Raw genomic sequence first — 57,671 nt, forward strand, 5'->3', positions numbered from 1 at the left:
CGATCATCGCAATTGCCGCCTCGGCCAACTCTGAAGAGCTGACAAAACGCGTATTCGGCGACCGGATCGGCTGGCTGCCTTGGAAACGGCCGGGCTATGAATTGGGTCTTTGGCTTGAGAAATTCTGCCTTGAGAACCCCGATGCCGACGGCGTGGTTTTGGCCAGCCACGGCTTGTTCACATGGGGTGACACGGCCAAGGAATGCTATGACACCACCATTGATGTGATCAACGTGGCGACTGAATGGCTGGCCGCCGAAAGCGAGGGTAAACCGGCCTTCGGTGGTGCAAAGCACGAAAGCCTGCACGCCGCCGCCCGCCGTGCGATCGCCGCCCGTCTGATGCCCACGATCCGTGGATTCGTCAGCGGCAACCAGCACATGGTTGGCCATTTCAACGACAGCGATGCGGTGCTGGAATTTGTGAATTCTCAGGACATGGAACCGCTTGCGGCGCTCGGCACCTCTTGCCCGGACCATTTCCTGCGCACGAAAATCCGCCCTCTCGCTGTCGATTTTGATCCCGCAAAGAACAACATCGATGAGGTGCTCGAAGGTCTTCCCAAGCAGATCGCGGATTACCGCGACGACTACGCCGCCTATTACGAACGCTGCAAACACGACGACAGTCCCGCCCTGCGTGATCCCAATGCGGTGGTCTATCTGGTGCCCGGCGTGGGCATGATCACCTTTGCAAAAGACAAGGCAACGGCGAGGATCAGTGGCGAATTCTATGTCAACGCGATCAACGTGATGCGCGGCGCGTCAGCGGTCAGCGAGTATTGCGGCCTGCCCGAACAGGAAGCCTTCGATATCGAATACTGGCTTCTCGAAGAGGCCAAGCTGCAGCGTATGCCCAAGCCCAAGGCGCTTGCGGGCCGTGTGGCACTTGTCACAGGCGGTGCAGGGGGCATCGGGTCTGCCACCGCAGAACGCTACCTGCGGGAAGGGGCCTGCGTGATGCTGGCCGACATCAACGACGAAGCTCTGGCCTCAACGTTGGATAGTCTCACTTCGCGGTTTGGTTCGGATGTGGTCCGGCAGGTCAACATGAACGTGACAGATGAGAACGCCGTCGCCGCCGCCTACGAGGACCTCGCCGTTGAATTTGGCGGCGTTGATATTCTCGTCTCCAACGCGGGTATCGCATCCTCGGCACCGGTCGAGGACACCACGCTTGAGCTATGGAACAAGAACATGGACATCCTCAGCACGGGGTACTTCCTGGTCAGTCGCGAGGCTTTCAAGGTCATGCGGGTGCAGGACCTGGGCGGTTCGATCATTTTCGTCGCGTCCAAAAACGGCCTTGCGGCATCGCCCAATGCGTCGGCCTATTGCACGGCCAAAGCTTCAGAAATCCATCTGGCCCGTTGTCTGGCGCTCGAAGGTGCAGAGGCGGGCATTCGCGTCAATGTTGTGAACCCCGACGCCGTGCTGCGCGGGTCCAAGATCTGGGAAGGCGACTGGCTGGAACAGCGCGCGGGCACCTATGGCACCGACAAGGACGGGCTGGAGGAAATGTATCGCCAACGGTCAATGCTTAAACGATCGGTTCTGCCCGAAGATATCGCCGAGGCTGCCTATTTCTTTGCCGCAGACACTTCCTCCAAGTCCACTGGCAACATCATCAACGTGGACGCTGGCAACGTTCAGGCGTTCACACGGTAAGAGGCGAATATGAGCTATGACAGCGCAAAAGCACAGTTTGCAGACTGGGGCATCGACACCGAAGCCGCGATTGAACGCCTGAAAACCATCCCGATTTCTATGCATTGCTGGCAAGGCGATGACGTGGTCGGGTTTGAACAAAAAACAGGATCGTCTGGTGGCGGCATTCAGGCGACTGGGAACCATCCCGGTCGCGCCCGCACGCCGGATGAGCTGCGGGCCGATCTAGAATTCGCCTACTCCATGGTCCCCGGGTCGCACCGACTGAACCTGCATGCGATGTATCTAGACACGGAAAAGATCCCCGACCGAGATGAGATCGAGTACAAACATTTCGCGCCGTGGGTGGACTGGGCCAAGGATCAGGGTCTCGGACTTGATTTCAACCCAACGTTCTTTGCCCATGACAAGGCGGACGATAATCTTACCCTGTCACACCCCGACCAAGGCATCCGCGATTTCTGGATCGAACATGGGCGCCGGACCCGCGAGATTGCAGCACAAATCGGGTCAGAGCTTGGCTCCACCTGCGTCAACAACATTTGGGTGCCAGACGGGTACAAAGACACGCCTGTTGACCGCATGGCAGCCCGTCGCCGGTTGGAGACGTCTATCGACCAGATGATCGCCGCGCGCTACGATGGCGCGCACATGCGTGATGCTGTGGAAAGCAAACTCTTCGGTATCGGGGTAGAGGCCTGCACCGTCGGTAGCCACGAATTCTACATGGGCTATGCCATGAAGAACGATACGGTGCTTTGCCTAGATATGGGCCATTTCCATCCCACGGAAAACGTGGCCGACAAGCTAAGTGCGGCATCACTTTTTGTGGATGAAATCCTGTTGCACGTCTCTCGTCCGATGCGGTGGGACAGCGACCATGTGATCCTTCAAAGCGATGATGTGCTGCAGATTGCGCAGGAACTTGTGGCCTCTGATCTGCTGGATCGGACCTATATCGGACTTGATTTCTTTGACGCCACCATCAGCCGGACAGCGGCCTGGGTGATTGGCACGCGGAACATGCAAAAGGCGCTGTTGCGCGCCTTGCTGATGCCGCTTGACCGTCTTCGGTCTGCAGAAGATGCGTTGGATTTCACACAGCGTTTGGTCGTGACCGAACAACTCAAAGACTTGCCATTTGGGCGCGTTTGGGATGAGTTTTGCACGCGAATGAATTGTCCATCAGGTCTGCAACTGGTCGATCAACTTGAGCATTATCAAATGACTGTTTCAGGGCGCTGACGGATCGATCAAGCTTTGGCAATGTGTCGCCGCAACCACTGTTGATTAGTGCTTATCAATGGACGCTTTCGAATACTCGTTTCTTGGATGAATGACCGCAAAGTGGGCTGCGGTCGCAGCATTCTGCGGTTTAAGTTAACGGCAGCTAAGGGCCGCTTGGGCCCTGCAGCGAGCTTTGTGGTGGCTTGATGCAGCGCTGCCTCCGAGGTCCGCTCGGAGTCCAAACTACGCCAATGCTGTCGGGCGGCGAAAGGTGGCTTCGAAGTGACGAAATGGATAAATCCGGCTAAACGAAGTTATGCGCTTGGCTTTTGTTGGTACATCACACGTTCATACGCCCGATTATCTTGCGGTGACGCGCTCAATGCCTTGGCTCAAAGTTGTGGGAATTGCCGAGCCAGACCCTGACACGATCGGGTTGATCTATGACTTACCTCCTTTGTTTGATCGGCAAGAGGACCTCCCAGATCATGATGTGGCGGTCGTTCTCACAGACGCAGACAGCCACGATCGAGTATGCGCAGGGTTAACCGCCCCAGCCGTTTTCATTGAAAAACCGCTGGCCGTCTCTCATAACAGAGCGCAGCACATTTCGCGCTTGTTGACCCAAAGAGGAATCGACACCGAGACAGGCTTCTTTCTTCGTCACTCGGCTGCGTTCAATGCACTTTGCGGAGCCTGCAATAATGCCCAGATGGGGACAGCCCGGTTTGCGCGGTTTTCTTTTTCACATCCGGGTTTCTTGGACGGATGGCTGCAAAAATGGCCTGCCCATATCTCGAGAACCCGCATGGGAGGAGGTGCTTTCGCTGACTTGGCCATCCATCTGGTTGACGCCGCAACCTGCATCTTCGGTCCTTTGACCGCTGGGTCCTGTCAACTCGACACAAGCGCATCCACCAGACTGGGTTTCGATACTTCTTTCGATACACAGGGTCAGGCCACGCTCACTTCGCACGAAGGTTGTCTTATTCATGTCTGGGCAAGTGCCGAAGCCCCAAGCGTCAACCTTAGAATTGAGGTTTTCTGGGAAGGCGGGGAGGTCCTGCTGAATGATGGGTGTGTCACGCGAAAGTATCGCGCTGCTAATCCCGAAGTCGTCCACGATGGCGAGATGCCAACGCCAGCCGACGGATTTCGAGCGGCACTAGAAGGCTTCCGTAATCGTAGTGAGCGGATCACCAATGTTGAAGAGGCCGTTTCCGCCAACGCCTTGATGGAGGCGTTACTCAAGACGGCGTCGAAGCTTTCATAGCGAAAGCTGACCACTGCGTAGTTGCTGCGAATTCGCGCTTCGTGCCGCTCATGATCCGCCGGGGCGCGTCTTTCTCCGGGAAAGGAGCGACAATCCGGGTGATCCGGCATAGGCCCAGATGCCGACCGCCACGCAGATCACACCGACTGCTGTCAGCCAGGAGAGCGGTTCGCCGAGCAGCACGTAACCCCCCAGAGCGGTCAGGGCGGGAACGACCGCGCCGCTGACGGCTGCGACGCTTGCCCCGAGATGGCGGATGGCTACGCCATAGGCGGCAAGACCGATGAGCCCCGCGAGAATGCCCTGTGCGGCGACCTGCAAGGCAATGTCCGGAAGCGGCGCGTCGAGCAGAGCCGCGCTCGGCGACACAATCCATATCGGCAGAACCAGAATGGACGACCAGAAACAGATCAAGGCGGCTCCGTGCCAAGGGTCCAACCCGCTTTTGCGATAGGCCACTGTGTAGATCGCCCAAAACACCCCGGCCGAGATGAACAATGCATCGCCGAGAAGGACGTTCGGCCCGCCGACGGTTCCGAACAGCGTCGTTCCAACCACGCAAGCAACTCCGAGAACGATGATGCCAAGGCCGACAACGCGTCCCCGTCCAAAACGTTCTCCGAGGAACACCTTGCTCAGGAGGGTCACGAAGATCGGCATCGAACCGGGCAGAAGCGCGCCCATGTGGCTTGCCGGTGCGAATTGCGCACCGACCATGCCCAGAAGACCGAAGGGCAGACCGCCGCCTATGACGATCAGCGCAAGTATCCATAAGGGCTGATCTTTGGCCAAAAAGCCGTCTCGCATCAGAATTGGAAACAGGGCAAGTGCGGGGATCGCGTAGCGCAGGAGCGCGAGGTCGATTGGCGTCAGAGTCGTCGTGACGCCGAAGCGTGTCGCCAGCTGCCAGCCCGCGCCCACCGTCACCGTGATGAGCCAGGCAAGAAGTCCTGCCCGCCGGTCGGGGCGAACATCAGGCTGCATGATAACCGCCTCCCACATCTTTAAACGGGATCAGCGCGTCGTTCTGCCAGACGGTCAAAGCCCCCAGCCGGTCGCGTCCGTGTGGTTCCGTCCAGTCGATGCCCGGCAATTCCGGCACGATCCCGTGCGGGTTGTTGTCCGTGTCGTTCTGGAAATAGCCCGTTAGGTTCGCTTCAAAATCGAACGTGTCAGCGATGCCTGGCCACGAGTAGACATCCCGCGCATAGGCCCACAGTGCCGGATACTCGACCAGCCTCCGCCGTGTGCATCGAAAGAGCGGTGCATAGACCGCATCGAACCTGACGAGTGTTGCGAACAGGAACAGATCGGACTCGGTGACCTGTTGGCCGAAAAGACAACGACGCTTGGCCAGATGCGACTCGAGCCAATCGAGTGTTGCGAACACGTCACGGGTGGCCTCCAAGTAGGCACTCTGAGCCGTGGCGAACCCGGCGCGGTAGACCGCGTTGGCAAGTCCCTCGTAGACGCCAGTGTTCAGGGCATCGATCTCGTCAGCCAGCATGTCAGGCGCAAGTCGCCACCTGTTCCCGATCTGATCGAGCGCCCGCGCGATGCCCGCCGATGAATTTGACAGAATTCTGCGCGTGCTCGTGTCCCAAAGCACCGGCACTGTTGCGCGCCCCGTGTAAGTCGGATCGGTGGCGGTGTAGAGTTGGTGGACATGCCGGATGGGGTCCGCGCCAGGATCGAGTTCCGGAAAACCGGTCAGCGCGTAGCCTTCCACTCTGGGGCCACCGGCCAGAGCGACAGAGATTTTTTCTAGATCCTTGAGCGCCCGGACCAGAGTTGTGCGATGGGACCAAGGGCAACTCTGAGAGGCGACAAGAACAATATTGGTTTTGTTTTGCAGACATGCAGCGATCTCTCCGGCGGAAAGCGTCGGCAGTTCGGATGTCTCGCGCTTGAACGCGCCATCCTGCATGTATCGGTTGGTGCTATCACACCAAACTCCGTCGATCAGCATTCCCATGGGCCATCCTTTCTAAGCAGCACAGTAGCGAGACCGGCATATTCCGTCTGTTCACAAGCACACCAGTTTCGGTCTACTAAAGGCACCATGCGTGACTTGCCTCTCACCCTCCTGCGCGCCCTGGCGGCCGTTTATGAAACCGGCGGGATACGCCCCGCCGGGCGTCTTCTCGGGATTCAGCACTCCGCAGTCAGCCGTGCGTTGCGTGATCTGGAGGCGTGGCTTGAGGTGCCGCTGTTCGAGAAGCGTGACGGGCAAAGGGCCCTTGTCTTCTCCGCCGACGGTGCGGCGCTCGGCAAAGCCGCGCTGTCCGCAATGAGAGACCTTGAGACCGCCGTTCTGAACACACGCGAAGGTTCGAGCGCGAATTCTGTTACCATCGCGACGACGCCCTCGTTCGCGATGCGATGGCTTCTCTCGCGACTTCCACGGTTGACCGATACCCACCCGAAAATCGAGGTGTCGATCCTTGTCGATCAGGCCCGCAAGAGCCCAATGGCAACGGGTGCCGATCTGAACATCCGAATGGGTGCACAACCTTCGCTGGACGTCGACCCCATTCCGTTGATGGATGAACGGGTGTTTCCGGTCATGGCTCCAGGTCTCTGGGAGAAACTGGGAAGGCCATCGAAAATTGACGAACTGCTGAATCTGCCATTGCTGCACGACCGCGACCCGTCAACGTCCTGGGGAACGTGGCGGAGGCAATTCGGCCCGGAGCGACTGGACGTTCGAAAGGGTCCGCGTTTGACGTCTTCCGATTTGATCCTGCGAGCTGCTGAACAGGGCCAGGGCGTGGCTCTTGCACGAGGTCGCTTGGCCGAGGAAAGCCTTGCCAATACTTCGCTTCTTCGACCGTTCGGGGACGTCGAACTCGATTTGGGCGACAACTATTGGATTATTGCAAATCCTGAAACTGGCCGGAGACGAGTGGTGCAAACTGTGATCGCTTGGTTGTTGTCGGAAGCGCAGATGGGTTCAGAAGAAGTGGCCATTGCCGTTTCACATGAAGAGAAAGACCAAAAAGCGTAAGCCGACATTCGTCCAACCGCAGATTTGTCCCACAATCCTTCAGTTCGAGCAGGCAACGATTTCTGCAATGCGGCGAAAGTCTGGTATGGCGGGCCGCACCGCAGCATCGTCGGTGGCCGCTGGATGACCGGTATGGGCCGTTGAGCTATAAGGCCGCAAGAACCGCAGCGACAGACTGCCTTGTGTCTTCGGTGCCACCGAGATCGGCAGTGCGCGTCTCGTTCTGTGCCAAGGTGGTGGCCATAGCATTGATCACGGCCTCAGCGGCTTGGGTTTCGCCTAGGTGCTCCAGCATCATAGCGCCGGCCCAAATCGCAGCCGCCGGATTGGCGATGCCTTTGCCGGCAATATCCGGTGCGGAGCCATGCACGGGTTCGAACATGGACGGTGTCTTTCTTGCAGGGTTAAGGTTTGCCGACGGCGCAATCCCGATTGACCCGGCAACGGCTGGACCCAGGTCCGACAGGATGTCTCCGAACAGGTTTGACGCGACAACCACGTCGAACCAGTCCGGGTGCAGAACAAAATGCGCCGCAAGGATATCAATGTGATAGGCGGCCGTTTCGACCCCGGCGTGACGCGCCGTCGCCGCTTTGAACCGCTCGTCCCAGAAGGGCATTGTGTGGACGATCCCATTTGATTTGGTGGCCGACGTGACATGCTTTCGCCGGCGCTTGGCAAGATCAAATGCCACCTCCATGATCCGATCGGTCCCGTGGCGGGTGAACATAGCAACTTGATTGGCAGCTTCCTGCGGCGTGCCCTCGTAGAGCCGTCCACCGATCTTGGAATACTCTCCTTCGACATTTTCGCGCACAACGACGAAGTCGATATCCTCTGGCTTCCGGTCAGCCAGCGGGCACTTGACCCCTTCAAAAAGCTTCACCGGACGCACATTGGCATAGAGGTCCAGTTCGCGCCTCAATGGTATAAGCAAACCCCAAAGGGAAACGTGGTCTGGAACCGTTGGCCAGCCGACGGCACCCAAGTAGATAGCATCATATTCCCGGACCAGGTCTATACCGTCCTCCGGCATCATCTGCCCGGTGTTCTGGAAACGATCACAGGACCAGTCGAACTCGGTCCAGTTCAACGAGAAGCCAAACTTTCGCGCGGCGGCCTCCAACACCTCCTGTCCTGCCTCAATGACCTCGTGGCCGATCCCGTCGCCGGGGATTGTCGCAATGCGGTGACGTCGATGGTTCAAGGTGCCGATCCTTCAAGGAAGAATGATTTGAGTTCTGACTGAACATGCTCCGGGCATTCTTCAGCGAGGTAGTGTCCTCCAGGCAAACTACGTCCACGCACATTTGTGGCGCGTTTGCGCCACAGGGCCACGCAGTTGAAATACCGCTCGATCACTCCATGCGCCCCCCAGAGCGCGAGCACTGGCATGTCCAGTTTGCGGTCGTCGTCCGCATTGTCATGTTCGATATCGATGCTTGCCGCAGCTCGGTAATCCTCACACATCGCATGAACGGTCGAAGGCGTGTGAATGGCAGCGAGATAGGCTTCCCAAGCATCGTCCGTGAAAGGTTCAAGACCTGCAGACCCATGTCCACATTTATATGTAAGGAAGGCTTCCGGATCTGCGCCAATCATCCGTTCCGGCAAAGGGGCCGGCAAGGTCAGCCAGAACCAATGCCAATACGCATGCGCGAATCCCTCCGTCGTATTGCGATACATTTCGCGCGTCGGTGCAATGTCCAACACCGCGAGCTTCAGCACCCGCTCGCTATGGTCAGCTGCAAGGCGATGAGCGACGCGTCCGCCGCGGTCATGACCGCACAGCAAAAACCTGTCGTGCCCCAGCTCGGACATGACCTGTACCATGTCCGCAGCCATTTCCCGCTTGGAATACGGAGCATGATTGGCATCTGTTTTTGGTTTCGAGGAGGCGCCGTAACCACGCAGGTCCGCCGCGATCACTGTAAAGTCTTGTGCCAGGACAGGCGCCACCTTGTGCCACATTACATGGGTTTGTGGGTACCCATGCAACAACAGAAGGGGAGGACCTGAACCGCCAGTGACGCCGGCGATTTCGGCACCCACCGTGGCGATCCGGAATTTTCGGAAGTCTTCAAACATACTGATATCAGCAGCATGAGGCCGAACAAAGTCCAGACGTAAATATTAAGTGTAATCTCTTATCAATGAGACATCCTCAGGCAAACAAGCCAAGAATTGGTCCACTGCGGTCAGTGTTTCGCCCTTCCGCCATGCCACATGGACATCCACCATTGGGCCGCCACCTTCGAGGGGGCGGTAGACGATGTCGCGCCGTTGGAACTGGCTGACCCAATGAGGAACAAGTGACACTCCCAAACCGGCTGCGACCATGGCAATGATCATGTGTCGTTCGTTTGCCTCCTGAAGAATGCGAGGGGTTAGGCCTGCAACCTCAAAGTGATTCTGAATAACATCAAACAAGATTGGCCTGTGCGAGCGGGCTGGAATGACGAGCGGCTCAGAGGCCACCACTTCTAGTGGCACTTCTTTTCCGCCTGCGGCGGGATGGTCGGCAGGCAGAGCAACAATCACCGGTTCGCTAAACACGAACTTGTGGTCCAAGAAGTCTTCTTTTGGTGGAACGCGGACAAAGCCAACATCTAGGGAATGGTTGGCCAAGCCATGCAGAGCAGGTGCTGACAACATTTCGAAGACTTTAACTTCAATATTATTGTGGGAACGTCGGAATGCGCGGATCACCTGTGGCAGGATACCAGCGGTTGCGGAATCAACTCCGCCGATTTTCAGGAGCTCTCCACTGTCGCCACCAATTGCTCGTGCGGCCGCTTCCGCGGCTTCGGCTTGGGCAATTGTGGCCTTTGCTTCTGGTAAGAAAACCTCGCCAGCACGGGTCAGGCTGACCGTTCGTGTTGTACGTTCGAACAGTTTGACGCCCAATCTGCCCTCAAGACTGCGGACTTGCGCAGAAAGGGCTGGCTGGGCCATATGAAGCTTCTCCGATGCCCGGCCAAAGTGCAGCTCTTCGGCAACCGCAAGAAAGATCCTGAGCTGTTTGAGTTCCATGTATTGACGTTCGATCTGGGGTGAGAAGAAATATTTATAACTGATTTCATCTAAATCGAAATGGCAAGCATGTCTAACCTCCCAATCCAATGTCGAGAGTTTTCGACTACTAGGGAGGACAACCATGAACCGTTTTTTTGACCACGGCTTTTGCGGCCGTTTCACTTTCGCTCGCAGCCAGTGCTCTGCATGCCGATGACTACCCATCCAAGGCAATTGACTACATTATTCCCTACAATCCTGGCGGGGAGTCTGACGTCACTGCTCGCTTTCAAGAGAAGTTCTGGAGCGATGTGACCGGACAGGATGTTGTCATTTCTTACAAGCCGGGAGCAGGGGGAGCCACAGCTTGGTCCCAGCTGGGTGGATTTGACGCCGACGGCTACACGATCATGAACGTCAACTTCCCACATGCGATCCTACAACCTTCGATCAAAGATGTCGGATATCAGACCGGGGATGTCACACCGGTTTACGTGTTCCACTACACACCGGACGCCATCGTGGTACGCGCCGACAGCCCATATCAGACGCTGCAAGACCTCATCAATTTCGCAACCGAGAACCCGGGCGCGCTGACCTTCGGCGGTTCCGGCACCAATTCGGCCAACCATCTCGCGGCTGTGCGCTTTGGTCAGATGGCTGACGTGAAGGTAACCTATGTGCCGTTCGGCGGGTCAGCGCCTGCCATGGCGGCCGTTCTTGGCGGCCAGATCGGTGCGGGCATGACATATACAACGCAAGGGGTCAAAGCCGGAGATCAAGTGCGTGTGCTGGCCATTGCCACAGAAGAGCGGCTCGACATCTTTCCAGATGTACCAACCTTCAAGGAACTGGGCTTTGATTACGTTGCCGGTGCCTATCGTGGTGTGACGGTTCCCGCGGGAACGCCAGATGATGTCCGCAATGCGCTGTCTGTTGTGATTGCTCAAATCAACGACATTCCCGAATTCCAGGCCCAGATGCAGGAAAATGGCTATGTCCTGGTCGATGTTCCAAACTCCGAGATGGGTGCCTGGATTGCTGAACGCCAGGCCGACTACGCGTCTGGCATTGAGACCCTGAAAGGCAACTAATTTCACATCCCGGAGCAGCGCGCCATGTTGGACGCCTTACTTTCAGCCTTGTCGCTGGAAAACCTCCTCCTTGCGTTTCTTGGCGTGATCGGAGGAACCATCATCGGCGCGTTGCCCGGACTTTCGGCGACCATGGCGGTCGCCGTTCTGGTGCCATTTACATTCACGATGGACCCAAGCTCTGGCTTGATCGTGTTGGGTGCGATCTACACCGGTGCAATATATGGCGGTGCTTACTCGGCCATTTTGGTAAACACACCAGGTACCCCCGCTGCTATCGCGACCTCAATGGACGGGTTCCCCATGGCCAAACGCGGAGACGGTGACCTCGCCGTAACACTCTCCTGTCTTGGTTCGGTTGCAGGTGGTATTGTAGGGGCACTCGCCCTTTTGTTCCTCGCGCCACCCCTGTCGCAAATCGCACTGTCTTTCGGGCCAGTGGAGTATTTCTGGCTGGCGATCTTTGGGTTGTCGCTTATTGCGACACTGTCTCGTGGAGCAACCTTGCTCGGATTGATCGGTGGGGGGATAGGTCTGCTTCTTTCCTGTGTTGGGTCGGCGGTGGTTGGCGGGGATGTCCGATATACGTTCGGCCTGACCTCCCTTCTGGGCGGCATTCCGGTTATTCCCGCCTTGATCGGCCTCTACTGCGTGCCGGTGTTGATCGATATGGTGATCCGCCCCGAAGCGCATTTGGAACGCCGCGCCGAACAGATGCGCGGGTTCCGCCTGACCGAGGCGCTCAGTCTGATGTGGCGCTCGAAGTTCAATGTGATCCGCTCGGCGATGATCGGAACCGGCGTCGGCATCATCCCGGCGGCAGGCGGCTCAGTAGCCGGACTTGTGGCTTACTCCGAGGCCCGCAGGACTGCCAAAACACCAGAACAGTTCGGTAAAGGTGCACATGACGGGGTGATTGCGTCCGAGGCATCAAACTCCGCCACCGTGGGCGGCGGGTTTATTCCAACGCTTGTGCTAGGCATTCCCGGCACACCGCCTGACGCCATCATCCTCGGCGCGCTTCTGGTGCAGGGGATCCGCACCGGCCCGCAACTCTTTACCCAGCAAGCTGACATCGTATTTACGTTCACCTTCGGGCTCCTGATAGCCACACTCCTGATGCTGCCAACCGGACTGATCATCGGGCGCTATGCGTATCGGTTGATCGTCTCGGTGCCCAAAACCGCGCTGGCGCCTGCCATCGCTTTTCTGACGATTGTGGGTTCCTTTGCCATTGAGGCAAACACCTTCCATGTGTTGATCATGGTGTCGCTTGGTATCATCGGCTGGCTTCTTGCGCGTATCGGCATTGAGGCGTCGCCCATCGTTTTGGGATTGATCCTCGGGCCTATTGCGGAAGCTGGTTTTGTGCAAGGCTGGCTGATCGGCGGGGCACAAGGGGATCGCTTTGGCATGTTTTTCGGCCAACCGATTTCCCTTGCGATCATGGCGCTCACAGTGTTGACGCTTGCCTCTTCCGGCGTCTTCAAACGAAAGACTCGTCTGGAGTGTTCAACATGACTCGGATTGTGAACCAGTGGCGTCAGGCCCTCGTTGCCGTCCTCAGCATCGGTCTGGGGGCCTTTGCAATCTCACAGACAAACAGCATGTCCGAACTGGGACGCGTCTTTCCGACCACTGCCAGCCTGATTGCGATTTCTGCTGGTTTGGGGGTGTTGGTGCAGATCATCCTGCGGCCGAGCGCTGATACAGTGGCAAACGAGAAGATTGACCACTTTAGAGCCGGGCTCTTCGCCGCGACCATGTTGGTTTGGGCGCTGTCACCTGATCGCTTCGGTTTTGTGCCCACGTCTAGCATGGCTGTGTTTGCGGTCGCGGTGATCACACGCCGCGAACCGATGTCAAAGACATCGATCCTTGTTCATGCCGCGGCCGGCGTCGTTCTGGTGCTGGGGTTCTCGCTGCTTCTGAGCGAAGTGCTGAACGTGCGGCTTCCTTGACGATTTGGTGAAACCATCAAACAAGAACCAGTGGTGCTGAAGACGAGGAATGCTTTGCTCGGAACAATAGTTCAAAAGATCTGGGAGGCGTCCGCTGGCAAGTTGTGTGGGCCGACCAAAGGCTGGCACCGTCTGTATCGTGCCGTAATGCAACAGCCGTTTGCTTTGGCTTGGACCTCGAAGCCGTCCGACGTACGCGCACAAACAACATCCAAGTCTCGCAGTCGCAGCGAAAGTCCTGTGTGGATTGCTCCTGCATAGCAAGACGTATTTGAATGCGTTCGCACTGGTCAGAAGCAGACATGTGTCCGGCCTGTTTGCGCGGCACATGTGGCCGCTGGCCCTGATGGTTTCCGCAGGCCAAGTCCCATACAGGTTCGCGGACAACACTGTGTCCCGGACATTCGACGGGGTGTCTTGGTTGGCGGGCTGACTGTGCGCCATCAACTCGTTGGTCTTGCTATCTCGTTTTTGTTCCTTTGCTTCAGGCGTAGTGTGGGCGATAGTATTCGTTCCTCGTCAAAACGGCCCATATGATCCGTGCGGTTTTGTTGGCCATCGCCACGGTCGCGAGCCTGGTTGGCTTGCGTTCAAGCAGTCCGATGGCCCATGGGTCGACACGATCTGGATTCACCTTCATCTGTCGCAGCCGAGCTGTCATTCCTGTGACCAATAGGCGTCGAAGATATCGATCACCCATCTTCGAGATCCTGCCCAGTCTTTCTTTGCCACCGCTGGATCGGTTCAGCGGCGTCAGACCAAGCCAAGCTGCGAACTCGCGACCGTTCTTGAACTGGCGCGCATCGCCGATCGTTGCTGCTATGGCGGAAGCTGTCACCGGTCCGACGCCCGGTATAGTTCGAAGCAGGGCCACATGCGGATCTTGCTTTGCCTGAAGACGCATACGCATTTCGTACCAACGGATCCGCAAGTGCAAAGCCACGAGCTGATTGCTCAAATTTGTCAGCACATCAACTGCAACTTCGGGAATATCTGGGGGGTCGTTGTCCAACACATCTTTTGCGAATTTCACCGCGCTGCCAATTCCTTGGGCAATCACAATTCCAAATTCGGCGAGCAGACCGCGCAACAAATTGCTGATCTGAGTGCGTTGGCGAACGATGAGATCACGCGCGCGATGAAGGAACAGAACGCTTTGTTGCTCTTCCGTTTTGATCGCAACAAACCGCATGGTCGGGCGTGTCACGGCTTCGCAGATCGCTTCGGCATCGGCGGCATCAGATTTGCCGCGCTTGACGTAAGGCTTCACGTAATTGGCCGGGATCAAACGGACGTCATGCCCGAGTGCGCTCAATTGGCGCGCCCATTAGTGGCTCGAACTGCAAGCTTCCATTCCTACCAAACAAGCTGGAAGGTTTTCAAAGAAAGCCAAAAGCTGCGCCCGCCTTATCGCGCGATTGAAAACAACATCGCCACTTTCAGCGATGCCATGGACCTGAAAGATGTTCTTGGCGAGATCTATGCCAATTGTTGTAACCTGCATTGGGTGGCTCCTCTAATAGCAGTTATGACAACTGCATTATGGCGCATTGCGACGCCGGTTGGAGCAGGAGCCATCCACCCCATCAGGTTTGACGAGCCGCACCGCGGCAATCGGTATGTCGGGTCAACGGCAGGTTTGGGCCGAAAGGCGCATAGCCCTTGTTTGTTTGCAGCCAAAGGCTTGTCATCTCAACACTTTTGTAAATATGATTTACCATTGGAGCCTTCTACAAAACCACATCGACCTCACCATTGGGACGCTGTGCTGTGGCCTCCACATTCTACGGCGGTGCCGGGCTGAAGCCCGGACTACGTGCTGCGGCGTGGCATCGTGGGTGCGGTGGCCAGACCGCGGGATGGCCATCTGACCGGTGATCGGCGCGCTTTATGGTCGCCACATCCGCGAAAGATCGGAGCTTTGCGCGAGGGACCGCCAAAATGGCCAGCCCTTGCGGGCGGTCTGGCCATCGCGCGGGCACCTTCGGTGCTATTCCGCGCGGGTCAGACGATGCTTGGGTTATCACATTAGGTAATGGGCGTGTTTTTGAGCCGGCATGCGCCGGGCTGACGCCCGGTCAACGGGTGGTGGGTTGAAAACCCACCCTACCCTTTTGATGCATGGTGTGTCAGGACATCTTTGAAAAGAAGACGCCGACGGTGGTTTGCCGTCTCGGGCTTCGTCACTTTTCAAACCGGCGACATACCGATCACAAAACCTCGTCCACCACGCGCTTTAAGCGCTCGACCGTGCCGTCCACGTCGTAGAGCTTATCCAACCCGAACAGCCCCAGTCGGAACGTGCTGAATTCGGGGGGTTCGTCGCATTGGAGGGGGACTCCGGCGGCGATTTGCATACCTTTGGCGGCGAAGGCGCGGCCGGATTGGATTTCGGGGTCGCTTGTGTAGCTGACGACGACGCCGGGTGCGCCGTAGCCGTCGGCGGCGACGGATTTGATGCCTTTGGACTTGAGATGCGCGCGGACGGCGTTGCCGAGGGCCCATTGCTGGTCCTTGAGCTTGTCGAAGCCGTACTCGCGCGTCTCGAGCATCGTGTCGCGGAAGGCCTTGAGGCCGTCGGTGGGCATGGTGGCGTGGTAGGCGTGGCCGCCGCCCTCGTAGGCCTGCATGATCTGGTGCCATTTCTTGAGGTCGGTGACGAAGCTGTTGGAGGTGGTGTCCTCCATGCGCGCGACCGCCCGGTCCGACAGCATCACCAGTCCGGCTGACGGGGTCGAGGACCAGCCTTTCTGCGGGGCGGAGATGAGCACGTCGACGCCCGTGGCTTTCATATCGACCCAGGCGCAGCCCGAGGCGATGCAGTCGAGCACCATGAGCCCGCCGACCTCGTGCGCGGCGTCGGCCAGGGCTTTCACGTAGTGATCCGGCAGGATGATGCCCGCGCTGGTTTCCACGTGCGGGGCGAAGACGATGTCGGGTTTTTCCTCGCGGATGCGGGCGGTGACGTCTTCGATGGGCGCAGGGGCGAAGGGCGCTGTGGCCTCGTTGCCGGTCTGGCGGGCCTTCATCACGATGGTCTCACCGCCGAACTGGCCCGCGTCGAAGATCTGGGACCAGCGGTAGGAGAACCAGCCATTGCGGACGATGAGGCTCTTGGCGCCCTGCCCGAACTGACGTGCGACGGCCTCCATCCCGTAACTGCCACCGCCGGGGACAAGCACGACAGCGTCGGCGTTGTAGACTTCTTTCAGCATCGACGAGATGTCGGTCATCACCTGCTGAAACGCCTTGGACATGTGGTTCAGTGACCGGTCGGTGAAGACGACCGAGAATTCTTCGAGACCCGTGGGGTCGACGGTATCGAGCAATGCCATTGGGGGTTCCCTCCCATGTTTTCGCGCACCGGGGTAGCGCGGCGCTGACGGGAAGGCAAAGTCTACTTCGGTATACGGCACCCGAAATCGCAGCACGCGGGTCGCCGATGCGCGCGATGCGCCGCGTTTCGGAAATCGCGCCGCGCCGGACGCCCGTGGCAGCCACGCTGCGCATTTTGCCCGAAATATCACAGCCTTGGATGTTTTTGCGAGCGTGCTTTCCCTTTTGTTAACGAACGGTTAACGTCTCGAAAAACGAGCGGAGGCACAGATCCTCCCGGGTAGAGCAGTATGGCGACCACCACCCTTCTTTTGAACGGGTTCAGTATCGTGGGGAATCCGCAGTCGAATTCCAACGCCTCAAATGGCGGGGAATTCATGCTGCATGATGGCGATGCGGTGTGGGACAGCAATGATATCGTTGCGTTTGTCGTCGACAATGTAACGGTCAACGGGGTGCTGACCGATAACTCGGTCGTCACGCAGATCATCGTCTATGACAACGCGTCCGACTATTACAACGACATCGCCAAATACACCTATACCGGCTCGGGCGACATCGATGACGGTCGCAACAACATGGGCGACCGGTATATCGAGTTCGACGCGTCCGGGCTGACCTCGACCGATGCGGGTGCGCCGGTTCTGGGCGAGTTGGCAGCGATTGCGGGGGTGGACATTCTGGGCACGCTTGCCTCGACCACCGGGCCGCTGGAAGTCCCTACAAACGAAGACATCGACATCAACGATGACGGACAGATCACCGGGGAAGAAGCGGCGGATGGCGCGTTTTCTTCGACCATCGCGGACGGGCTTCTGGTGATCTGCTTTGCCCGGGGGACGCTGATCGAGACGCCGGACGGACCACGTTTTATCGAGACGCTGCGCGAAGGCGATGCGGTGACGACGCTGGACGCTGGCGCGCAGGACATCACCTGGATCGGGCATGTGCGCGTTCCGGGCACCGGAGTGAACACTCCTATCCGGATCCGTGCGGGCGCGTTGGGTAATGTGCGCGATCTTTGGGTGTCGCCCAATCACCGGATGCTGGTGCGCGGCACCGTGGCGGAGCTTTTGTTCGGAGAGCCGGAGGTCTTGGTGGCGGCCAAGCATCTGGTCGACGGGGAGCGTATCTTCGAAGAGCCGCGCGAGATGGTGGAGTACTGGCATTTCCTTTGCCACGGTCATCAGTTGGTGTTCGCCGAAGGCTGTGCCTCCGAGACGCTTTATCCCGGGCAAGTGGCGATGCAGAGCATTGCAGAAGAGGATCGGGACGAGATCCTCGGCTTGTTGCCGGATGTGAGCGGCGCAGTCTGCCCCGGTCCCATGGCGCGGTACACGCTGAAGCGGCACGAGGCGAAGGCGCTATTGACGGTGGCGGCTTAGGTCGGACCTGTCAGTCAGCCGATCGGACCCGGCAGGCGTTCTTCGGAGAGCAGCACGTTGGCGTCGATATTGCCGACGCCCGGCAGCGTCATGATGCGGCGGCGGAGGACTCGTTCGAAATCGGCGATATCGCGGGCGACCACGCGAAGGCGGTAGTCGTAGGCCCCGAGTACGTGTTCGACGGTTTGCACTTCGGGGATGGCGGTCACGGCGCGTTCGAAGTCTTCGAGGCTGACGCGGCCCTTTGTGGCGAGTTTGACGCCAAGGAAGACGGTGACCGAGAAGCCGAGCGCTTCGCGGTCCAGATCGAGGCGTTGGCCGCGGAAAATGCCCGCGTCCTTGAGGCGCTTGAGGCGGCGCCATGCAGCGGGCTGGCTCAGGCCAAGCTGGCGCCCCAGTGCGCCCGCAGAGAGGAGCGCATCGGCGGCCACGGCGCGGATCATGGCGCGGTCGGTATCGTCGAGGTCGATCATAGCGGCAGTGTCTCGTCGAACTTGACGCGGGAGACGTGCATGAGCGCTTCGATATCTGCGATATGCGGCAGGGTCAGGAGCTTGTCCCGGTACACTTCCTGGTAATGCGGCATGTCGCGGGCAATGACCGAAAGGCGCGCGTCTACCTGGCCGAGGAAGGTTTGCGCCTCGATCACTTCGGGGATTTTGCGCGCCTGCGCGAGGAATTCGTCGAATGCGCGCGGTTGGGTTTTGTCGAGTTGCACGCGCAGAGACACCTCGACCGTGTATCCAAGGGAGGGCCAATTGATGACCGAGCGCACGGCGCGGATCACACCAGCTGCGCGCATCTTGTCGAGACGTCGCGCTAGTGTTGTGGGCGTCACCCCTGCCCTGTCGGCGAGATCTGCGGTGGGCAGATCGGGCGCGGCCTGAAACTGGCGCAGGATTCGGAGATCGGTGGGATCGAGCATGAATTCGGCGTAACATGCGAGGCACGCGAATGAAATCCCCGAAAATATGGGAAACCATCTGTGGTTCGCCGCCAAGCTCTGTCGATTCCCTGTAGTCTGCGCGGCAATCGAAATCCGACCAAGGGGAAGACCATGCGCGTATATTACGACCGCGATTGCGACATCAATCTGATCAAAGACATGAAGGTGGCGATTCTGGGCTACGGGTCCCAGGGCCACGCCCACGCGCTGAACCTGCGCGACTCGGGCGCGAAGAACGTCGTCGTGGCGTTGCGCGACGGGTCGCCGTCGGCCAAGAAGGCGCAAGGCGAAGGTCTGGAGGTCATGGGCATCGCCGAAGCAGCGGCGTGGTGTGACCTGATCATGTTCACCATGCCCGACGAATTGCAGGCGGAGACCTACAAGAAATACGTGCATGACAACCTGAAAGAAGGCGCGGCGATTGCTTTTGCCCACGGTCTGAACGTGCATTTCGGGCTGATCGAGCCGAAGCCGGGGGTCGACGTCATCATGATGGCGCCCAAAGGCCCGGGCCACACGGTGCGCGGCGAATATTCCAAAGGCGGCGGTGTGCCGTGCCTCGTGGCCGTGCACAACGATGCCTCGGGTCGCGCGCTGGAAATCGGTTTGAGCTATTGCTCGGCCATCGGTGGCGGCCGGTCGGGCATCATCGAGACCAACTTCCGCGAAGAGTGCGAAACCGACCTCTTTGGTGAGCAGGCCGTTCTCTGCGGCGGTCTGGTCGAGCTTATCCGCATGGGCTTTGAGACGCTGGTCGAGGCCGGTTACGAGCCGGAGATGGCGTATTTCGAGTGTCTGCACGAGGTGAAGCTGATCGTAGACCTGATCTACGAAGGCGGCATCGCGAACATGAACTATTCGATCTCGAACACGGCGGAATATGGCGAGTATGTCAGCGGCCCGCGCATCCTGCCCTATGACGAGACGAAAAAGCGGATGAAAGAGGTTCTGACCGACATCCAGACCGGCAAATTCGTGCGCGACTTCATGCAGGAAAACGCGGTTGGTCAGCCGATGTTCAAGGCCACGCGCCGCATCAATGACGAGCATCAGATCGAAGCGACGGGCGAGACGCTGCGCGGCATGATGCCGTGGATCTCGGCGGGCAAGATGGTGGATAAAGAGAAGAACTGATCGGCAAAGATCAGCATTTCATGCTCTGGGGGCGGTCGCGAGGGGCCGCCCTTTTTTCGTGTCGCATGGGCTGCGCCCATCCGATCCGTGGGGGGCTCTGCCCCCCACACCCCCCGAGATATTTCTGGCCGGAAGAAATGCCGGGTCAGGCGATCCTGTCGCTGCGCCCTGCAGCGCGACCCGAGAAGAGGCAGCCGCCGAGGAAGGTGCCTTCGAGGGCGTTGTAGCCATGGTAGCCGCCACCGCCGAACCCCGCGACCTCGCCCGCGGCGAAGAGGCCGGGGATGGGCTGACCTTGCACGTCGAGCATCTGGCTTTGCAGGTTGGTGTGCAGACCACCGAGCGATTTGCGGGTGAGCAGGTTGAGTTTCACCGCGATCAGAGGACCGTTTGCGGGGTCGAGGATCTTGTGCGGTTTCGCGGTGCGGATCAGGCGGTCACCGCGGTAGTTGCGGGCGGCGTGGATCGCCATGATCTGGGCGTCCTTGGAGAACGGGTTGTCGATCTGCGCGTCGCGCGCTTCGATCTGGGCGCGCAGCTGAGCCTCGTCTATGAGGTTGCCACCTGCGATCTGGTTCATCCCTCGGGTGAGAGTGGTGAGGTCATTTGCGACGACGAAATCCTCACCGCGTTCCTTGAAGGCCTCCACCGGGTCGGTGGCGCGGGATCCGGACAGGATGCGCTGACGGAGAACTTCGATCCACTTGCCGGAGGTGAAATCGGGGTTCTGTTCGGAGCCGGAGAGCGCGAATTCCTTCTTGATGATCTTCTGGGTGAGGATGAACCAGCTGTAATCGAAGCCCGTGTCGAGGATCAGCTTGAACGTGCCGAGGCTGTCGAACCCGGGCAGTGCGGGGGGCGGGAAGCGGTTGCCTTTTGCGTCAAACCACATGGAGCTTGGCCCCGGCAGGATGCGGATGCCATGGGCGGGCCAGATCGGGGCCCAGTTTTTCACCCCTTCGGTGTAGAACCAGAGGCGGTCCTTGTTGATGGTCTGGGCGCCGGTCGCTTCGGCGATGTCGAGCATGCGGCCATCGACATGCGCGGGGACGCCCGAGAGCATCTGTTTCGGTGGGGGGCCGAGGCGGTCGGTGGGCCAGTGTTTGCGGACAAGGTCGAAATTGCCGCCGATGCCGCCTGAGGTGACGATCACGCTTGGGGCGGTGAGGGTGAAATCGCCAACGGGGGTGCGGTTGGTCTCTGCCCCCTGCTCTGCCGGGTCATCTGCAAGGATCGTGCCGGAAACGCCTGTGGCGGCGCCGTTCGCCATCTCGATCCGGTCGACCCGATGGCGGAAGCTGAACGAGATACGACCCGTCGTCTCGTGCGCCTTGCAGCGTGCAATGAACGGGGCGAGGACACCGGGGCCAGTGCCCCAGGTGATGTGAAAGCGCGGGACGGAATTGCCGTGACCGTTGGCGAAACCGCCGCCGCGTTCGGCCCAGCCGACCACCGGGAACCAGCGCATGCCGAGGCCGTGCAGCCACGGTCGCATCTCTGTGCTGGCGAAGTCGAGATAGGCTTCGGCCCACTGGCGCGGCAGGTCGTCCTCTGGGCGGTCGAACTGGGCGGAGCCCATCCAGTCATTCGCGGCCAGCGCGCGGCTGTCGCGGATGCCCATGCGGCGCTGCTCGGGGGTGTCGACCATGAAGAGGCCGCCAAGCGACCAGTGCGCCTGACCGCCAAGGTTCTGCGGGCCTTCCTGATCGACAAGGATAACCGTCTTGCCCCGGTCAGCGAGTTCGTGCGCCGCGACGAGACCCGCGAGTCCCGCACCCACGATGATAGCGTCTGCCTGATCCATGTCTGCGCCTCCCCGAAAGAGTGTCACAGGGACAGGCGGCAGATGCAATTATGACGCCTCGGCACTTCGCGGCCGGGCGCACTTGGAACAGGTTACATGTCGTCTTTCAACTGGATCACACACCAGGCCAACAGGGCGATCAGAATGGCGATGGGCAGAATGAAAAACGCGTCCATGGGGTCCTCCTCGGGGTCTTGCATCTGGCGCGGGTGTTGCCGCCCGGGTGCCAGTTGCCTACAGAGCTAAGGACTCTCTGACCGGTTGCAATGATTTGCGCCACGTTTGGGGGCATCCCGACACTTGGTGCCACTTATTTATGCAAACGCAACCCGACATCACGCCCGCGAACTGGGCCATGGTCGCGATCCTTGGGCTTGTCTGGGGTGCGACCTTTCTGTTCATCGAACTGGCCCTGGAGGGGATCACGCCGTTCTGGCTGGCGGCGGCGCGGATCGGGTTTGCCGCGGTGCTGACGACCGCTGTCTGGCTCTGGCGCGGAGGCCGTGTGTTCCTGACCGAGGTCTCGGCGTGGCGCATGCTGGCGCTGGCGGGGGTGATCAATTCGGCCATTCCGTTCATGCTTTTGAGCTGGGGGCAGCAGACGGTGACCTCGGGCTTTGCGGGCGTGTCGATGGCGGCCGTGGCCTTGATCGTGTTGCCGCTGGCGCATCTCTTCGTGCCCGGAGAGCGGTTGACGCTGCGGCGTCTGCTGGGCTTTGGCATCGGCTTTGCCGGGGTCACCGTGCTTTTGGGTGGACAGGTTTTCGAGTCGACCGGCGATCCGTTGGAGCCGTTTGGACGGCTGGCCTGCCTCGGGGCGGCCACGTGCTATGCGGTGAGTTCGATCATGGTGCGCCGCCTGCCACCTGTGGACCCGTTTGGGCTGGCAGCGTTGGCGCTCGTGTTCGGGTCGCTGCTGGTCATCCCGGCGGCGGTGGTTGTCGAAGGCGCGCCGGTGATGCCGGACGGGCGGACGCTTTGGGTGGTGGCGATCCTCGGATTGATCCCGACGGCGGGGGCGAACCTCTTGCGGATCTTCGTGATCCGCAGCGCAGGACCGGTCTTCATGTCACTGGTGAACTACCAGGTGCCGATGTGGTCGGTGATGCTTGGGATCTTGATCCTTGGGGAGCCGTTCAAACCGATCCTGTTGCTCGCCATGGCGCTGATCCTCAGCGGATTGTTCATCAGCCAGTGGGGCGCATTGAAGCGATTGTTCGGGCGGGACGCTACTCCCAGCAGCTGACGAGAACCGTCATCGCGGTGCCCATCTGCGTCAGGTCCACCGGGTCGAGCCGGGGCAGCGTGGTGCTGGCCTGCACGGCGATGCCAGCGCGTTGCAGGACGGCGCGCACGGTGTCGCTTTTGGTGGCGAAGCTGACATCGGCGGGAAGCTGACGGCCCGCGGCGTCGCGCGGGAGCAGCATGCCAAGCACAGCGCCGCGATCGTCGAGCACGGGACCGCCCGCATCTCCGTCGAGCGTGCTGATGTCGAGGCGGGTCAGCGTTTCCTCACCATTCAGGCCCCGCAGATCGGCGAGACGGCCAAAGGTCATGGTGGCGGAGGGCAGGACACCGCCGAAGGAGTAGCCGGAGACCGCGATCTCGGACTGCAGGCGCGGGGTGCTGTCGCGGAACTGTGCCACGGTCGTTGGCGCAAGCGGTTGGGTGGCTTGCAGGATGGCGATGCCGGTGGCGGGATCGGTGGCCATGACCTCGGCGTCGTAGCTGTCGTTCAGGGTGATCCGCCCGCAGTTCTCAACGGCGGTGTCGGTGGTGACCACCCTGCCCCGCGTGTCGACGAAGAAGCCCGACGCAGTGCGCAGCGGCTGACGGATTTGCAGACCGGCGACGAGATCGACGCTTTGGTTGTCTTCGGCGATCATGGCCGGATCGAGCACGCCCTCCAACGGCTGAAAGCTTTTCTGCATAGCCGCGAGGATACGGGTGCGACGGTCTTCGTCGCCTGTGGGCCAAACGAGGGTGAAGCCCTTGATGGCCCCGTCCGCGAGCCGGACTTCGGTGTGCGACACGATGCGGTTGTTTTGACCGGTGAGGACAAAGCTGTCGCGATTGCGCGTGCGGTCGCCCTCAAGCGGCACGATTTCGAGCGTTTGCATGATCTCGTAGAGACCCGCGAGGCGATCCCGGTCGCCGGGCTGGCTGATCAGCAGGACCTGCGCGTTCTCGACGTCACCGGTTGGCGCAAAATGCGCGAACGGGCTGTCGTAGCGATCGAAGCGCACCGCGCCCAAGGGCAGGTCCACGGCGATGCCTGCACGGGTGTCGCGGACGGTCTGGATGTCCATACCGTCGAGCACCGCGTTGTATTGGCGGAACAGCTCGGCGCGTTGAGCAGTGGTGAGAATACCAGTGTCGTCGAACCCGTTGGATTGCTGCCATGCGCGCATGGCGGCGCGGGTGCCGCGCCCGAAGGCCCCGTCGATGGCGGCGTTGTAGAAGCCCGCCCATTTCAGGGCAATCTGCAGCTCTTCGCGTTCGGCTCGGTTGAGCTGTGCCTCGGAGGCGCGTGCCTGGGCGGGGGTTTCGTCGGCTGGCTGCAGCTCTGGCACGACCACGGTGGCTTGTGGCTGCGGTGTGATCGGCGCGGTTGTCGCGGGGCCCGCCCCGATGGGCCAGATGCGCTGGCCGTAGCGGCCCGGGCTTTCAAGGTAGCTGTCGCTTGGGATCTGGCGGCGTGATCGCAAGCTGCGCAGAAGCGCGTTGGCTTCGGCGCGCGGGTATGGCCCGAGGGCGATCCCGTACCAACCGCGACCCAGATCGAAGCCGTTCACGTCCGGCAGAACCGCTGCATAGTCGCGCAGACGATCCTCGGCGACGGACAGGGTCGGCTGTGCTTCGATCTGGATATAGACCGTGTCCTGTGCTTTGGCCGGGGTGACCCAGACCAACAGCAGTGCCATCAGGGAAAACAAAACGTTGCGCATCGTAAACGTGCCACCTGCTCGAACAAACTTCCTCGGTGCCATGCTCTAGCAAGATTGCTTCGGCTCTGGAACGCGAAAATACCACCTCTCGCGCAATTGAACTTTGTCGGCCATGCGCCTAATCAGGCGCCAGTGCCAATTGGGGTGAAGCCACGATGGATCAGACCGCCACGAAACCTCGGTGTTTTCAGGACATCATCCTGCGCCTGCAAAGCTACTGGGCGGCGCAGGGCTGCGCGATGATGCAACCGTATGACCTTGAGGTCGGAGCCGGGACATTTCACCCGGCCACAACGCTGCGGTCATTGGGGACGATGCCGTGGTCGGCGGCCTATGTGCAGCCGTCACGCCGTCCGACCGACGGGCGCTACGGCGACAGCCCGAACCGGTTGCAGCATTACTACCAGTATCAGGTGCTCATCAAACCGTCGCCGCCGGACCTTCAGGACCTGTATCTGGGGTCGCTGAAGGCCATCGGCATCGACATGGACCTGCACGACATTCGCTTTGTCGAGGACGACTGGGAAAGCCCGACGCTGGGCGCGTGGGGTCTAGGTTGGGAAGTGTGGTGCGACGGGATGGAAGTGTCGCAATTCACCTATTTTCAACAGGTTGGCGGGCATGATTGCCACCCCGTTTCGGGCGAACTGACCTACGGTCTTGAACGTCTGGCGATGTATATTCTGGGCGTCGATCACGTGATGGACATGCCTTACAACGCACCCGATGCGCCGATCCCCCTGAGCTATGGCGATGTGTTCCGCGAGGCAGAGGCGCAATATGCGCGGTGGAACTTCGACACCGCCGACACGGACGTCTTGTTCCAGCATTTCAAGGATGCCGAGGCCGAGTGCGCCCGCATTCTGGAGCAACCGGCAGAGGACCCCAAAACCGGACGTCGGATCGTGATGGCACTGCCAGCCTATGACCAGTGCATCAAGGCCTCCCACATCTTCAACCTGCTGGATGCGCGCGGCGTGATCTCGGTCACCGAGCGGCAGGCCTATATCGGGCGCGTGCGGTCGCTGGCGAAGCTGTGTGCGGATGCGTTCGTGCAGACCGAAGCCGGAGGGTATGCGGCCTGATGGCACAGGCCAATCGAAATACGCCGCTGCGGCGGGCCAAGTATGGCCTGATGCAGCATCTGCCGGGGGAGCTTGGGCTGAAATACCGCCGCAAGCTGCGCAAGCTTTATGCGCCCGCGGCAGAGGCAGCATTTTGGGAGGCTTTGGCTGGCGCGGCAGGCAAAGTTTGCGTCGATCTGGGGGCCAATCTGGGCCAGCACACCCGGACGATGGCGGCCCATGCGGCGAAGGTTTACGCGTTCGAACCGGACCCGTGGACTGCGGCGCAGCTGCGCGAGGCATTGGCCGATCTGGATAACGTCGAGGTGGTTGAGGCGGCGGCGGGGACCGAGGACGGGACGTTTCCGCTTTACCGGACGGCGTCGTTTGACGCGGATCCGGTCGAGCAATCGCAGTCGTCATCATTGATGGCGCAGAAACGGAACGTCGATACTTCGTCGGCGATCGACGTGGCTGTCGTGGACTTCCCGGCGTTTCTGGAGCGGCTTGAGACCGATATCGCGGTCATCAAGATGGATATCGAAGGCGCAGAGGTGCCGTTGTTGGAGGTTCTTTTCGATCATCCGGTGATGCGGCGGATCGGGCATCTGTTCGTCGAGACGCATGAGAGCCGCATTCCCGATCTTCTGGAGCGCACCGATGCGCTGCGGGCGCGGGCGGCAGAGATGGTGCAACCTGTCGTCAACATGGATTGGAAATAGCGATGACGGGCAAGATTCTCAGCGTGGTCATCGTGGTTTGCGCGCTCATCGCGGGCGTGGCGATGTATTATCTGCAGGTCTATGCCTTCTACGAGGAAGTTACGCCGACGGGCGTGGATGATGTACAGCTGACCACGGTGAACGGCGGTGTCGAGACGATTTTCTACGAGGATTTTCAAGCGATTGACGCGGATAGCTCACCCATCAGGTACAGGGCGTGTTTCACCACGACGACGCCTTTGACAACGCTGTTGACCACCTATGAGGCATATTCCGGCGCCGCGCCGCGCAACGCGCCCGGGTGGTTCGAGTGTTTTGATGCCGAGGCCATTGGCGAGGATATCCGCAATGGCCGGGCGCATGTGTTCGTGAGCCAGCGCAACCTCGAGTTTGGCATCGACCGGGTGGTTGCCGTCACCGAGGACGGGCGCGGGTATATCTGGCACGAAGTGAATGAATGCGGGGACAAGGCCTATGATGGCAGCCCGCTGGGCGAGGATTGCCCTGAACGAGACCTTGGAGGCAATTGATGCCCGACCTTCTGATCGAGCTATTTTCCGAAGAAATCCCTGCGCGGATGCAGGCGAAGGCGGCCGATGACCTGAAGTCGAAGGTCACGCACGGGCTGGTTGAGGCCGGGCTGACCTATGCCGGTGCGGCGGCGTTTTCCACGCCGCGGCGGTTGGCATTGCGGGTGGACGGGCTGACCGATCGGTCACCGGACATCAAGGAAGAGCGCAAGGGTCCGCGCGTCGATGCGCCGGAGAAAGCGATCGAGGGGTTCTTGCGCGGGGCCGGTGTGGAGCGGGACGACCTGATCGAGCGGGATGACAAGAAGGGTCGCGTGTTCTTTGCGGTGATCGAAAAGCCCGGACGCATGGCGTCCGAGATCGTGGCGGACGTGCTGGAAGAGACGATCCGCAATTTCCCCTGGCCGAAGTCGATGCGTTGGGGATCCGGGTCGTTGCGCTGGGTGCGCCCGTTGCATCGGATCGTTTGCGTCCTGACCTCGGAGGATGGGTCTGACGTGGTCCCCTTGGACGTGGACGGCATCAAGGCCGGACGGACCACCGAGGGACATCGCTTCATGGCGCCGGACGCGTTCAAGGTGTCGTCGTTTGACGAGTACGAGGCGCGACTGAAGCGGGCCTATGTGGTGCTTGACGCGGCCGAGCGGGCCGAGGCGATCTGGCATGACGCCACCAATCAGGCTTTTGCCAATGGATTGGACGTCGTTGAAGACAAAGGTCTTTTGACCGAAGTGGCGGGTCTGGTGGAATGGCCCGTGGTGCTGATGGGAGAGATCGGGGCGGACTATCTCGACCTGCCGCCGGAGGTGCTGCAAACCTCGATGAAGGAGCACCAGAAGTTCTTTTCGGTCCGCAATCCCAAGACGGGCAAGATCGAGCGGTTTGTGACTGTGGCGAACCGGGAGACCGCGGACCACGGTGCGCTGATCCTTGCGGGCAACCAGAAGGTTCTGTCGGCGCGGTTGGCGGATGCGAAATTCTTCTGGGAAAACGATCTGCGCATTGCACGGTCAGAGAAGATGGCGCCGTGGCTGGAGGCGCTGAAGAACGTGACCTTCCACAACAAGCTGGGTTCGCAGAAGGCGCGGATCGACCGGATCGCGGCGCTGGCGCGTGAATTGGCCCCGGCGGTGGGGGCGGATGTGGAGGTGGCCGCTCAGGCCGCGCAGGTGGCGAAGGCGGATCTGTCCTCTGAGATGGTGTACGAATTCCCGGAATTGCAGGGGCTTATGGGCCGCTATTACAGCGAGGCGGCTGGATTGCCTGCGGACGTCGCGGCGGCCTGTGAAGAGCATTACTCACCGCTTGGTCCATCCGACGTGGTGCCGCATGCGCCGGTGTCAGTGACCGTAGCACTGGCCGACAAGATCGATACGCTGACCGGGTTCTGGGCCATCGATGAGAAGCCCACGGGATCGAAAGACCCGTTTGCGCTGCGCCGTGCCGCGCTTGGGGTGATCCGGCTGGTGCTGGAGAACAACCTTTCGATGTCGCTGGACCGGTTCGTCGATGCGCAACTCGTCCGGCACAAGGGCAACATCATTGACGCGATGAGTGACGACGAGGTCGAGGAAATCATCGAAGCGATTGCCAAACACGGTGTGTTCGGTGCCGCGTACCGGATGCTCAAGGAAGCGCGGGGCGGTGAAGCGTCAGAGGGGCTTGAGGCCATGCAAGGCGCCCTGCCCGATGCGTCTGACGACCTGTTGGCCTTTATCCATGACCGGTTGAAGGTCTATCTGCGCGATCAGGGCGTGCGGCACGACGTGATCGACGCCTGTATTGCGATGGAAGGCAAGGACGACCTGGCCCTGCTGGTCGCACGGGCGCGGGCGCTTCAGGATGTGCTGAGCACCGAAGATGGCGAGAATCTTGTCCAGGGATTCAAGCGCGCCAACAACATCCTGACGCAGGCCGAGGAAAAGGACGGTGTTGAATACTCGTTCGGCGCAGACCCGAAATTCGCCGAGGATCCGACCGAAACCGCCCTGTTCGACGCTTTGAAAGAAGCCGAAGCGAAGATCACGCCAGCGATGGCAAAGCAGGACTTCGCCGCAGCGATGAGTGCGATGGCGGCACTGCGCGGTCCGGTGGATGCGTTCTTTGAAGCGGTGCAGGTCAACGCCGAAAGCGACGTCTTGCGGCGCAACAGGCTCAACCTTCTCAATCAGGTACGCACGCAGTGCCTTCAGGTTGCCGATTTGACCCGCATCGAAGGCTGACACCTGCGCTGTAAATGCACCTTGTCAGGCTGCGCCGCACTCGTATGCTGCGCGCAGATCGATGAGGTGCTGCGGTGCGGAATCCTGCGCATGACAACCCGGATGTGACACTGATCACACCGACGTCGCCGATGGCGACGCCGACCCATGGCGGGCGGGCGAAATGCTTGCAGCGCTTGGTGCGGCTTGATCTGCCGGTGCCCACGACCATCGCGTTATCCTTTGCATCTGTCCACAAGCTAGCAAGCGGCTATCGCCCGGATGTTCGCGAAATTCTTGAGAAATTTCCGTCGGATGCGCTTTTGTGTGTGCGGCCCTCGTCCGAGGATCCGGATTGGGGTGGGCCGGGCGCGATCCTGAATATCGGCATGAATGATGACCGCCACGCGATCCTGTGTGAGCGGATCGGCAAGGATGCCGCGACAGAGATCTATCTGCGGTTTATCCAGAACTACGCGATCGATGTGGCGCGGCTTGACGCGGAAGTGTTCGACGGCATCAGCGGCACCGGGTCGAAAGCCTTGGCCAAAGCGTTGAGTGTCTACGAGGACGAAGCCGAGGAACCGTTCCCGCAAGATCCGGCAGTACAACTGGCCGAGATCCTGCGATCCATGGCGCGGGCTTGGGAAGGCACGACGGCGCGGCTTTTGCGGCAGGCGAAGGGCGCACCGGTCGATGCGGGGCTGGGGCTGGTCGTGCAGCAGATGGCGCTTGGGCTGGGCACGGGTGCCTGTGGCTCTGGCGTGTTGCAATTGGTCAATTCCGAAACCGGCCTGCCCCAGATCACCGGGCGGTACCTAAGCCAGAGCCAGGGGCGCGAGGCGTTGGACCGGCGGTCGGAGTCGATCTACCTCGAAAAGGATCCGCGCGGGCCGTCTTTGGAGGAACTGGCCCCGGAGGCCTTTGCGGCGTTGAAGGACCATGCTGCTCTGATGCGGCGCAAGCTGCGCGAAGAGATGCAGATCGAATTCACGATCGAAGACGGAAAGCTGCACATTCTTGATGGGGTGCGCGTGGAACGCAGCGCACGGGCGGCGTTGAAAATCGTGGTGCGGTTGGCCGAAGACGGCATCATCACCAAACAGGACGCAGTGATGCGGATCGAACCGCGCGCCCTGTCAGAGCTGTTGCACCGTCAGGTGGCGGCGTCGAGCCCTCGTGATGTGCTGGGCACTGGAATCGCGGCCAGCCCCGGCGCGGCGACCGGCAAGATCGTCTTTACCTCGGAAGCGGCGCAAGCCAGTGCCGCGCGCGGAGAACCTTGCGTGCTGGTGCGCCGCGAGACCAGCCCGGAAGACATCCGGGGCATGAACGTGGCGGCGGCTGTGTTGACCGAGCGCGGCGGCATGACAAGCCATGCTGCGGTGATTGGCCGAGGGCTTGGCCTGCCCTGCGTGGTGGGCGCAACTAGCATGCGGTTTCAGATCAAGCGTCGGACGCTGACGTCTGCGGACGGTCGCGTCTTGAGGGAAGGTGACGAGATCACCATCGATGGCAGCAGCGGTCAGGTTCTGGCCGGGTCGGTCAAGATGATCGAGGCCAATCTGGATGATACGTTCCGCACCTTCATGAGCTGGGCCGACGCCGAACGCGACATCGGCGTGCGCGCCAATGCGGATACGCCGGCGGATGCAAAGACAGCCTTGCACTTTCGCGCGCAGGGGATCGGGCTTTGCCGGACCGAGCACATGTTCTTTGAGCCGGAACGCCTCACCCCGATGCGCGAGATGATCTTCGCACGCGATCCGAAGGACCGGGCGGCGGCGCTTGAACTGGTGCTACCGATGCAGCGCGCCGATTTTATCGAGCTGTTCCAGATCATGCAGGGCCAACCTGTCTGTATCCGTCTGTTCGACCCGCCCCTGCACGAGTTCCTGCCGACAAGCCGGTCCGGGCAGCGTGAGCTTGCGGACGCGCTGGACATCCCGGTCAGCGATGTGACCCGGCGGATCGACAGTCTTGCCGAGTACAATCCGATGTTGGGCATGCGAGGGGTGCGGTTGGGGATCTCTGTGCCCGAGATTTATGACATGCAGGCGCGCGCGATTTTCGAGGCCACGGTCCACTCCAATAAGAGCGGCACGCCGATTGTGCCCGAGATCATGGTCCCGCTGGTGTCGGCCAAGCGCGAAGTGGAACTCGTGCGCGGGCGTATCGAGGCCGTCGCTGCGGCGGTACGGACCGAGAAAGACGCCGATTTCAGCTACCGGCTGGGCGTGATGGTGGAAACGCCCCGCGCCTGTCTTCGCGCGGGTGACATCGCCGAGCACACGCATTTCCTGAGTTTTGGCACCAATGACCTGACCCAGATGGCTTACGGCCTGTCGCGGGATGATGCGGGGCGGTTCATGTCGGAATATGTGCGTCAGGGTGTGTTCGAAGAAGATCCGTTTCACATCCTCGATACCGAGGGCGTCGGCGAGTTGTTGCGCCTGGGTGTAGAGAGGGGTCGAAGTGCCCGTCCGAACGTGGTTTTGTCCATTTGCGGGGAACATGCGGCGCATACCGAATCAATTGCCTTCTGTCGGGAGGCCGGATTCGACTATGTGAGCTGCTCTCCCTTCCGTGTTCCGGTGGCGCGACTGGCTGCCGCACAGCTTGCGTTGGCCGACAAGATGAAGTAGCCGGCGCCACACTTGCGCCTAGATTTCGCCCCAATTCCGAGGCGGTCAGCGGACATGCGCTTTATGCATGACCCGTAAGCTTGTGGAAAACTTAATTTTTCTGTAACAGCCCCCCGTCTGCGCGCCACTGCCCGAAATCTGCACGTGTCGCCACCCCTAACGTTGCGAGATCAACACTCGTTATGTCGAGATTGTTTGCAATACTCCTGGCTGCCTTCAGCCTGACAACACCTGCGCTGGCCGAGCGCGCGAACGACGCCGCGCAATCCCTTCTTAAACAGGAACAAAATGGATTGCGCGCTGCCGGGCAATCCCACCTGACTTCGCTGGTCACCCCTGTTTCCCGCAAATCCGCGATCTACAACACCTCATGGCTGAATGCACAGCCCCGCGCCAAGGGTGGCGCGCAATGGGAGTGCCTGGCCGAAGCGCTGTACTTTGAAGCACGCGGCGAGACCGTCAAAGGCCAGTTCGCGGTGGCGGAAGTCATCATGAATCGTGTCAAAAGTGCGCGCTTCCCGGACACGGTTTGTGGCGTGATCAATCAAGGCACCGGGCGGAAATACGCCTGCCAATTCACCTATACCTGTGACGGCCTTCCTGAACGCATTCACGAGCCCCGCGCCTGGGAGCGTGTGGGTAAGGTGGCGCGTGCCATTCTGGACGGCATCGCGCCGATGAACCTGACCGATGGCGCCACACATTATCACACGACAGCGGTACGCCCGCGCTGGTCGCGGACGTATACACGCACCGCGCATTACGGGGTTCACCTCTTCTACCGGCACACCTGGCGGGTCAGCAGCTCAAGCTGACGTCGCGCCTCCAGGCCAGCAAATGTCGCGAGTGGGACGAAAAGCGCCCCTTCGCGGCATTTTTTTGTGGGCGCGAGGATGGTAGCGGTTCTGTGAGCACGGAACTGGAGGGTGCCGCATGAGTTCAGAAATTCGCCTTGCCTTCGCGCACCCTTCCGAACGCGCCATTGCGACGGCAGACGATGGGCCGGTTGATCGTATCTCGTTGCGGGACCACATCGTCGATGTCGAGATCGGCGCCTTTCAGGCCGAACGCGGCACGACGCAACGTGTGTGCTTTAACGTCGTCGTGGAAGTGCAACCGATCGTGGGACATATCGACGACGATGTGGACCGTATCCTGTCCTATGATCGGGTCACCGAGGCCATCGCGACAGAGCTTGCGGCGGAACGCCTGAACCTGCTGGAGACGCTGGCCGAACGCATTGCGGAGCGTATTCTTCTGGAACCGCAAGCATTGCGTGCCTTCGTGCGGATCGAAAAACTGGATCGCGGTCCCGGCGCTCTTGGCGTGGAAATCGTTCGATCTCGATCCGACCTGACCGACGCGGCTCAGGATCAAAGCCAGGAGCGACCGCACCCGCGGATCGTCTATGTCTCCAATGCGGCGATTGCATCGGAGTACATGCATGGCTGGATCGACCAATTGTCAGCAGAAGACGCCCCGTTGATTCTCAGTGTTGGCCTGCCAGATGGCCCGCGGCCCGAGGTCGGGCATCCGCTGGCGCAACGACGGATCGATCTTCTGGCCATCGAACAGAACGGCTGGGTTCTGGCGGCGCGGGACACGCGCTGCAAGGTGGTGGCCACGCGAACAGAGCTCGACTGGGCGATGAAGAATGGCCAGGTCTGCATCTGGGCCCCATCGAAGATCGTGCTGGATGCGGTCGACGGACCGGACGCGGCCCCCACCGATGCGGTTGACCTCACCGCATGGTTTGCGGCCGAAATGGAGGCCTGTGAGCTCTTGGTGATTGGGTCCGACGCACCCGGCCATACGGATGTTTCAATTCGCAACATCGGTGTCGGCGAAAGCCTGCTTTAAGCAGTTGCCAAAATCCCGATTGCGGATCATGCAAGCGCCATGACCACCTACTACCGAGCTTTGCCGCGTGCCGCGATCGACCGCCCGATGTCTGCCGTGCCATTGGCCGGCGGCGCGCTTTGGTTTTCCGACATCCTTGCGATGACGCGCGAGGGCGACGTCGAGGTTCTGGCCCCGGCGGATCTGCCGACTGATGTTCTGGATCGCCTGACCGCGCGGCGCGCGCCGGTCGCCGAATGCGATCTGCGGCGCCCTGTCCTGATGGGGATCTTGAATGTCACGCCAGACAGCTTTTCGGACGGCGGGCGGTTTGCCGACACAGACGATGCGGTTGACCAAGCGCGTGCCATGGTCGCGGCGGGGGCCGGGATCATCGACGTCGGCGGCGAAAGCACGCGGCCGGGTGCGGACACCGTGGACGTCGACGAAGAGATCTCCCGTGTCGTGCATCCGATCTCGGTTATCCATGCCGGGTTGGATGTGGCGATTTCGATCGACACACGGAAGGCGGCGGTCGCGGAACGTGCATTGGACGCGGGCGCGGCGCTGGTGAACGACGTGTCGGGCTTTACCTTCGACGCGAACCTTGCGCCGCTTTGCGCAAAGCGCGGCGTGCCGGTCTGTGTGATGCATGCGCAGGGCGATCCCCAGACGATGCAAAACGCGCCGCAATACGATGATGTACGCTTTGACGTGTACGATTTCCTCGAAGCGCGGATCGCGTTTCTGGAGGGGCTGGGTCTTGCTCGGTCGCAGATCGTTGTCGACCCCGGCATCGGGTTCGGAAAGACGTTGGACCATAACCTGTCGCTTTTGCGGGATATTTCGCTGTTCCACAGCCTTGGATGCGCGATCCTTTTGGGCGCGTCGCGCAAGAAATTCATTGGCACGATTTCCGGCGCTGACATCGCGGACACACGTGTGGCCGGATCGGTATCGGTGGCCTTGCATGCGGCGGCACAAGGGGTGCAGATTCTGAGGGTGCATGATGTGCCCGAAACGGCGCAGGCCCTGGCGCTCTGGCGCGCGGTAGACTTTGGAGAGATCTGATGGTGCGGAAGCTTTTCGGAACCGACGGGGTGCGCGGCACGGCCAACATTCATCCGATGACCGTTGAGATGGCAGTGCGGATCGGTGCCGCCGTCGGCCGGCATTTTCGAAGCGATTCCAGAGGCGTACACCGCGTTGTTATCGGGAAAGATACGCGCCTTTCAGGCTACATGTTCGAAAACGCACTGACCGCCGGGCTGACTTCAACGGGCATGAACGTGCTGCTCCTGGGCCCCGTGCCGACGCCCGCCGTCGGTTTGCTGACGCCCTCCATGCGCGCCGATCTGGGCATCATGATTTCGGCCAGCCACAACCCGGCCAATGACAACGGCATCAAATTCTTCGGCCCCGACGGGTTCAAGCTGTCGGATGCGGATGAGGCCGAGATCGAGGCGTTGATCGACACCGGCGTGGAGCCTGCGCAGGCCAGCAATATCGGCCGTGCCAAGCGGATCGACGATGGTCGGTTCCGTTACCAAGAGCGGGTGAAATCGACCTTTCCGGCGGGCATGCGTCTGGACGGCCTGAAGGTGGTTCTCGATTGCGCGAACGGCGCTGCCTACAAGGCCGCGCCGGAAGTTCTTTGGGAACTGGGCGCGGAAGTCATTCCCTTCGGTGTGACGCCGAACGGGACGAATATCAACGAAGGCTGCGGATCGACCAATCCGCAACTGGCTGCCGCAGCCGTGATTGCGCATGGGGCGGATATCGGCATCTGCCTCGATGGTGACGCGGATCGCGTGATCCTGATCGATGAGACCGGCCAGGTCGCGGATGGCGACCAGATCATGGCGCTGATGGCCGCGCGATGGGCCGAGGAAGAGCGTCTGCGCGATGGCGTGCTGGTGGCGACGGTGATGTCGAACCTTGGGCTGGAGCGGTTTCTCGACGGTCGCGGGCTGCGGCTGGAACGGACTGGTGTCGGGGACCGCTATGTCGTCGAGGCAATGCGGCGGGGCGGCTGGAACCTGGGTGGGGAGCAATCCGGCCATATCGTGATGACCGATTTCGCCACAACCGGCGACGGGCTTATGGCCGCGCTGCAATTCCTGGCCGAGATGTGCCGCACCGAGCAGCCCGCAAGCGTCTTGGCGCGGAGTTTTGACCCGGTGCCGCAACTTCTGAAGAACGTGCGCTATGCGGCGGGCGCGACGCCGCTGGAGGCGCAATCGGTGCAGTCGGCCATTGCGGATGCCGAGGCCCGGTTGAACGGCAGCGGGCGGTTACTCATCCGAAAGTCGGGGACCGAGCCGTTGATCCGCGTGATGGCGGAATGCGAGGACGAGGGGCTGCTGACCGAGGTGGTGGACACGATCGTTGCAGAGGTGAGCGCGGCGGTCTGAGGATGCGCGGACGCGTCCTCGCGTTGGCATGGCCGCAAACACCTCCCTTTGATCAATCCGCCGCGAAGATCGCCTGCACGATCGCGGCATCGAGGGCGACCATCGCCTCCCACTCCACACAGGCGTCGTAAGCGACCACAACCCGCCAGCCATTGAAGAACCCGACCACGTAGCTGCCCACGTTGAGCCTTTCGGGAAAACAGAGCGCGCCGAAATGCCAGTAATTCGACCCGCCCCTCATGCTGCGCGCCAGCATGCCGCGTTCGTAGACCGCACCCCCGCCGAGATCGGCCATGGGTTCGTCGCGCGTGGGATCGGATGTGTCGAACCAGTGCGCATGAAAGCGGAGATAGTCGTCGGCGGTCATTGACCAGCCGCCCCAGGACAGAAATGCGCCCGAGACCGGCGACGGCGCCGCCGCCACCCCGGCTGTGTCCAGCACACGGGCGCGGCAGGCCGCCTCGTACGTGTCTTGCGTCACGTTTTCGATCACGAGGGCAAGCAGTGCGAAATTGTCGTTCGAGTAGACATGGACGTCCTGCGGGCCCTGTGGCGCTTTGCGCGTGCGCATCTTGGTCACGATTGCATCTGCCCGGTGCCGTGGATCGCCCAGCCAGGCGCTCATGTGGCGCTGGGTCGCGTCCTCTATGACGCCGCTTTCGTGGGTGACGAGGTCTCCGACGGTCATCTCGTCGAACCCGGGCACGAAAAGCGACACCGGATCGGCCCAGCGCAGTTTTCTGTCCGCGACAAGATCGGCAACGCAGACCGCCGTGATGGCTTTCGACAGGCTGGCCAGTTCGACCGGCCGAGCCGTGGGCAGACCAAGATCAATGGTTTGGATCGCGCCGTCCGGGGATTGCATCGCCACGACGCCCGAGGCGTCCCGTTCCGTCAGCCAGCCCTGCACCGCATCCGCGACGCCATTGGCGGTTTGCGCCGTTGCGCCGCACGCGATCCAGACGAGGATTGCGGCGGCGCGGAGGTACATCAGGCGGTGGCCTTGCCGTAGATTTCCGCGACCCGTGCGACGGCCTGCTCGGGCGGCAGTTCTTCGCTTTCGCCGGTGCGGCGGGAGGTCAATTCGACCACGCCGTTCTTGAGCCCTCGTGGGCCGACGGTGATGCGCCAGGGCAGACCGATCAGGTCCATGGTGGCAAACTTGCCCCCTGCCCGTTCATCGCGGTCGTCGTAGAGCGGCTCCAGTCCCAGCGCGGTGAGGCTGGCATAGAGCGCGTCGCAGGCAGCGTCCGCCTGTTCATCGCCTTGCCGCAGGTTGACGATACCGCAGTGGAACGGGGTCACGCCTTCGGGCCAGATGATGCCGTTGTCGTCATGGCTGGCTTCGATGATTGCGCCCAAAAGGCGGCTGACGCCGATGCCGTGCGAGCCCATATGGACCGGCACTCGGTTGCCGTCCGCGTCAGCAACGTTCGCCCCCATGGCGTCCGAGTATTTTGTGCCGAAGTAGAAGATTTGGCCAACCTCGATGCCGCGCGCTGTGCGCTGGCGGTCGGCGGGAACCTTGGCGAACTCCGCCTGGTCATGGGTTTCATCGGTGCGCGCGTAGCGCGAGGTGAATTCTTCGAGCACGGCCTGGCACTGGTCCACGTTGTCGTAGTCGATCTCGCGGTCACCGAATTTCAGATCGGTGATCTCGCTGTCGTAGAACACTTCGGATTCGCCCGTTTCGGCAAGCACGAGGAATTCGTGGGTATCGTCACCGCCGATGGGACCTGAATCGGCGCGCATCGGGATCGCTTGCAGACCCATGCGTTCGTAAGTGCGCAGGTAGCTGACAAGGTGACGATTGTAGGCGTGCAGCGCGTCTTCCTTGGTGAGGTCGAAATTGTAGCCATCCTTCATCAGGAATTCGCGGCCGCGCATGACGCCGAAACGCGGACGGATCTCGTCGCGGAATTTCCACTGGATGTGGTAGAGCGTCAGCGGCAGGTCCTTGTAGCTGCTGACATGGCTGCGGAAGATGTCGGTGATCAGCTCTTCGTTGGTGGGGCCGTAGAGCATGTCACGGTCGTGTCGGTCGCGGACGCGGAGCATTTCGGGGCCGTAGGCATCGTAGCGCCCGGATTCGCGCCAAAGGTCCGCCGATTGCAGCGTCGGCATCAGCATCGGGATATGGCCCGCGCGCACCTGTTCCTCGTGCACGATGTTTTCGATGTTTTTCAGCACCTTGTAGCCCAGCGGCAGCCACGAGTAGATGCCTGCGCTGGCCTGCTTGATCATCCCTGCGCGCAGCATCAGGCGGTGGCTCACAATCTGCGCCTCGGCGGGCGTTTCTTTGAGGACAGGCAGGAAGTAGCGGGACAGGCGCATGGGTGTTCTCACTTTGGCGTTTGGGTTGTCCTAGCTGGTTGGGTGAATTCGGACAAGACCGACGGTCGGTTCAAAGCAGTCCAAAGCTACGAACGCGCAGTGCAACCCGAGTTCTTGGAGTTGGCAGTGTGAATAAACCCGGTTACGTTTCGCCCGATGGCGTTTCAACTAACCACAGAAAAACCTTCAGTGACGTTTGTCATCCCACGCGGTATGCCGAATAGGCTGGCCGCGTCATTGCCGGGGCATTGGTCGAGTGTCATTGACATCTCTTCCAATTGTCCGGGGAGTTCTTCGATACACGGCGGAGTGCACCTAGTCATCAGCGAATTCAGTTCCGGGAATTACAGTGGCTGGGTCGACACCGGAAAAGCCGAAGCCGTGGCCGTCTCGGGATTGACCAGTTGCGGTGCCGCTATAATGATTAGCAGTGGTCTGGAAAGGATGGCTGCAGCGCATATGAGCGGTGACGTCCAATTCAACGAGGAGTGGTGCGCCAAATTGGGCTACACCGCGCCCGACGCAGCGAGTTCCTCAACGGCTCCTACCGCGAACCCAGCACTTCCGTTCCTGATTTTGGCAACGGGTCCCGAAGGTGGTTTAAATGCTGAGGCTGTACTGCGAAGATACGCAAAAGCACTGCGTCTGCTGTTGATGCCTAATCGTGTAATCTTCGTCAAAGGCGCTAGGTCAGTGCTCGCGTGCCGTAGCGACGACGGACACAGTGTAATCGTTCACGCACAAAGAGACGTCCATTGTCCCGAACCGCCCAAAAAGACACGCAAACCCGGGAAATTCAAAAATCTCTTCTCGCGCAAAACTTGAAACCCGGGCAACAAGGCGCGATGTAGGACCAAAGCCAGAGAGGCAGGGCACATGGCACTCCCGGCACGGGATCAGTTGAAATATTGGGGCGTCGCGGCGGCCGTGTTTGCGGTGGTGCTGTGGTTCCTGGGGGACGTGCTCTTGCCCTTCGTGCTGGGCGGGGCGATTGCCTATTTCCTCGATCCGGTGGCGGACCGGTTGGAGAAGATGGGGCTGAGCCGGGTGACGGCGACGTTGATCATCACGGTGGTCTGCATCCTTGCCTTCGTGATCCTGCTTTTGCTGGTCATACCGGCGCTGGTGGATCAGGCGGTGGATCTGTTCAACGTGGCGCCGACGGTCTTTGGCAACCTGCGCGATTTCCTGATCGCGCGGTTCCCGGACATCATGGATGTGGAAAGCCCGCTGCGGCAGTCGCTGGTGTCTGTGGGCGAGACCATTCAGGCGCGGGGTGGAGAGCTTCTCAACACGGTGCTGAGCTCGGCCGCGGGGATCATCAATATCGTCATGCTCTTCGTGATCGTGCCGGTGGTTTCGGTGTACCTGCTTCTGGATTGGGACCGGATGGTGTCCCGGATCGACGAGCTGTTGCCACGCGATCATGCGCCGACGATCCGCAGACTGGCCGCCGATATCGACAGGACGCTGGCGAGTTTCATTCGCGGCATGGGTACCGTTTGTATCATCCTCGGCACGTATTACGCCGTCGCTCTGATGATGATCGGTCTGCAGTTCGGTCTGGTTGTCGGATTCGTGGCCGGTCTGGTGACCTTCATCCCCTACCTGGGCGCGCTGATTGGCGGGGCGCTCGCGATCGGTCTGGCGCTGTTCCAGTTCTGGGGCGATTGGGTGTCGATTGCGCTTGTGGCCGGTGTCTTTGTGCTGGGCCAGGTGATCGAGGGCAATGTGCTGACGCCCAAGCTTGTGGGGTCGTCCGTCGGACTGCACCCTGTCTGGCTCATTCTGGCGCTGTCGGTCTTCGGGACGCTTTTCGGCTTTGTCGGCATGCTGGTGGCAGTGCCGGTCGCGGCGGCGATTGGCGTGGTCGCGCGGTTCGCGGCGGACCAGTACAAATCGAGCCGGCTGTATCGCGGGTTGAGTGATCAGGACCCGGAGTGATGCACCAACAAATGAAATTTGATATTCCGGCGCGGCCCGCGCTGGGACGGGGCGATTTTTACGTGACCGAAAGCAACGCGGTGGCTTTGGGGCTGGTCGATACCTGGCCGCACTGGCCCGAGGGCAAGCTGCTTTTGGTCGGGCCGGAAGGCGCAGGCAAGACGCATCTGGCGCATGTCTGGTGCGCGGAGAGCGGTGCGCGAATGGTGGCGTCGCGCGACCTTGGCCAATTGGACATGGCAGGCGTCTGTTCCGGGTCGGTCTGCGTTGAGGATGTCGAACGCGTCGCGGGGGATCGGACCGCCGAAGAGGCCCTGTTCCACCTGCATAATCTGGTGCTGGCGAATGGGTACACCCTTTTGATGACCGCCACATCGGTGCCGAGCGTCTGGGGGTTGGACCTGCCGGACCTGGTCAGCCGGATGGTGGCGACCACCGTGGCCAAGGTATCACCGCCCGATGACATCCTGTTGTCGGCGGTTTTGGCCAAACTGTTCGCCGACCGTCAGATCGTACCTCTGGCCGATGTGATCCCATATCTCGTGCGCTGGATGCCCCGATCTTTTGCCGCGGCGGGTCAGGTTGTGGCGCATCTGGACCGCGCGGCACTGGGCACTCCGAAGGGTGTGACCCGGACGCTCGCCCGTCAGGCATTGGCAGAGCTTGAATTCCCGGACGAAACCGCGCCAGAATAGCGGCTCTTCTGATCCGTCACCTCTGTGTCACTTTTCGCCCTTAAGGGACGCCCATGAACGCCGCCGACTATCTGAAAGCCCCCCGCCCCGCGCCGACCGAGTTCCCGGATCTGGATTTGGGCAGTCCACGGCGTTTCGTGAACCGTGAGCTGTCCTGGCTTGGCTTCAACTGGCGGGTGCTGGAAGAGGCCGAGAACCCGCGTGTGCCGCTCTTGGAACGACTGCGCTTCCTGTCGATCTCGGCCACCAATCTGGACGAGTTCTATACCGTGCGCGTGGCCGGTCTGCGGGAATTGGCGCAGGCGGGTAACACGACACCGGCAGCGGACGGGCTGTCCCCGGCCGAGCAGCTTGTGCTGATCAACGAGGACGCGCGAAAGCTCATGGCCTCGCAGCAACGGGTTTTGGCCGAGCTGCGCGAGCAGATGGAGGCAGAAGGAATTTGCATCGTCCATCGCGACGCGGTGACCGAAGAAGATCTGGAGCATCTCGGCGAGGTGTTTCTGAATCGCGTCTTTCCGGTTTTGTCACCCTTGGCGATCGACCCGGCGCATCCGTTCCCGTTCATCGCCAACAATGGCTATTGCCTTGCCCTGCAACTGGAGCGGCGCAAGGACAAGACGTCGTTGCAGGCCCTGCTGCCCATCCCCGCGCAGGTGGAGCGGTTCGTCGCCCTGCCCGCAGAGGATGGCGGGCGGCGCTTCATCTTTCTTGAAGACGTGCTTCTGATGCATTTCGACCGGCTGTTTCCGGGCTACAAACTGCGCGATCACTTCGGGTTCCGGGTGTTGCGGGACAGCGATATTGAGGTCGAGGAAGAGGCCGAGGACCTTGTGCGCGAATTCGAGGTTGCGTTGAAGCGGCGGCGCCGTGGTGAGGTTGTGCGGCTGACGATCTCGGCCGGGGCGCCGAAAGGGCTGCGCGAGACCGTCATGCGCGAATTGCGGGTCCGCGAGGACGACGTGATCGAACTGACCGGCATGTTGGGCGCCGCAGACCTCAAGGAACTGGTGTTGGACGAGCGGCCCGATCTCTTGTGGCCGAGTTTCACGCCACGGGTGCCGGAACGGGTGCAGGATTTCGACGGCGACATGTTCGCGGCGATCCGGCAGAAGGACATGCTGCTGCACCACCCCTACGAGACCTTCGACATGGTGGTGCGGTTCCTGACACAAGCGGCCCGCGACCCCGATGTTGTGGCGATCAAGCAGACCTTGTACCGCACCTCGCGGCAGTCGCCCATCGTGGCGGCGCTTTGCGAAGCGGCGGAGGATGGCAAATCCGTTACAGCGCTTGTGGAGTTGAAGGCACGGTTCGATGAAGCTGCGAACATCCGTCAGTCGCGACAGCTCGAACGCGCCGGGGCACACGTGGTTTACGGGTTCCTCGACTGGAAAACGCACGCCAAGATCTCTGTCGTGGTGCGGCGCGAGGGCGATAGGCTCGTGACCTATACTCATTTCGGCACGGGCAACTATCACCCGATTACGGCGACCATCTATACTGATCTCAGTTTCTTTACATGCGATGCGACGCTTGGGCGCGATGCCACGAAGGTGTTCAACTACCTGTCCGGATACGCGGAACCCGAGGGGTTGGAAAATCTAGCGATTTCACCGCATTCGCTGAAACCGTTGATGCTGGACTTGATAGAGGCGGAGATTGAGCACGCCAAGGCGGGCAAACCGGCGCAAATCTGGTTGAAGATGAATTCGTTGATCGAGCCTGACATGATCGACGCGCTTTATGCCGCCTCTCAGGCGGGGGTGCAGATCGATTGCGTTGTGCGGGGGATTTGCGGACTGCGACCTGGTGTGAAGGGTCTGAGCGAGAACATCCGCGTGAAGTCCATTGTCGGACGGTTTCTGGAACACTCGCGGATCATCTGTTTTGGGAACGGATTTGGCCTTCCGCACAAGAGGGCTCGCGTCTTCATGTCTTCGGCGGACTGGATGGGGCGGAACCTCAATCGACGGGTCGAGACACTGATCGAGATCGAGAACGCTACAGTGAAGGCGCAGATCGTCAGCCAGATCATGGCCGCCAACCTCGCAGATGTAGCGCAAAGCTGGATCATGCGGCCCGAAGGGCATTTCGAGCGGGCGACATGGGAGGACGGCGCGTTTGCTTTCAATTGCCACCGGTTCTTTATGGAGAACCCGTCGTTGTCCGGCCGCGGATCGGCCGGCGCATCGGACGTGCCGAAGCTGACCCATACCGAAGAGTAAACCGGGTCCGTCACCCAGCGAGTTGCAGGATCAGCCAAACGGCGGCACCGACAGCACACAGAACCGCAAAGAGTCTTATGGCCGTGCGGCCCTTTTCGCGATCGCCCGAGCGTTCGGGAAGCCGTTCCGGGCGCGCCTGACGGCCCGCATCTCCTGGGCCGGCACGCACCTCTTTCGAAGTGCTCAGATCGTTGACATGGGCCGATGTAGCGGCGGCGGCTGATGTGCGATGTGACATGGTATGTCCTTTCGTCTCTCCAGACTTAAACACCTGAGGCCGGACCATGTTCCCTTAGCCAGCATTTGTTGCCGCACCCAAAGGTCGAAACTTGACCTGCGGGCGTGGCTTTGCAACGGTGCGCGCGACCTGATCGAGAGGCGTTATGGACGGGACTGCCACATCCGAATACGACTCTACGAGCCTCTTCGGACGGCCCCTGTTCAACGACCCTAAAGCCCGCGCGCTAAGCCGGGTGGGCGTGGTCGATATCGGATCGAACTCGGTCCGTCTTGTGGTCTTTGACGGCGCGGCGCGATCGCCTGCCTACTTTTACAACGAAAAACTGATGTGCGCGCTTGGCGCAGGCATGTCGGACACCGGGCGATTGAACCCCCAGGGTCGGGACCGCGCGCTGCAGGCGCTGAAAAGGTTCCACGCGCTGGCCGAAGGCATGAACCTCCCGCCCCTGACCGTGGTCGCCACCGCCGCCGTGCGCGAAGCAGAGGACGGTCCCGAGTTCCGCGAAGACGTGCTGCGCGAGACTGGGTTGCGCATCTGGGTGATCGGCGGTGAGGAAGAGGCACGGCTGTCGGCACAAGGCGTGCTTTTGGGTTGGCCGGGCAGCTACGGGCTCGTCTGCGATATCGGTGGATCGTCGATGGAACTGGCCGAGATCTCGGAGGGTCGCGTCGGGCGGCGCATCAGTTCGAACCTCGGGCCGCTCAAGCTGCGCGACGTCAAGGGCGGATACAAGGGGCGCGACGCGCATATCAAAGAGGTGATGGCCAAGCTGGCCGAGCACATGGGCGCACAGCGTGACCGGCTGTTCCTTGTGGGCGGCTCATGGCGGGCGATTGCGCGGATCGACATGTATCGCCGAGGGTATCCGCTGCACGTGCTGCATGAATACCGGATGAACCGGAAATCGGTCAGCCAGACGGTGAAGTTCATCAAGTCGAGCGATCTGGAAGAGCTGCGCCAGGCCTGTGGGGTGTCTTCGGCCCGGATGGAGCTGGTGCCCTACGCGTCCGAAGTGTTGAAGCGATTGGTGCAGACCTTCAGCCCGAAGGACATCGCGATTTCAAGCTACGGCATTCGGGAAGGGCTGCTCTACGAACAGATGCCGCAAGAGCTGCGGGATCGCGATCCGCTGATCGAAGCCTGCCGCTTTGCTGAGGCGAAAGACGCTCGGTTGCCCGGATTTGGCAAGAAGCTCTTCAAGTTCGTGATGCCGCTGTTCTCGCGCTCGGACGCGGCGCGCATGCGGCTGATCAAGGCGGCGTGCCTGTTGCACGACGTGAGCTGGCGTGCGCATCCCGATTACCGCGCAGAGACCTGTTTCGATAACGCGACGCGGGCCAACCTTGGCGGTTTAAAGCATTCCGAGCGCGTGTTTCTGGGGTTGGCGCTGCTGCATCGCTACAAGAACAAGCGCGAAGGCACGCGGTTTGAAGACCTCGAAGAGCTTTTGTCCGAAACCGCAACGCAAGAGGCCGAAGTTCTGGGCAAAGCGCTGCGTTTCGGGGCGATGTTATGGATGTCGGACGCGAGCGCAGATGGCACGGCTCTGGAATGGAAGCCACGCAAGAAGCTTCTGCGGCTGAAACTGACCAAGGCTTCTGTGCCGCTTTACGGCGAGGTTGCGCAAGCGCGGCTTCAGTCGCTGGCCGCATCCCTTGGAGCCGAGGTCGACGTGAAGATCCTCCGGTAGCGGACGCGCGTTTCCGTCACCGGAAACGCCGGCTACATGTCGGGACCGCCCTGCTCTACCACTTTGCGGATACGTCGGATCGCCAGCCAAACAAGCAACACCACCGGGATGGTCACAAGCCCCGTCAACGCGCCGCGCGTGATGCCCAGCATGCCGGCCACCGGATAAAGCAGGTAGCCCGCAAGCGACACGGCGTAGTAGCTGATCGCGACCACGGACAGGCCTTCCACCGTTTTTTGCAGGCGCAATTGCATGTCGGCGCGCTGGTTCATGCTTTCGAGGAGCTGTTGGTTCTGGGCCGAGCGGGCGACTTCGACACGCGTTCGCAAAAGGTCCCCGGCCCGCACCGCCCGTTCCGCCATGGCAGACAGGCGGCGTTCGGCGCTTTTCACGGTGCGCATCGCTGGATCGTAGCGGCGGGTCATGAATTCTGCAAAGGTCTGGCGACCTTCGAAACGTTCTTCGCGCAGGACCGAGATTCGCTGCGCAACGATCGCCTCATAGGCTCCGGTCGCGCCAAAGCGGAATGAGGTCTGGGCCGACAGGCTTTCCAGTTCGGCCGACACCGCAAGGAGGGCTTTCAGCCGATCTTCTTCCTGCCCGTCGCCCTGGGTCATGGCCGTCATCAGGCGCGTGAGTTCGTTGTCGATCTCGCCCATCCTCGGACCAAGCTCACGGACGCGGGTGAACCCGAGCATCGACATGGTCTTGTAAGTCTCGATCTCGCACAGGCGCTGCACGATGCGACCGACGCGGCGCCGGCCGATGCCAGGCGTGACGAAGACGCCAAAGCGCAGATGGCCAGCCGGATCGATCCGGAAGTCGCCGCAGCAGATGGCGTCATCGTCGAGCACGCGGCTGACGGCAAGGCTTTCCGGGACGAACCAGTTCGAGAGGTTTTCACTTATCTTGGCGTCGTCGGGGCGCTCCTCGACCCGGATCAGGGCCGAGGTGATCCGAACACCGGGGGCGGTGGAAAGCCAGTCCTCGGGAAAGACCGAGATATCCGTGGGGTCAAACGGACGTTCCGAAACACCGTTGATGAAGACCGTGTAGGTCACAAACTCCGTATGTTGTTCCCATTTCAGCGTATGCTGCCCGATCTGACCCGAAAAATGCGTGGCGCCGGGTTGCGGGTGGGTGGTGCCGTACCGGTCAAGCAAGGCGATCAGGTGATTGAGATCATCAGCCTTGTCGCGCGCCGCCGCGGCCTTGGGTTTCTTGATGGCTAGATAGATCGCACGACACGGCGCTTCGAGCGACGGGAACGGGCGGGCGTGCAGCTCGTTCGAGAGCGGGTATCGCAGCGGATGATCTTCAATCGGGGACATGTACGCACCTGTTAACTGTAAGGGTCAGGTAGGCGCGCCCGGGCGTCAAGTAAAGAAAAATTTGTTTCTATTCAATATTTTACCGGTATTCTACTGTATGCAGCACGCATTTTTTGCACCCTGTCCTTGGATGTCTGGAAGCTGTGCGTGCGGGAAATCCGCGGAAGATCGGGAATCTGATGCAGTTTTGCGGTGGCTCAAAGCGGCATGGACGGCATCACGCTAGGATTCGATCTGTGCCCGGAGCGCCACATCACGTGACGCTCGAAGGGCCAGAGCACATCTGGAGGACATCCATGAAACTGTTCATTGGCTACGCGACGAATGAAGGACAAACCCGCAAGATCGCGCAGTACGTCGCGGATCGCTGTGTTGATCTGGGGCATTCCGTCGAAATGATGGGACTAACGGATGCGGGATCCGTCGATCTTGCCCGTTTCGACGGCGCGGTGCTCGGCGGATCGGTGCATGCGGGGCATTATCAGCGGGTGCTGTCGGATTTCGCGGCGGATCACGTGATGGCGCTGGATGCGATCCCGACGCTTATGATCTCGGTGTCGCTGGCGGCCTCGGGCCACGAGGCGGAGGATTGGCGCGCGCTTGACAAGATCCTTGCCGATTTCAAGGACGCGACGCAGTGGACGCCGGGTGAGGTTGCGCAGGTGGCCGGGGCGTACAAGCCGTCGGAATATGACGTCTTCCGCCGGTTCATAATGCGCCGGATTATCAAGGCGAAGGATCCGGAGGTCGATCCCGACTGGGACGCCGAATTTACCGATTGGGAGGCACTCGATGCGACGGTGACCGCATGGTTGCAACGGATCGAGCCGGAGTGACGGAGCACTACCTTCCGCCTGATGTCGTCTTGGATCAGCACGCCGCTTGAGCAGGTTCCGTTTCGTGACTTCTGCTGCTTCGGCCACAAAAAAGGCCCCGCAGGAGTTGCGGGGCCTTTGTTCGATTATTCGGAATGATCAGCTGATCTTGCCGAGCAGCGTGTCGAGCGACGCCTTTGCGTCGCCGTAGAACATCCGCGTGTTGTCCTTGAAGAAGAGCGGGTTCTCGATGCCCGAATACCCGGTGCCCTGCCCGCGTTTGGACACGAAGACCTGCTTGGCCTTCCAGCATTCCAGAACCGGCATCCCGGCGATGGGCGAGTTCGGATCGTCCTGTGCGGCCGGGTTCACGATGTCGTTCGAGCCGATGACGATGGCGACGTCCGTATCGGGGAAGTCGTCGTTGATTTCGTCCATTTCGAGCACAATGTCGTAAGGCACCTTCGCCTCGGCGAGAAGCACGTTCATGTGGCCGGGAAGACGGCCTGCGACCGGGTGGATCGCGAAGCGGACTTCCTTGCCTTTGGCGCGCAGACGGCGGGTAAGCTCGGCCACGTTCTGCTGTGCCTGCGCCACCGCCATTCCGTACCCCGGAATGATGATGATGCTGTCAGCTTCGTCCAGCGCCTGGGCTACCCCGTCAGCGTCGATGGCAATCTGTTCGCCCTCGACCGCCATTTGTTCGCCCGCTGCGCCGCCGAAGCCACCGAGGATCACGCTGATGAACGAGCGGTTCATCGCCTTACACATGATGTAGCTGAGGATCGCACCGGAGCTGCCCACGAGCGCACCGACCACAATCAGGAGGTCGTTGCCCAGCGAGAAGCCGATCGCGGCAGCGGCCCACCCCGAGTAGGAGTTCAGCATCGACACCACGACCGGCATGTCGGCGCCGCCGATACCCATGATCAGGTGGTAGCCGATGAAGAGTGCCAGAAGCGTCAGAAGGACCAGTGTCCAGCTGCCCGAGCCGCCCAGGTACATGATGGCCAGAAGCAGCGACAAGGCCGCAGCGCCTGCGTTCAGAAGGTGACCGCCCGGCAGTTTCTTGGCAGAGCTGTCCACCTTGCCTGCGAGTTTGCCGTAGGCGATGACGGAGCCGGTGAAGGTCACCGCGCCGATCCAGATACCGAGGACCAGTTCGACCCGAAGGATACCGATCTCGACCGAGGATTTCTTGGCGATGAGCTTACCGAACGCCGAAAGACCGTCGTAGGCCTCTTTCGGAAGTCCAATGGCGGTGATGCCGTCGTCGCCGACCGCGCCCATCACAAGGCCCTGCGCCTCGTAGATGTTGCCCACGTAGTTGATCATGAGGTCAGCATTGAAGCCGACAAAAACAGCCGCCAGACCAACAAGCGAGTGCATGATCGCCACAAGCTCGGGCATCTGGGTCATTTCGACCTTGGTCGCCAGTTGGTAGCCGACCACGGCACCGCCTGCGATCAGGACCAGTGAGGCGAGCCAGAGGCCTGAACCGGGGCCGAACATCGTTGCGATGACCGCAACGGCCATGCCCACGATGCCATACCAGACGGCGCGTTTGGCGCTTTCCTGACCAGACAGACCACCCAGCGACAGGATGAAGAGAACAGCGGCGACAACATAGGCCGCGATGGTGAATGCGTTTTCCATTGCCTCTGCCCCTTAGGATTTCTGGAACATGGCGAGCATGCGCCGTGTCACGAGGAAGCCACCGAAGATGTTGACGGCGGCCATGAAGATGCCGAGCGCGGCAAGGAGCGTGATCAAGAGGCTTGAAGATCCGATCTGGATCAGAGCGCCGAGAATGATGATCGACGAGATCGCGTTCGTCACAGCCATCAGCGGTGTGTGCAGCGAGTGCGCCACGTTCCAGATCACCTGGAACCCGATGAAGACGGAGAGCACGAACACGATGAAGTGCTGCATGAAGCTTGCCGGCATGCCGGGGATGAGGCCGACACCCAGAACAAGCGCCGCGCCTACGGCCAGCAATGTGACCTGCTGCTTGGTCTGCGCCTTGAAGGCCGCGAGTTCCTGCGCCTTCTTTTCATCGGGCGTCAGCTCCTTGGCCTTTTCCTTGGGTTTGGCCGCGATGGCCTGCACCTTGGGCGGCGGTGGCGGGAAGGTGATTTCCTTCTCGTAGGTCACCGTCGCACCACGGATCACATCGTCTTCCATGTTGTGCACGATCTGACCGTCTTTTTCAGGGGTCAGGTCGGTCATCATGTGACGGATGTTGGTGGCGTAGAGGTTGGACGCCTGTGTCGCCATGCGACTGGGGAAGTCCGTGTAGCCGATGATGGTCACGCCGTTGTCGGTGACGATCTTCTCATCCTTGACGGTCAGCTTGCAGTTACCGCCCTTTTCGGCCGCGAGGTCGACGATGACGGAGCCTGGCTTCATGCTCTCGACCATGTCCTTGGTCCAGAGCTCTGGCGCCTCGCGGTTCGGGATCAGCGCTGTGGTGATCACGATGTCGATATCGGGGGCCAGTTCGCGGAACTTGGCAAGTTGGGCCGCGGCGAATTCCGGTGAGGATACAGAGGCATAGCCGCCAGTGGCCGAGCCGTCTTGCTGCTCTTCCTCGAAGTCGAGGAAGACAAATTCCGCGCCCATGGATTCAACCTGCTCGGCCACTTCCGGGCGCACGTCGAAGGCGTAGGTGATGGCGCCAAGAGAGGTCGATGTGCCGATGGCGGCAAGACCGGCCACACCGGCGCCGACGACCAACACCTTGGCGGGCGGCACCTTTCCAGCGGCGGTGACCTGACCGGTGAAGAAGCGGCCGAAGTTGTTGCCCGCTTCGATTACGGCGCGGTAGCCCGCGATATTTGCCATCGAGGACAGTGCGTCCATCTTCTGCGCGCGGGAAATCCGCGGCACCATTTCCATCGCGATGACGTTGGCGCCCTTTTTCTTCGCCGCTTCCATGCCCTCTTCGTTGGCAGCGGGATTGAAGAAGGAGATCAGGGTTTGACCTTCGCGCAGGCGTTTCAATTCGCCACCGTCGGGCTGGCGCACCTTGGCGACGATATCGGCCTCTTTCCACAGGGCGGCGGGGGTCTTGATAACCGTAACGCCGGCTTCCTCGTAGAGCGCGTCCGAGAACCCTGCCTTTTCACCGGCGCCGGTTTCGATCAGGCAGTCATATCCGAGTTTCTGGAGCTGTCGGGCGCTGTCGGGCGTCATCGCCACGCGGTTTTCGCCCTCGAACACTTCCTTGGGTGTTCCGATTTTCACCTGAGCTGTCCCCTCTTTTGCGTCAATCATGGTGCCGTAGCGGCAAGTTCAGCGGCGATGGGTCTATAGTGCTGACCTAAAGCGCACAATGGCCCCGCGCCTGCGAACCGCTCATCTAGAACAGTAAGTCGCAGGCGGCTAGAGCCAACGTCGCGTTTGTTTCTCGTATCGTGCAAAATCCGCACGAAAATTACGCCGAAGGCGCTTTTCCTCGGGCAATATGAAGTGTTTCTCGATCCACCAGACGAAGATCGGGATCAATGGGAGCGATAACACAGCATCCCAGTAGAGGATGAATCCGGCCAGGATCAGCGAATCGGCGAGATAAATCGGATTGCGGCTGCGCTTGAAGATGCCCGAGGTAATGAGGCGCGTCGCCTCTTGGTGCGGGATGATCGTGGTGCGATGTCGGCGGAATTCGTACGCGGCGAGCGCGATCAGGACAAAACCGGCGCCGACGAGAAGGCCACCGAGCAGGTCCGCCACCACGGGACCGAAGCTGAGGCCAAAGTCATAATATGTCTTTTGCAGCCACGCGAGCAGAAGCGCGGTGCAAAGCCAGACAGGGGGGATGTCTAGGTACTTGAGCATAGCGGGGGTATAGCAAGCGTCAGAGAGTAACGCGACCCGCAAGGCAGTGGGACAGAAGGACGCCCGTGGGGACCGGGCGACCGGAGCTTACATCTTGACGCAGCCGAGGATTTCGTTCTGCGGAAGACGGGCCACCATCACGCCACCGTTCACGCGTTTGACGTGAAAGCCGTACCCGCGCATGCGGAATTTCCATTCGGTGTCGGACAGGGTTTTTTCGCGTTCCGCCACAAGGAAGTGGCGCAGCTTGCCCAGATCGGAGGCGGCAGTTGTTTCGGCAAACATGGGGTGTCTCCTCGTACGTTACCTGAAGACGTTTTCGACGCCGATTGAGGCAAATCTTGGAACGAAACGGGGTTTTTTGCCGAAATGGAAACAGTGATTGTGGCGCGATGCGGACGCGCCGTCAGCTTTTGGTCTCGTTCACCACGGGCGTCACACGGGCGCGGCGCAAAACGGCCTCGCGCCAGGTGATGAAGGCGACCGCGCTCATGATCACGGCGCCTCCGAAAATCACCCAAGGGTCAATCGGCTCTGCAAAGAAGATCGCACCAAGCGCGACCGACCAGACGAGTTGCAGAAACGTGACCGGTTGCGTGACCGTTACCGGTGCGGCGGCGAAGGCCAGAGTCATGGTGTAGTGCCCGGCGGTCGCAAAGCAGGCGACGAGGGCGATAATGGCGAGGTCAGACAGGCTTGGCGTCACCCAAACCGCGAAGGCGAAGGGAGCAAGGCCAATGGTGACGGTAATGGACAGCAGCGCCACGACGATGCTGGCGGGCAACTCGCCCGAGACGATCTTGGCGATCAGGTAGCTGCCTGCGAAGAACAGAGCGGTCGCGAGCATGGCGATATGGCCGGGATCGAGCTCGCGGAAGCCGGGGCGCAGAATGATCAGCGCGCCGAACAGAGCCGCCACGACGGCCAGCGCGCGGCGCAGGGCCAGTTTTTCGCCAAGCACAAACACGGCGAGGATGGTGACATAAACCGGGTTAAGGTAGTTCATCGCGGTGACTTCGGCGATGGAGATCCGGGTCATCGAATAGAACCAGAGGATCACGCCCAGCGCGTGCATCAGGCCCCGCACGGCGAACAGGCCTTTTTGCCGTTGCGTGAGCCGCACCGACATGAGTTCACGCCAGACCGGGATCAGAAAGACCAACCCGATCACGTAACGCAGAAAAGCCGACTCGGCGGCGGGGACCCGTCCACCCAGCACTTTGACCAGTGCGGTCACTGCCACGAAGCACAGGCCGGTGACGATCATCCAGAGGATGCCGGTCACGGGTCTGTTTGCGTCCGTCGTCATGCCTGCACTGGAACGGAAGGCGTCGGGAATGGCAAGCGGAGGCTGGCGCTTGGCCCGCCCCGCAGGCAGTCCGCGCTTTGGCGTGATGTGTCATGGTTGCGTTCAACCAGAGGGTCGTCCGGTCAAGGGTCCTCGGGTCACGCCCATGGAAGACGGGACGGTGGTCACATGAGCAGCAGTTTCGCGGCGATCGCCCACATGACGAGACCGATGATGACGTCGAGCACTTGCCACGCGCGCGGTCGAGCGAACAGCGGAGCGAGGAACCGCGCGCCATACCCCAGTGAGAAGAAGAACACGAAACTGGCGGTCATTGCGCCCAACGCGAAGGCAAGACGGTTGTCATACTGCGCTGACACCGCGCCGAGCAGGATCACCGTGTCGAGATAGACATGCGGGTTCAGCCATGTCAGCGCGAGACAGGTCAGAAGCGCCTTGCGAAGGGAACCTGCCGCCTGCCCGGCCTGCATCGCCTGCCCCCCACGCCACGCGCTTTGTAAGGTGCGCGCGCCGTACCAGATCAGGAAGGCGGCACCGAGCAGCCGCATCGCGAATTCAAGACCGGGAATGGCCTGTGTCAACGCGCCGAACCCGGCCACGCCAGCGGCGATCAAGATCGCATCCGACAGTGCACAGGTCAGGCTGACCGCGAACACATGGGACCGCAGTAGCCCCTGCCGCAGGACAAAGGCGTTCTGCGCGCCGATGGCAAGGATGAGGGAGAAGCCGAGCGCGAACCCGGCGAGCGCCGCCGTCATCTAGAGCGCGCGCCAGCCGATGTCGCGGCGGTAGAAGCCCTGCGGCCAGTTGACGGCGTCCGCCATCGCATAGGCGCGATCTCGGGCCTCTTGCAGTGTCGTCCCGCGCGCGGTGGCGTTGAGCACGCGGCCTCCGGTAGCGACGATCCTGCCATCCTTTTCAGACGTGCCAGCATGAAACATCATGTGGAAGCTGTCTTCGGGTAAATCGTCGAGGCCAGTGATGGGCGTGCCTTTTTCGTAAGACCCCGGATAGCCATCAGCCGCGAGCACGACGGTCATCGCGTGATCGTCCGCCCAGTTGACACGCGTTTCGGCCAAGCGTCCCTCCGCACAGGCGTGCATCAGGTCCATCGCCTGCGCGCCGAGCCGCATCATCAGCACCTGGCATTCCGGGTCACCGAAGCGCACGTTGTATTCGACAAGGCGTGGCTGGCCGTCTTGGATCATCAATCCTGCGTAGAGCACACCCTGATAGGGCGTGCCGCGTTTGGCCATTTCAGCCATCGTCGGTTTGATGATCTCATCAAGTGCCTTTTGCGCGATGGCATCTGTGAGAACGGGAGCGGGTGAGTAGGCTCCCATTCCGCCGGTGTTAAGGCCCGTATCGCCTTCGCCCACGCGCTTGTGGTCCTGTGCCGTGCCGATGGGAAGGACGTCGGTGCCGTCGCACAGGACGAAGAAGGATGCTTCTTCACCTTGCATGAATTCCTCGATCACCACCTCGGCCCCGGCCCCGCCGAACGCGCCGCCGAACATGTCGTCGATTGCGGCTTCGGCGTCTTCGATGGTTTCGGCGATTATGACGCCTTTTCCGGCCGCGAGGCCGTCGGCTTTGACCACGATGGGCGCGCTCTGCTGGCGGACATAGGCCTTCGCGCTGTCCGCGTCGGTGAAATGCCCATAAGCGGCGGTGGGGGCTTGGGCCGCATCACAGATTTCCTTGGTGAAGCTCTTGGAGGCTTCCAGCTTGGCGGCCTCCGCAGTGGGACCGAAAACCAGCAGGCCCGCATCGCGCAGCCGGTCGGCAACCCCGGCGGCCAACGGCGCTTCGGGGCCGACGATCACGAAGTCGATGCTGTTCTCCTCGGCAAAGGTAACGACCGCGCCGCCGTCCTCGATATCGAGCGCGGCACAATCGGCGATCTGGGCGATACCCGCATTGCCCGGCGCGACGATGAGCTTGTCGCATTTGGGGTTCTGCATCACCGCCCAGGCCAGGCTGTGTTCGCGCCCGCCGCTGCCAAGGATCAGAATGTTCATGGGGGCGGTCTCCGACTTCACCTTCGATTGCGGGCGTTCTAGGGTTGGGGTGACTTGAGAGCAAGGTGGGTCGGACAAGATTGTCCGACCGTCGAATTGAGGCACGCCATGTCCGACCTGATTGATGATCCCCGTCCGGGGCAGAACCTGCCGGAATACACGGTGTCCGAAGTATCGGGCGCCGTGAAGAAAACGCTGGAAGACCAGTTCGGGCGCATCCGCGTGCGCGGAGAGGTCGGGCGCGTCTTCACCGCGCGATCGGGGCATTTGTATTACGACGTGAAGGACGATCGGAACGTGCTGGCCTGCACCACGTGGAAGGGTCAGGTGTCGAGCCTGTCCGTGGTGCCCGAGGAAGGGCTGGAAGTGGTCGTCACGGGGCGCATGACAGCGTTCGGCGGTCAGTCGAAATACAATCTGAACGTCGATGAGGTGACCGTCGCGGGCGAAGGCGCGCTGATGGCGATGCTGGAGAAGCGAAAGAAAGCGCTAGCCGCCGAGGGTCTGTTCGATCCGGCGCGGAAGAAACCTCTGCCCTATCTGCCGGATATCATCGGCGTCATCACGTCGCCCTCCGGGGCGGTGATCCGCGACATTCTGCACCGGCTGCGCGACCGCTTTCCACGCAAGGTGTTGATCTGGCCCGTCGCCGTGCAAGGCGCGAATTGCGCACCCGAGGTGGCGCGGGCGATTGAGGGGTTCAATGCATTGACGCCGGGAGGGGGCCTGCCCCGCCCCGACCTTCTGATCGTGGCGCGTGGCGGCGGGAGTATCGAAGACCTTTGGGGGTTCAACGAGGAAATCGTTGCGCGGGCGGCGGCGGCGTCTGAGATCCCCCTGATATCGGCGGTGGGGCACGAAACAGATACGACGCTTATCGATTTCGTGTCGGATCAGCGCGCGCCGACACCAACCGCAGCGGCCGAGATGGCGGTTCCGGTGCGATTGGAACTTCTCGCATGGGTTGGTGACAGCGAGGCACGGATGGCGCGGGCGATGTCACAACGGATGGACGCGAGACGCCAGAGGTTGCGCGATCTGAGCCGGGCGCTGCCGCGACCCGACAGCCTTCTTTCCGGCCCCGTGCAAAGACTGGATGTCTGGGGCGAGCGGTTGCCGCTGGCGCTGGTGCGCTCGGTCGAAAAACGGCGCGGGCGTCTCATCGAGGCCGGGGCCTCTCTGCGCCCGGGCCTGTTGAGGCGAGCACTGGAAGAGCGGCAGCGCGGCCTGAAGGCGACGTCACTGCGCCTCTCTCCGAGCCTGATGCGCCTCGTCGACCAGAAGCGAGAAGCGCTTGCGCGTAGAGCCGACCGATTGTCGGTACAGCCGATCCTGCGGGACCTGCGCGGCAAACGCGAGCGGCTCGATGCGCTGTCACAACGCCTGTCCACGGCTGGGCAGGCACAGGTCAAAGACTGGCGCACGCGGCTGGACGGGCTGGACCGTCTGCGGGAAACGCTTGGTTACAAGGAAACGCTCAAGCGCGGATATGCGGTTGTGCGAGGCGACGGGGCGGTCGTGACCAATACGAAGGCGGCGAAGGCGGCGACATCGCTGGAAATCGAGTTTTCGGACGGACGTCTGACTGTGGGTGCAGCCAGCGCGAAGTCTGGCGGGAAACCGAAGTCTTCACCACCTGAACAAGGATCGTTGTTCTGACGAAGGAGTTCACGAGGCACCTTCGCCAGCGTGCGCGTTAAAGCGGCTGCAAAGCGGCGTGCAACACCAATTCAAATTGGCGTTCTTACCGCCATTCGAAAGGCGGTTTCGCTCAGGAAAAGACGTTTGTCTCTTTGCTTTCCAGAAACTGCGGCCTAAGCCCTAGTCCATGAGAACACTCTTTCTGGGCGATATCATGGGCCGCGCCGGGCGGGCGGCGATTGTGGAGCGGCTCCCTGGCATCCGGGAGCGGTTGCGGGTGGATTTCTGCGTGGTGAACGGAGAGAACGCCTCCAGCGGTGTCGGATTGTCCGGGCCACATGCGAAACTTCTGCTCGATGCCGGTGTCGACTGCCTGACGCTTGGCGACCATGCCTTCGATCAGAAGGACATGCTCAGCTACATCGACAATGAGCCGCGCATCCTGCGCCCACTCAATTTCGCTAAGACGGCACCGGGGCGCGGGGCGCGGATGTTCACCGACGCGCGGGGCCGTAAGATCCTCGTGCTGCAGGTGCTGGGCCAGGTCTTCATGAAGCGCGCCTTTGACGATCCGTTCTCGGCGGTTGACGCTGTGCTGCGCGCGCATCCCCTCGGCGGACAGGCGCAGGCCATTCTGGTCGATATGCATTGCGAGGCGACGTCGGAAAAGATGGGCATGGGCCATTTCTGCGACGGTCGCGCAAGCCTTGTCGTCGGCACCCATACCCATATCCCGACCGGAGACGCGCAGATCCTGCCGGGCGGCACCGGGTATCTGACCGATGCAGGCATGTGCGGCGACTATAATTCCGTGATCGGCATGGAAAAGACTGAACCGATGCGCCGCTTCGTGACCGGCATGAGCAAGGGCCGGTTTCAACCGGCAATGGAGGAAGCCACGCTGTCGGGTGTGCTGGTCGAGACGGACGACAGAACCGGCAAGGCGACCGCCATTCACATGATCCGCGATGGTGGTCGGTTGCAGCCAAGCATTCCGGAATGAGCCGACTTCTTCCGCTGGTCGTGCTGATCCTCGCCGGTGCGGCCTGGGGCGCGACCCAACCCTTGTCCAAGGTCGCGGTGAGCGAGGGGTATCGGCCGCTTGGCATCCTGTTCTGGCAGTTGAGCATCGGTGTCCTTGCGCTCGGGGCTGTCACGCTGATGCGCGGAAAGCGCTTGCGGTTCGAACCGCGTGACATGCGGCTCTATGTTCTGATTGCACTGATCGGGACACTCTTTCCAGGCATCGCCTCCTACAGCGCCGCCGTGCATCTTCCGTCGGGCGTCTTGTCCATTCTCCTGAGTTCGATCCCGATGTTCGCCTTTCCGATCGCACTGGTTATGGGTTTGGATTCGTTCAGTTGGCGGCGTTT

The 57,671-nt window shown here is 61.0% G+C and carries 48 protein-coding genes and 1 pseudogene (2 of these 49 running past the window's edge); 27 read left to right on the forward strand and 22 right to left on the reverse strand.

The window, feature by feature from the left end:
- From BUA42_RS14830 to BUA42_RS14840, 3 genes are all read left to right on the forward strand, one after another.
- On the forward strand, nt 1–1,667 hold the 3' portion of the coding sequence (locus BUA42_RS14830; RefSeq protein WP_072779073.1) for a bifunctional rhamnulose-1-phosphate aldolase/short-chain dehydrogenase. It extends 436 nt beyond the left edge of the window; the window shows 1,667 of its 2,103 coding nt (coding positions 437–2,103); the start codon falls outside the window, past its left edge; the stop codon is at nt 1,665–1,667.
- A 9-nt stretch (nt 1,668–1,676) separates the two neighbouring features.
- Entirely contained in the window at nt 1,677–2,912 is a 1,236-nt protein-coding gene (locus BUA42_RS14835) for an L-rhamnose isomerase (RefSeq protein ID WP_072779074.1), read from the forward strand.
- 304 nt (nt 2,913–3,216) lie between these two features.
- The gene (locus tag BUA42_RS14840; RefSeq protein WP_178346912.1) at nt 3,217–4,167 is read left to right on the forward strand and encodes a Gfo/Idh/MocA family protein; all 951 of its coding nucleotides are present in this window, start codon (nt 3,217–3,219) and stop codon (nt 4,165–4,167) included.
- Between the two features lie 48 nt (nt 4,168–4,215).
- On the opposite strand, the gene BUA42_RS14845 is transcribed toward BUA42_RS14840, so the two are convergent.
- The gene (locus tag BUA42_RS14845; RefSeq protein WP_178346913.1) at nt 4,216–5,151 is read right to left on the reverse strand and encodes a DMT family transporter; all 936 of its coding nucleotides are present in this window, start codon (nt 5,149–5,151) and stop codon (nt 4,216–4,218) included.
- Nucleotides 5,141–6,142, reverse strand: coding sequence for a glutathione S-transferase C-terminal domain-containing protein (locus tag BUA42_RS14850; RefSeq protein ID WP_072779077.1), 1,002 nt, complete (start codon nt 6,140–6,142; stop codon nt 5,141–5,143). Before BUA42_RS14850 ends, BUA42_RS14845 begins: the two co-directional genes overlap by 11 nt.
- An 87-nt stretch (nt 6,143–6,229) precedes the next feature.
- Between BUA42_RS14850 and BUA42_RS14855 the strand changes: the two genes are divergently transcribed.
- Nucleotides 6,230–7,174 (forward strand): LysR substrate-binding domain-containing protein, encoded by a 945-nt coding sequence (locus BUA42_RS14855; protein ID WP_072779078.1) that lies wholly within the window; start codon nt 6,230–6,232, stop codon nt 7,172–7,174.
- Between the two features lie 145 nt (nt 7,175–7,319).
- Here BUA42_RS14855 and BUA42_RS14860 read toward each other — a convergent pair whose 3' ends face one another.
- From BUA42_RS14860 to BUA42_RS14870, 3 genes are read right to left on the reverse strand one after another with little or no spacing between them, the layout of a single operon-like run.
- A complete protein-coding gene (locus BUA42_RS14860; RefSeq protein WP_072779079.1) occupies nt 7,320–8,381 on the reverse strand; it encodes a tartrate dehydrogenase in 1,062 nt (353 codons plus the stop codon).
- Nucleotides 8,378–9,262 (reverse strand): alpha/beta fold hydrolase, encoded by an 885-nt coding sequence (locus BUA42_RS14865; RefSeq protein ID WP_072779080.1) that lies wholly within the window; start codon nt 9,260–9,262, stop codon nt 8,378–8,380. Before BUA42_RS14865 ends, BUA42_RS14860 begins: the two co-directional genes overlap by 4 nt.
- 45 nt (nt 9,263–9,307) lie before the next feature.
- Entirely contained in the window at nt 9,308–10,297 is a 990-nt protein-coding gene (locus BUA42_RS14870; RefSeq protein ID WP_218588637.1) for a LysR substrate-binding domain-containing protein, read from the reverse strand.
- 47 nt (nt 10,298–10,344) lie between these two features.
- Here BUA42_RS14870 and BUA42_RS14875 point away from each other — a divergent pair, with 47 nt between their 5' ends.
- Genes BUA42_RS14875 through BUA42_RS14885 form a run of 3 tightly spaced genes read left to right on the forward strand, consistent with a single transcriptional unit; the run spans nt 10,345 to nt 13,244 of the window.
- Nucleotides 10,345–11,283, forward strand: coding sequence for a Bug family tripartite tricarboxylate transporter substrate binding protein (locus tag BUA42_RS14875; RefSeq protein WP_072779081.1), 939 nt, complete (start codon nt 10,345–10,347; stop codon nt 11,281–11,283).
- Between the two features lie 24 nt (nt 11,284–11,307).
- Complete coding sequence (locus BUA42_RS14880; protein ID WP_072779082.1) at nt 11,308–12,804, forward strand: tripartite tricarboxylate transporter permease; 1,497 nt, start codon at nt 11,308–11,310, stop codon at nt 12,802–12,804.
- Nucleotides 12,801–13,244: a tripartite tricarboxylate transporter TctB family protein gene (locus BUA42_RS14885; protein ID WP_072779083.1), complete on the forward strand. Its 444-nt coding sequence runs from the start codon at nt 12,801–12,803 to the stop codon at nt 13,242–13,244. The genes BUA42_RS14880 and BUA42_RS14885 overlap by 4 nt, the downstream gene beginning before the upstream one ends.
- A 484-nt stretch (nt 13,245–13,728) precedes the next feature.
- On the opposite strand, the pseudogene BUA42_RS14890 reads toward BUA42_RS14885, so the two are convergent.
- A pseudogene (locus tag BUA42_RS14890) lies at nt 13,729–14,748 on the reverse strand (IS110 family RNA-guided transposase).
- Nucleotides 14,749–15,454: 706 nt separating this feature from the next.
- The gene (locus BUA42_RS14895) at nt 15,455–16,579 is read right to left on the reverse strand and encodes an aminotransferase class V-fold PLP-dependent enzyme (RefSeq protein WP_072779084.1); all 1,125 of its coding nucleotides are present in this window, start codon (nt 16,577–16,579) and stop codon (nt 15,455–15,457) included.
- Nucleotides 16,580–16,870: 291 nt separating this feature from the next.
- Between BUA42_RS14895 and BUA42_RS14900 the strand changes: the two genes are divergently transcribed.
- The gene (locus tag BUA42_RS14900; protein ID WP_072779085.1) at nt 16,871–17,965 is read left to right on the forward strand and encodes a Hint domain-containing protein; all 1,095 of its coding nucleotides are present in this window, start codon (nt 16,871–16,873) and stop codon (nt 17,963–17,965) included.
- A 14-nt stretch (nt 17,966–17,979) separates the two neighbouring features.
- Here the strand turns inward: BUA42_RS14900 and BUA42_RS14905 are convergent, their stop codons facing one another.
- Together BUA42_RS14905 and BUA42_RS14910 are read right to left on the reverse strand one after the other, a co-directional pair.
- Entirely contained in the window at nt 17,980–18,438 is a 459-nt protein-coding gene (locus BUA42_RS14905) for an Lrp/AsnC family transcriptional regulator (RefSeq protein ID WP_072779086.1), read from the reverse strand.
- Nucleotides 18,435–18,890: an Lrp/AsnC family transcriptional regulator gene (locus BUA42_RS14910; protein WP_072779087.1), complete on the reverse strand. Its 456-nt coding sequence runs from the start codon at nt 18,888–18,890 to the stop codon at nt 18,435–18,437. Before BUA42_RS14910 ends, BUA42_RS14905 begins: the two co-directional genes overlap by 4 nt.
- 132 nt (nt 18,891–19,022) lie before the next feature.
- Here BUA42_RS14910 and ilvC point away from each other — a divergent pair, with 132 nt between their 5' ends.
- Nucleotides 19,023–20,045, forward strand: coding sequence for a ketol-acid reductoisomerase (ilvC, locus tag BUA42_RS14915; RefSeq protein ID WP_072779088.1), 1,023 nt, complete (start codon nt 19,023–19,025; stop codon nt 20,043–20,045).
- Between the two features lie 145 nt (nt 20,046–20,190).
- Here the strand turns inward: ilvC and BUA42_RS14920 are convergent, their stop codons facing one another.
- Nucleotides 20,191–21,849, reverse strand: a complete 1,659-nt coding sequence (locus tag BUA42_RS14920) for an FAD-binding dehydrogenase (RefSeq protein WP_072779089.1) — start codon at nt 21,847–21,849, stop codon at nt 20,191–20,193.
- 316 nt (nt 21,850–22,165) lie between these two features.
- On the opposite strand from BUA42_RS14920, the gene BUA42_RS14925 reads away from it, so the two are divergent.
- A complete protein-coding gene (locus tag BUA42_RS14925) occupies nt 22,166–23,095 on the forward strand; it encodes a DMT family transporter (RefSeq protein ID WP_072779090.1) in 930 nt (309 codons plus the stop codon).
- Here the strand turns inward: BUA42_RS14925 and BUA42_RS14930 are convergent.
- Nucleotides 23,079–24,797, reverse strand: coding sequence for a trypsin-like peptidase domain-containing protein (locus tag BUA42_RS14930; protein WP_072779091.1), 1,719 nt, complete (start codon nt 24,795–24,797; stop codon nt 23,079–23,081). The genes BUA42_RS14925 and BUA42_RS14930 overlap by 17 nt on opposite strands.
- A 155-nt stretch (nt 24,798–24,952) precedes the next feature.
- Here BUA42_RS14930 and BUA42_RS14935 point away from each other — a divergent pair, with 155 nt between their 5' ends.
- The 9 genes from BUA42_RS14935 to glmM all read left to right on the forward strand — a co-directional run bounded on the left by BUA42_RS14935 (nt 24,953) and on the right by glmM (nt 36,212).
- Nucleotides 24,953–25,882 carry a glycine--tRNA ligase subunit alpha gene (locus BUA42_RS14935; RefSeq protein ID WP_072779092.1) on the forward strand — a complete coding sequence of 310 codons (930 nt, stop codon included), beginning with the start codon at nt 24,953–24,955 and terminating at the stop codon, nt 25,880–25,882.
- Nucleotides 25,882–26,583, forward strand: coding sequence for an FkbM family methyltransferase (locus BUA42_RS14940; protein ID WP_072779093.1), 702 nt, complete (start codon nt 25,882–25,884; stop codon nt 26,581–26,583). Before BUA42_RS14935 ends, BUA42_RS14940 begins: the two co-directional genes overlap by 1 nt.
- Before the next feature lie 2 nt (nt 26,584–26,585).
- Entirely contained in the window at nt 26,586–27,113 is a 528-nt protein-coding gene (locus BUA42_RS14945) for a DUF6446 family protein (RefSeq protein ID WP_072779094.1), read from the forward strand.
- Entirely contained in the window at nt 27,113–29,335 is a 2,223-nt protein-coding gene (gene glyS, locus BUA42_RS14950; RefSeq protein WP_072779095.1) for a glycine--tRNA ligase subunit beta, read from the forward strand. The genes BUA42_RS14945 and glyS overlap by 1 nt, the downstream gene beginning before the upstream one ends.
- Nucleotides 29,336–29,466: 131 nt before the next feature.
- Nucleotides 29,467–31,959, forward strand: a complete 2,493-nt coding sequence (locus BUA42_RS14955; RefSeq protein WP_072779350.1) for a putative PEP-binding protein — start codon at nt 29,467–29,469, stop codon at nt 31,957–31,959.
- Nucleotides 31,960–32,141: 182 nt separating this feature from the next.
- Entirely contained in the window at nt 32,142–32,774 is a 633-nt protein-coding gene (locus BUA42_RS14960) for a cell wall hydrolase (RefSeq protein WP_072779096.1), read from the forward strand.
- A gap of 118 nt (nt 32,775–32,892) precedes the next feature.
- A complete protein-coding gene (locus BUA42_RS14965) occupies nt 32,893–33,819 on the forward strand; it encodes a dihydroneopterin aldolase (RefSeq protein WP_072779097.1) in 927 nt (308 codons plus the stop codon).
- Nucleotides 33,820–33,858: 39 nt separating this feature from the next.
- Nucleotides 33,859–34,869 carry a dihydropteroate synthase gene (folP, locus tag BUA42_RS14970; protein ID WP_072779098.1) on the forward strand — a complete coding sequence of 337 codons (1,011 nt, stop codon included), beginning with the start codon at nt 33,859–33,861 and terminating at the stop codon, nt 34,867–34,869.
- The gene (glmM, locus tag BUA42_RS14975; protein ID WP_072779099.1) at nt 34,869–36,212 is read left to right on the forward strand and encodes a phosphoglucosamine mutase; all 1,344 of its coding nucleotides are present in this window, start codon (nt 34,869–34,871) and stop codon (nt 36,210–36,212) included. Before folP ends, glmM begins: the two co-directional genes overlap by 1 nt.
- A 52-nt stretch (nt 36,213–36,264) precedes the next feature.
- Here the strand turns inward: glmM and BUA42_RS14980 are convergent, their stop codons facing one another.
- Both BUA42_RS14980 and proS read right to left on the reverse strand, forming a co-directional pair.
- Nucleotides 36,265–37,203: a serine hydrolase domain-containing protein gene (locus tag BUA42_RS14980; RefSeq protein ID WP_072779100.1), complete on the reverse strand. Its 939-nt coding sequence runs from the start codon at nt 37,201–37,203 to the stop codon at nt 36,265–36,267.
- Nucleotides 37,203–38,546 (reverse strand): proline--tRNA ligase, encoded by a 1,344-nt coding sequence (gene proS / locus BUA42_RS14985; RefSeq protein WP_072779101.1) that lies wholly within the window; start codon nt 38,544–38,546, stop codon nt 37,203–37,205. Before proS ends, BUA42_RS14980 begins: the two co-directional genes overlap by 1 nt.
- An 876-nt stretch (nt 38,547–39,422) precedes the next feature.
- Here proS and BUA42_RS14990 point away from each other — a divergent pair.
- From BUA42_RS14990 to BUA42_RS15000, 3 genes are read left to right on the forward strand one after another with little or no spacing between them, the layout of a single operon-like run.
- The gene (locus tag BUA42_RS14990; protein ID WP_072779102.1) at nt 39,423–40,490 is read left to right on the forward strand and encodes an AI-2E family transporter; all 1,068 of its coding nucleotides are present in this window, start codon (nt 39,423–39,425) and stop codon (nt 40,488–40,490) included.
- Nucleotides 40,491–40,501: 11 nt separating this feature from the next.
- Complete coding sequence (locus BUA42_RS14995) at nt 40,502–41,185, forward strand: P-loop NTPase family protein (RefSeq protein ID WP_245819027.1); 684 nt, start codon at nt 40,502–40,504, stop codon at nt 41,183–41,185.
- A 53-nt stretch (nt 41,186–41,238) separates the two neighbouring features.
- Nucleotides 41,239–43,413, forward strand: a complete 2,175-nt coding sequence (locus tag BUA42_RS15000; protein WP_072779104.1) for an RNA degradosome polyphosphate kinase — start codon at nt 41,239–41,241, stop codon at nt 43,411–43,413.
- Between the two features lie 10 nt (nt 43,414–43,423).
- Here BUA42_RS15000 and BUA42_RS15005 read toward each other — a convergent pair whose 3' ends face one another.
- Nucleotides 43,424–43,651 (reverse strand): hypothetical protein, encoded by a 228-nt coding sequence (locus tag BUA42_RS15005; RefSeq protein WP_072779105.1) that lies wholly within the window; start codon nt 43,649–43,651, stop codon nt 43,424–43,426.
- 145 nt (nt 43,652–43,796) lie between these two features.
- Here BUA42_RS15005 and BUA42_RS15010 point away from each other — a divergent pair, with 145 nt between their 5' ends.
- On the forward strand, nt 43,797–45,344 hold the full coding sequence (locus BUA42_RS15010; protein WP_072779106.1) for a Ppx/GppA family phosphatase: 1,548 nt from the start codon (nt 43,797–43,799) through the stop codon (nt 45,342–45,344).
- 32 nt (nt 45,345–45,376) lie between these two features.
- Here the strand turns inward: BUA42_RS15010 and BUA42_RS15015 are convergent, their stop codons facing one another.
- Complete coding sequence (locus BUA42_RS15015; protein ID WP_072779107.1) at nt 45,377–46,675, reverse strand: DUF3422 family protein; 1,299 nt, start codon at nt 46,673–46,675, stop codon at nt 45,377–45,379.
- 296 nt (nt 46,676–46,971) lie between these two features.
- Between BUA42_RS15015 and BUA42_RS15020 the strand changes: the two genes are divergently transcribed.
- Complete coding sequence (locus BUA42_RS15020; RefSeq protein ID WP_072779108.1) at nt 46,972–47,511, forward strand: flavodoxin domain-containing protein; 540 nt, start codon at nt 46,972–46,974, stop codon at nt 47,509–47,511.
- Nucleotides 47,512–47,649: 138 nt separating this feature from the next.
- Here BUA42_RS15020 and BUA42_RS15025 read toward each other — a convergent pair whose 3' ends face one another.
- The 7 genes from BUA42_RS15025 to purD form a co-directional block, all read right to left on the reverse strand.
- Nucleotides 47,650–49,146 (reverse strand): NAD(P)(+) transhydrogenase (Re/Si-specific) subunit beta, encoded by a 1,497-nt coding sequence (locus BUA42_RS15025; RefSeq protein WP_072779109.1) that lies wholly within the window; start codon nt 49,144–49,146, stop codon nt 47,650–47,652.
- A 12-nt stretch (nt 49,147–49,158) separates the two neighbouring features.
- On the reverse strand, nt 49,159–50,736 hold the full coding sequence (locus BUA42_RS15030; RefSeq protein ID WP_072779351.1) for a Re/Si-specific NAD(P)(+) transhydrogenase subunit alpha: 1,578 nt from the start codon (nt 50,734–50,736) through the stop codon (nt 49,159–49,161).
- 138 nt (nt 50,737–50,874) lie between these two features.
- Nucleotides 50,875–51,327 carry a methyltransferase family protein gene (locus BUA42_RS15035; RefSeq protein WP_072779110.1) on the reverse strand — a complete coding sequence of 151 codons (453 nt, stop codon included), beginning with the start codon at nt 51,325–51,327 and terminating at the stop codon, nt 50,875–50,877.
- Nucleotides 51,328–51,414: 87 nt separating this feature from the next.
- Nucleotides 51,415–51,612 (reverse strand): hypothetical protein, encoded by a 198-nt coding sequence (locus BUA42_RS15040; RefSeq protein WP_072779111.1) that lies wholly within the window; start codon nt 51,610–51,612, stop codon nt 51,415–51,417.
- Nucleotides 51,613–51,733: 121 nt separating this feature from the next.
- A complete protein-coding gene (locus BUA42_RS15045) occupies nt 51,734–52,636 on the reverse strand; it encodes a DMT family transporter (protein WP_072779112.1) in 903 nt (300 codons plus the stop codon).
- A gap of 164 nt (nt 52,637–52,800) precedes the next feature.
- Entirely contained in the window at nt 52,801–53,394 is a 594-nt protein-coding gene (locus tag BUA42_RS15050) for a LysE/ArgO family amino acid transporter (RefSeq protein WP_072779113.1), read from the reverse strand.
- Nucleotides 53,395–54,657, reverse strand: coding sequence for a phosphoribosylamine--glycine ligase (purD, locus tag BUA42_RS15055; protein ID WP_072779114.1), 1,263 nt, complete (start codon nt 54,655–54,657; stop codon nt 53,395–53,397).
- Between the two features lie 108 nt (nt 54,658–54,765).
- Between purD and xseA the strand changes: the two genes are divergently transcribed.
- From xseA to BUA42_RS15070, 3 genes are all read left to right on the forward strand, one after another.
- Nucleotides 54,766–56,316 (forward strand): exodeoxyribonuclease VII large subunit, encoded by a 1,551-nt coding sequence (gene xseA, locus BUA42_RS15060; RefSeq protein WP_072779115.1) that lies wholly within the window; start codon nt 54,766–54,768, stop codon nt 56,314–56,316.
- 169 nt (nt 56,317–56,485) lie between these two features.
- Nucleotides 56,486–57,301 (forward strand): TIGR00282 family metallophosphoesterase, encoded by an 816-nt coding sequence (locus tag BUA42_RS15065; protein WP_072779116.1) that lies wholly within the window; start codon nt 56,486–56,488, stop codon nt 57,299–57,301.
- On the forward strand, nt 57,298–57,671 hold the beginning of the coding sequence (locus BUA42_RS15070) for a DMT family transporter (protein ID WP_072779117.1). Its footprint extends 550 nt past the window's final position; 374 of the gene's 924 nt are visible here — the first part of the coding sequence; its start codon is at nt 57,298–57,300; its stop codon lies beyond the right edge, outside the window. The genes BUA42_RS15065 and BUA42_RS15070 overlap by 4 nt, the downstream gene beginning before the upstream one ends.

The organism is Marivita hallyeonensis (genome assembly GCF_900129875.1).
GTDB lineage: Bacteria > Pseudomonadota > Alphaproteobacteria > Rhodobacterales > Rhodobacteraceae > Marivita > Marivita hallyeonensis.

Bases quoted from the DNA above. Each gene is read 5' to 3' on its own strand.
- BUA42_RS14835 (WP_072779074.1), top strand. From the start codon at position 1,677: ATGAGCTATGACAGCGCAAAAGCACAGTTTGCAGACTGGGGCATCGAC.
- BUA42_RS14845 (WP_178346913.1), bottom strand. From the start codon at position 5,151: ATGCAGCCTGATGTTCGCCCCGACCGGCGGGCAGGACTTCTTGCCTGG.
- BUA42_RS14850 (WP_072779077.1), bottom strand. From the start codon at position 6,142: ATGGGAATGCTGATCGACGGAGTTTGGTGTGATAGCACCAACCGATAC.
- BUA42_RS14855 (WP_072779078.1), top strand. From the start codon at position 6,230: ATGCGTGACTTGCCTCTCACCCTCCTGCGCGCCCTGGCGGCCGTTTAT.
- BUA42_RS14865 (WP_072779080.1), bottom strand. From the start codon at position 9,262: ATGTTTGAAGACTTCCGAAAATTCCGGATCGCCACGGTGGGTGCCGAA.
- BUA42_RS14880 (WP_072779082.1), top strand. From the start codon at position 11,308: ATGTTGGACGCCTTACTTTCAGCCTTGTCGCTGGAAAACCTCCTCCTT.
- BUA42_RS14885 (WP_072779083.1), top strand. From the start codon at position 12,801: ATGACTCGGATTGTGAACCAGTGGCGTCAGGCCCTCGTTGCCGTCCTC.
- BUA42_RS14895 (WP_072779084.1), bottom strand. From the start codon at position 16,579: ATGGCATTGCTCGATACCGTCGACCCCACGGGTCTCGAAGAATTCTCG.
- BUA42_RS14900 (WP_072779085.1), top strand. From the start codon at position 16,871: ATGGCGACCACCACCCTTCTTTTGAACGGGTTCAGTATCGTGGGGAAT.
- BUA42_RS14905 (WP_072779086.1), bottom strand. From the start codon at position 18,438: ATGATCGACCTCGACGATACCGACCGCGCCATGATCCGCGCCGTGGCC.
- BUA42_RS14910 (WP_072779087.1), bottom strand. From the start codon at position 18,890: ATGCTCGATCCCACCGATCTCCGAATCCTGCGCCAGTTTCAGGCCGCG.
- ilvC (WP_072779088.1), top strand. From the start codon at position 19,023: ATGCGCGTATATTACGACCGCGATTGCGACATCAATCTGATCAAAGAC.
- BUA42_RS14920 (WP_072779089.1), bottom strand. From the start codon at position 21,849: ATGGATCAGGCAGACGCTATCATCGTGGGTGCGGGACTCGCGGGTCTC.
- BUA42_RS14925 (WP_072779090.1), top strand. From the start codon at position 22,166: ATGCAAACGCAACCCGACATCACGCCCGCGAACTGGGCCATGGTCGCG.
- BUA42_RS14930 (WP_072779091.1), bottom strand. From the start codon at position 24,797: ATGCGCAACGTTTTGTTTTCCCTGATGGCACTGCTGTTGGTCTGGGTC.
- BUA42_RS14935 (WP_072779092.1), top strand. From the start codon at position 24,953: ATGGATCAGACCGCCACGAAACCTCGGTGTTTTCAGGACATCATCCTG.
- BUA42_RS14940 (WP_072779093.1), top strand. From the start codon at position 25,882: ATGGCACAGGCCAATCGAAATACGCCGCTGCGGCGGGCCAAGTATGGC.
- BUA42_RS14945 (WP_072779094.1), top strand. From the start codon at position 26,586: ATGACGGGCAAGATTCTCAGCGTGGTCATCGTGGTTTGCGCGCTCATC.
- glyS (WP_072779095.1), top strand. From the start codon at position 27,113: ATGCCCGACCTTCTGATCGAGCTATTTTCCGAAGAAATCCCTGCGCGG.
- BUA42_RS14955 (WP_072779350.1), top strand. From the start codon at position 29,467: ATGGCGACGCCGACCCATGGCGGGCGGGCGAAATGCTTGCAGCGCTTG.
- BUA42_RS14960 (WP_072779096.1), top strand. From the start codon at position 32,142: ATGTCGAGATTGTTTGCAATACTCCTGGCTGCCTTCAGCCTGACAACA.
- BUA42_RS14965 (WP_072779097.1), top strand. From the start codon at position 32,893: ATGAGTTCAGAAATTCGCCTTGCCTTCGCGCACCCTTCCGAACGCGCC.
- folP (WP_072779098.1), top strand. From the start codon at position 33,859: ATGACCACCTACTACCGAGCTTTGCCGCGTGCCGCGATCGACCGCCCG.
- glmM (WP_072779099.1), top strand. From the start codon at position 34,869: ATGGTGCGGAAGCTTTTCGGAACCGACGGGGTGCGCGGCACGGCCAAC.
- BUA42_RS14980 (WP_072779100.1), bottom strand. From the start codon at position 37,203: ATGTACCTCCGCGCCGCCGCAATCCTCGTCTGGATCGCGTGCGGCGCA.
- proS (WP_072779101.1), bottom strand. From the start codon at position 38,546: ATGCGCCTGTCCCGCTACTTCCTGCCTGTCCTCAAAGAAACGCCCGCC.
- BUA42_RS14990 (WP_072779102.1), top strand. From the start codon at position 39,423: ATGGCACTCCCGGCACGGGATCAGTTGAAATATTGGGGCGTCGCGGCG.
- BUA42_RS14995 (WP_245819027.1), top strand. From the start codon at position 40,502: ATGAAATTTGATATTCCGGCGCGGCCCGCGCTGGGACGGGGCGATTTT.
- BUA42_RS15000 (WP_072779104.1), top strand. From the start codon at position 41,239: ATGAACGCCGCCGACTATCTGAAAGCCCCCCGCCCCGCGCCGACCGAG.
- BUA42_RS15005 (WP_072779105.1), bottom strand. From the start codon at position 43,651: ATGTCACATCGCACATCAGCCGCCGCCGCTACATCGGCCCATGTCAAC.
- BUA42_RS15010 (WP_072779106.1), top strand. From the start codon at position 43,797: ATGGACGGGACTGCCACATCCGAATACGACTCTACGAGCCTCTTCGGA.
- BUA42_RS15015 (WP_072779107.1), bottom strand. From the start codon at position 46,675: ATGTCCCCGATTGAAGATCATCCGCTGCGATACCCGCTCTCGAACGAG.
- BUA42_RS15020 (WP_072779108.1), top strand. From the start codon at position 46,972: ATGAAACTGTTCATTGGCTACGCGACGAATGAAGGACAAACCCGCAAG.
- BUA42_RS15025 (WP_072779109.1), bottom strand. From the start codon at position 49,146: ATGGAAAACGCATTCACCATCGCGGCCTATGTTGTCGCCGCTGTTCTC.
- BUA42_RS15035 (WP_072779110.1), bottom strand. From the start codon at position 51,327: ATGCTCAAGTACCTAGACATCCCCCCTGTCTGGCTTTGCACCGCGCTT.
- BUA42_RS15040 (WP_072779111.1), bottom strand. From the start codon at position 51,612: ATGTTTGCCGAAACAACTGCCGCCTCCGATCTGGGCAAGCTGCGCCAC.
- BUA42_RS15045 (WP_072779112.1), bottom strand. From the start codon at position 52,636: ATGACGACGGACGCAAACAGACCCGTGACCGGCATCCTCTGGATGATC.
- BUA42_RS15050 (WP_072779113.1), bottom strand. From the start codon at position 53,394: ATGACGGCGGCGCTCGCCGGGTTCGCGCTCGGCTTCTCCCTCATCCTT.
- purD (WP_072779114.1), bottom strand. From the start codon at position 54,657: ATGAACATTCTGATCCTTGGCAGCGGCGGGCGCGAACACAGCCTGGCC.
- xseA (WP_072779115.1), top strand. From the start codon at position 54,766: ATGTCCGACCTGATTGATGATCCCCGTCCGGGGCAGAACCTGCCGGAA.
- BUA42_RS15065 (WP_072779116.1), top strand. From the start codon at position 56,486: ATGAGAACACTCTTTCTGGGCGATATCATGGGCCGCGCCGGGCGGGCG.